Origin of the sequence: Tropicimonas sp. IMCC34043, from assembly GCF_003390845.1 — a bacterium.
GTDB lineage: Bacteria > Pseudomonadota > Alphaproteobacteria > Rhodobacterales > Rhodobacteraceae > Tropicimonas.
Genome location: NZ_QMEK01000003.1, coordinates 399352 through 454739, shown reverse-complemented (window position 1 = coordinate 454739; position 55388 = coordinate 399352). Strand labels below are relative to the sequence as shown.

General features: G+C 65.1%; 54 protein-coding genes and 1 tRNA gene (2 of these 55 only partly in view). 21 read left to right on the top strand and 34 right to left on the bottom strand.

Annotated features, from left to right (window positions below):
- The 8 genes from DQG17_RS14645 to uxaC form a co-directional block, all read right to left on the bottom strand.
- A protein-coding gene (locus DQG17_RS14645) for a mannitol dehydrogenase family protein (RefSeq protein WP_116133577.1) crosses the window boundary here: on the bottom strand, positions 1 to 1109 show its 5' portion. The gene continues 328 nt to the left of window position 1, outside the view; the window shows 1109 of its 1437 coding nt (coding positions 1-1109); it begins with the start codon at positions 1107 to 1109; the stop codon falls past the left edge of the window.
- Complete coding sequence (gene kduD / locus DQG17_RS14640) at positions 1087 to 1818, bottom strand: 2-dehydro-3-deoxy-D-gluconate 5-dehydrogenase KduD (RefSeq protein WP_116133576.1); 732 nt, start codon at positions 1816 to 1818, stop codon at positions 1087 to 1089. The genes DQG17_RS14645 and kduD overlap by 23 nt, the downstream gene beginning before the upstream one ends.
- Entirely contained in the window at positions 1815 to 2639 is an 825-nt protein-coding gene (kduI, locus tag DQG17_RS14635) for a 5-dehydro-4-deoxy-D-glucuronate isomerase (RefSeq protein ID WP_116133575.1), read from the bottom strand. The genes kduD and kduI overlap by 4 nt, the downstream gene beginning before the upstream one ends.
- A gap of 33 nt (positions 2640 to 2672) precedes the next feature.
- The gene (locus DQG17_RS14630; protein ID WP_198666136.1) at positions 2673 to 2984 is read right to left on the bottom strand and encodes a cupin domain-containing protein; all 312 of its coding nucleotides are present in this window, start codon (positions 2982 to 2984) and stop codon (positions 2673 to 2675) included.
- Positions 2985 to 2994: 10 nt separating this feature from the next.
- Positions 2995 to 4275 carry a TRAP transporter large permease gene (locus DQG17_RS14625; protein ID WP_116133574.1) on the bottom strand — a complete coding sequence of 427 codons (1281 nt, stop codon included), beginning with the start codon at positions 4273 to 4275 and terminating at the stop codon, positions 2995 to 2997.
- Positions 4275 to 4826 carry a TRAP transporter small permease gene (locus tag DQG17_RS14620; protein WP_198666135.1) on the bottom strand — a complete coding sequence of 184 codons (552 nt, stop codon included), beginning with the start codon at positions 4824 to 4826 and terminating at the stop codon, positions 4275 to 4277. Before DQG17_RS14620 ends, DQG17_RS14625 begins: the two co-directional genes overlap by 1 nt.
- A 63-nt stretch (positions 4827 to 4889) precedes the next feature.
- Positions 4890 to 5864: a TRAP transporter substrate-binding protein gene (locus DQG17_RS14615; protein WP_116133572.1), complete on the bottom strand. Its 975-nt coding sequence runs from the start codon at positions 5862 to 5864 to the stop codon at positions 4890 to 4892.
- A gap of 25 nt (positions 5865 to 5889) precedes the next feature.
- The gene (uxaC, locus tag DQG17_RS14610) at positions 5890 to 7314 is read right to left on the bottom strand and encodes a glucuronate isomerase (RefSeq protein WP_116133571.1); all 1425 of its coding nucleotides are present in this window, start codon (positions 7312 to 7314) and stop codon (positions 5890 to 5892) included.
- A 114-nt stretch (positions 7315 to 7428) separates the two neighbouring features.
- Between uxaC and DQG17_RS14605 the strand changes: the two genes are divergently transcribed.
- Together DQG17_RS14605 and DQG17_RS14600 are read left to right on the top strand one after the other, a co-directional pair.
- Positions 7429 to 8154, top strand: a complete 726-nt coding sequence (locus DQG17_RS14605) for a GntR family transcriptional regulator (RefSeq protein ID WP_116133570.1) — start codon at positions 7429 to 7431, stop codon at positions 8152 to 8154.
- A 115-nt stretch (positions 8155 to 8269) separates the two neighbouring features.
- The gene (locus DQG17_RS14600; RefSeq protein ID WP_116133569.1) at positions 8270 to 9793 is read left to right on the top strand and encodes a UxaA family hydrolase; all 1524 of its coding nucleotides are present in this window, start codon (positions 8270 to 8272) and stop codon (positions 9791 to 9793) included.
- Positions 9794 to 9838: 45 nt separating this feature from the next.
- On the opposite strand, the gene DQG17_RS14595 is transcribed toward DQG17_RS14600, so the two are convergent.
- Both DQG17_RS14595 and DQG17_RS14590 read right to left on the bottom strand, forming a co-directional pair.
- The gene (locus tag DQG17_RS14595) at positions 9839 to 10456 is read right to left on the bottom strand and encodes an enoyl-CoA hydratase/isomerase family protein (RefSeq protein WP_116133568.1); all 618 of its coding nucleotides are present in this window, start codon (positions 10454 to 10456) and stop codon (positions 9839 to 9841) included.
- Positions 10453 to 11208: an SDR family oxidoreductase gene (locus DQG17_RS14590; RefSeq protein ID WP_116133567.1), complete on the bottom strand. Its 756-nt coding sequence runs from the start codon at positions 11206 to 11208 to the stop codon at positions 10453 to 10455. Before DQG17_RS14590 ends, DQG17_RS14595 begins: the two co-directional genes overlap by 4 nt.
- A 147-nt stretch (positions 11209 to 11355) precedes the next feature.
- On the opposite strand from DQG17_RS14590, the gene DQG17_RS14585 reads away from it, so the two are divergent.
- The 6 genes from DQG17_RS14585 to lpxK all read left to right on the top strand — a co-directional run bounded on the left by DQG17_RS14585 (position 11356) and on the right by lpxK (position 17983).
- Positions 11356 to 12870, top strand: coding sequence for a DUF2125 domain-containing protein (locus tag DQG17_RS14585; RefSeq protein WP_116133566.1), 1515 nt, complete (start codon positions 11356 to 11358; stop codon positions 12868 to 12870).
- A 394-nt stretch (positions 12871 to 13264) separates the two neighbouring features.
- The gene (locus tag DQG17_RS14575; RefSeq protein WP_116133564.1) at positions 13265 to 14611 is read left to right on the top strand and encodes a TldD/PmbA family protein; all 1347 of its coding nucleotides are present in this window, start codon (positions 13265 to 13267) and stop codon (positions 14609 to 14611) included.
- Positions 14598 to 15407 carry a 3'(2'),5'-bisphosphate nucleotidase CysQ gene (locus tag DQG17_RS14570; protein WP_116133563.1) on the top strand — a complete coding sequence of 270 codons (810 nt, stop codon included), beginning with the start codon at positions 14598 to 14600 and terminating at the stop codon, positions 15405 to 15407. Before DQG17_RS14575 ends, DQG17_RS14570 begins: the two co-directional genes overlap by 14 nt.
- A 74-nt stretch (positions 15408 to 15481) precedes the next feature.
- Entirely contained in the window at positions 15482 to 15724 is a 243-nt protein-coding gene (locus DQG17_RS14565) for a DUF4170 domain-containing protein (protein WP_116133562.1), read from the top strand.
- Between the two features lie 7 nt (positions 15725 to 15731).
- On the top strand, positions 15732 to 16994 hold the full coding sequence (locus DQG17_RS14560) for a 3-deoxy-D-manno-octulosonic acid transferase (RefSeq protein ID WP_157973625.1): 1263 nt from the start codon (positions 15732 to 15734) through the stop codon (positions 16992 to 16994).
- Complete coding sequence (lpxK, locus tag DQG17_RS14555) at positions 16994 to 17983, top strand: tetraacyldisaccharide 4'-kinase (protein WP_116133560.1); 990 nt, start codon at positions 16994 to 16996, stop codon at positions 17981 to 17983. Before DQG17_RS14560 ends, lpxK begins: the two co-directional genes overlap by 1 nt.
- A gap of 4 nt (positions 17984 to 17987) precedes the next feature.
- Here lpxK and DQG17_RS14550 read toward each other — a convergent pair whose 3' ends face one another.
- Complete coding sequence (locus tag DQG17_RS14550; protein WP_116133559.1) at positions 17988 to 18644, bottom strand: DsbA family protein; 657 nt, start codon at positions 18642 to 18644, stop codon at positions 17988 to 17990.
- The gene (locus DQG17_RS14545; protein WP_116133558.1) at positions 18641 to 19189 is read right to left on the bottom strand and encodes a DUF721 domain-containing protein; all 549 of its coding nucleotides are present in this window, start codon (positions 19187 to 19189) and stop codon (positions 18641 to 18643) included. Before DQG17_RS14545 ends, DQG17_RS14550 begins: the two co-directional genes overlap by 4 nt.
- Before the next feature lie 83 nt (positions 19190 to 19272).
- Here DQG17_RS14545 and DQG17_RS14540 point away from each other — a divergent pair, with 83 nt between their 5' ends.
- The gene (locus tag DQG17_RS14540) at positions 19273 to 20358 is read left to right on the top strand and encodes an A/G-specific adenine glycosylase (protein ID WP_116133557.1); all 1086 of its coding nucleotides are present in this window, start codon (positions 19273 to 19275) and stop codon (positions 20356 to 20358) included.
- Between the two features lie 96 nt (positions 20359 to 20454).
- Positions 20455 to 20904: a GFA family protein gene (locus DQG17_RS14535; RefSeq protein ID WP_116133556.1), complete on the top strand. Its 450-nt coding sequence runs from the start codon at positions 20455 to 20457 to the stop codon at positions 20902 to 20904.
- Positions 20905 to 21073: 169 nt separating this feature from the next.
- Here the strand turns inward: DQG17_RS14535 and DQG17_RS14530 are convergent, their stop codons facing one another.
- Positions 21074 to 22186: a site-specific DNA-methyltransferase gene (locus tag DQG17_RS14530; RefSeq protein WP_116133555.1), complete on the bottom strand. Its 1113-nt coding sequence runs from the start codon at positions 22184 to 22186 to the stop codon at positions 21074 to 21076.
- 89 nt (positions 22187 to 22275) lie between these two features.
- Positions 22276 to 22887, bottom strand: a complete 612-nt coding sequence (locus tag DQG17_RS14525; protein ID WP_369908039.1) for a ribonuclease HII — start codon at positions 22885 to 22887, stop codon at positions 22276 to 22278.
- A 261-nt stretch (positions 22888 to 23148) separates the two neighbouring features.
- Here DQG17_RS14525 and DQG17_RS14520 point away from each other — a divergent pair, with 261 nt between their 5' ends.
- Complete coding sequence (locus tag DQG17_RS14520) at positions 23149 to 24510, top strand: dicarboxylate/amino acid:cation symporter (protein ID WP_116133553.1); 1362 nt, start codon at positions 23149 to 23151, stop codon at positions 24508 to 24510.
- Between the two features lie 99 nt (positions 24511 to 24609).
- On the opposite strand, the gene DQG17_RS14515 is transcribed toward DQG17_RS14520, so the two are convergent.
- The 6 genes from DQG17_RS14515 to DQG17_RS14490 form a co-directional block, all read right to left on the bottom strand.
- Positions 24610 to 25914, bottom strand: a complete 1305-nt coding sequence (locus DQG17_RS14515) for a UDP-glucose/GDP-mannose dehydrogenase family protein (protein ID WP_116133552.1) — start codon at positions 25912 to 25914, stop codon at positions 24610 to 24612.
- Between the two features lie 100 nt (positions 25915 to 26014).
- Entirely contained in the window at positions 26015 to 27052 is a 1038-nt protein-coding gene (locus DQG17_RS14510; RefSeq protein ID WP_116133551.1) for an NAD-dependent epimerase/dehydratase family protein, read from the bottom strand.
- A 98-nt stretch (positions 27053 to 27150) separates the two neighbouring features.
- A complete protein-coding gene (locus tag DQG17_RS14505) occupies positions 27151 to 28629 on the bottom strand; it encodes a glycosyltransferase family 39 protein (protein ID WP_116133550.1) in 1479 nt (492 codons plus the stop codon).
- Positions 28601 to 28912, bottom strand: coding sequence for a lipid-A-disaccharide synthase N-terminal domain-containing protein (locus DQG17_RS14500; protein ID WP_116133549.1), 312 nt, complete (start codon positions 28910 to 28912; stop codon positions 28601 to 28603). The genes DQG17_RS14505 and DQG17_RS14500 overlap by 29 nt, the downstream gene beginning before the upstream one ends.
- A complete protein-coding gene (locus DQG17_RS14495; protein WP_116133628.1) occupies positions 28909 to 29694 on the bottom strand; it encodes a glycosyltransferase family 2 protein in 786 nt (261 codons plus the stop codon). Before DQG17_RS14495 ends, DQG17_RS14500 begins: the two co-directional genes overlap by 4 nt.
- Positions 29695 to 29781: 87 nt before the next feature.
- A complete protein-coding gene (locus tag DQG17_RS14490; RefSeq protein ID WP_116133627.1) occupies positions 29782 to 30852 on the bottom strand; it encodes a LacI family DNA-binding transcriptional regulator in 1071 nt (356 codons plus the stop codon).
- 186 nt (positions 30853 to 31038) lie between these two features.
- Between DQG17_RS14490 and DQG17_RS14485 the strand changes: the two genes are divergently transcribed.
- Positions 31039 to 31115: transfer RNA gene (locus DQG17_RS14485), tRNA-Arg, on the top strand.
- A gap of 408 nt (positions 31116 to 31523) precedes the next feature.
- Here the strand turns inward: DQG17_RS14485 and DQG17_RS14480 are convergent.
- The 3 genes from DQG17_RS14480 to DQG17_RS14470 are packed head-to-tail and all read right to left on the bottom strand — an operon-like array spanning position 31524 to position 36141.
- Positions 31524 to 34625 carry an efflux RND transporter permease subunit gene (locus tag DQG17_RS14480; protein ID WP_116133548.1) on the bottom strand — a complete coding sequence of 1034 codons (3102 nt, stop codon included), beginning with the start codon at positions 34623 to 34625 and terminating at the stop codon, positions 31524 to 31526.
- Positions 34622 to 35725, bottom strand: coding sequence for an efflux RND transporter periplasmic adaptor subunit (locus DQG17_RS14475; protein ID WP_116133547.1), 1104 nt, complete (start codon positions 35723 to 35725; stop codon positions 34622 to 34624). Before DQG17_RS14475 ends, DQG17_RS14480 begins: the two co-directional genes overlap by 4 nt.
- Before the next feature lie 26 nt (positions 35726 to 35751).
- A complete protein-coding gene (locus DQG17_RS14470; RefSeq protein ID WP_116133546.1) occupies positions 35752 to 36141 on the bottom strand; it encodes a hypothetical protein in 390 nt (129 codons plus the stop codon).
- A 127-nt stretch (positions 36142 to 36268) separates the two neighbouring features.
- Between DQG17_RS14470 and DQG17_RS14465 the strand changes: the two genes are divergently transcribed.
- Positions 36269 to 37006 carry a TetR/AcrR family transcriptional regulator gene (locus DQG17_RS14465; RefSeq protein WP_116133545.1) on the top strand — a complete coding sequence of 246 codons (738 nt, stop codon included), beginning with the start codon at positions 36269 to 36271 and terminating at the stop codon, positions 37004 to 37006.
- A gap of 100 nt (positions 37007 to 37106) precedes the next feature.
- On the opposite strand, the gene DQG17_RS14460 is transcribed toward DQG17_RS14465, so the two are convergent.
- Together DQG17_RS14460 and DQG17_RS14455 are read right to left on the bottom strand one after the other, a co-directional pair.
- On the bottom strand, positions 37107 to 37502 hold the full coding sequence (locus DQG17_RS14460; RefSeq protein WP_369908037.1) for a hypothetical protein: 396 nt from the start codon (positions 37500 to 37502) through the stop codon (positions 37107 to 37109).
- A gap of 38 nt (positions 37503 to 37540) precedes the next feature.
- Entirely contained in the window at positions 37541 to 37852 is a 312-nt protein-coding gene (locus DQG17_RS14455; RefSeq protein WP_116133543.1) for a hypothetical protein, read from the bottom strand.
- A gap of 169 nt (positions 37853 to 38021) precedes the next feature.
- Between DQG17_RS14455 and DQG17_RS14450 the strand changes: the two genes are divergently transcribed.
- The 3 genes from DQG17_RS14450 to map all read left to right on the top strand — a co-directional run bounded on the left by DQG17_RS14450 (position 38022) and on the right by map (position 40569).
- A complete protein-coding gene (locus DQG17_RS14450) occupies positions 38022 to 38456 on the top strand; it encodes a MerR family transcriptional regulator (protein WP_116133542.1) in 435 nt (144 codons plus the stop codon).
- Entirely contained in the window at positions 38404 to 39546 is a 1143-nt protein-coding gene (locus tag DQG17_RS14445) for an MFS transporter (protein WP_116133541.1), read from the top strand. Before DQG17_RS14450 ends, DQG17_RS14445 begins: the two co-directional genes overlap by 53 nt.
- Positions 39547 to 39819: 273 nt before the next feature.
- Complete coding sequence (gene map / locus DQG17_RS14440) at positions 39820 to 40569, top strand: type I methionyl aminopeptidase (protein ID WP_116133540.1); 750 nt, start codon at positions 39820 to 39822, stop codon at positions 40567 to 40569.
- 277 nt (positions 40570 to 40846) lie between these two features.
- Here map and DQG17_RS21700 read toward each other — a convergent pair whose 3' ends face one another.
- The 3 genes from DQG17_RS21700 to DQG17_RS21695 all read right to left on the bottom strand — a co-directional run bounded on the left by DQG17_RS21700 (position 40847) and on the right by DQG17_RS21695 (position 43745).
- A complete protein-coding gene (locus DQG17_RS21700) occupies positions 40847 to 41572 on the bottom strand; it encodes an HNH endonuclease (protein WP_157973624.1) in 726 nt (241 codons plus the stop codon).
- A 125-nt stretch (positions 41573 to 41697) separates the two neighbouring features.
- Positions 41698 to 43233 (bottom strand): ATP-dependent endonuclease, encoded by a 1536-nt coding sequence (locus DQG17_RS14430; protein WP_198666134.1) that lies wholly within the window; start codon positions 43231 to 43233, stop codon positions 41698 to 41700.
- A gap of 353 nt (positions 43234 to 43586) precedes the next feature.
- Positions 43587 to 43745: a hypothetical protein gene (locus DQG17_RS21695; RefSeq protein WP_157973623.1), complete on the bottom strand. Its 159-nt coding sequence runs from the start codon at positions 43743 to 43745 to the stop codon at positions 43587 to 43589.
- A 404-nt stretch (positions 43746 to 44149) separates the two neighbouring features.
- Here DQG17_RS21695 and DQG17_RS14425 point away from each other — a divergent pair, with 404 nt between their 5' ends.
- The gene (locus DQG17_RS14425; protein ID WP_116133538.1) at positions 44150 to 45181 is read left to right on the top strand and encodes a YeiH family protein; all 1032 of its coding nucleotides are present in this window, start codon (positions 44150 to 44152) and stop codon (positions 45179 to 45181) included.
- Positions 45182 to 45191: 10 nt separating this feature from the next.
- Positions 45192 to 46109, top strand: a complete 918-nt coding sequence (locus DQG17_RS14420) for a LysR family transcriptional regulator (RefSeq protein WP_116133537.1) — start codon at positions 45192 to 45194, stop codon at positions 46107 to 46109.
- Here DQG17_RS14420 and DQG17_RS14415 read toward each other — a convergent pair.
- Both DQG17_RS14415 and DQG17_RS14410 read right to left on the bottom strand, forming a co-directional pair.
- Positions 46096 to 47457, bottom strand: a complete 1362-nt coding sequence (locus DQG17_RS14415) for an SLC13 family permease (protein WP_116133536.1) — start codon at positions 47455 to 47457, stop codon at positions 46096 to 46098. The two genes, DQG17_RS14420 and DQG17_RS14415, sit on opposite strands and share 14 nt — an antisense overlap.
- Positions 47458 to 47462: 5 nt before the next feature.
- Positions 47463 to 47945 carry an HPP family protein gene (locus DQG17_RS14410; protein WP_157973622.1) on the bottom strand — a complete coding sequence of 161 codons (483 nt, stop codon included), beginning with the start codon at positions 47943 to 47945 and terminating at the stop codon, positions 47463 to 47465.
- Positions 47946 to 48371: 426 nt separating this feature from the next.
- On the opposite strand from DQG17_RS14410, the gene DQG17_RS14405 reads away from it, so the two are divergent.
- Both DQG17_RS14405 and DQG17_RS14400 read left to right on the top strand, forming a co-directional pair.
- Positions 48372 to 49544, top strand: coding sequence for an amidohydrolase (locus DQG17_RS14405; RefSeq protein ID WP_116133534.1), 1173 nt, complete (start codon positions 48372 to 48374; stop codon positions 49542 to 49544).
- A gap of 112 nt (positions 49545 to 49656) precedes the next feature.
- Positions 49657 to 50910: an Hsp70 family protein gene (locus tag DQG17_RS14400; RefSeq protein WP_116133533.1), complete on the top strand. Its 1254-nt coding sequence runs from the start codon at positions 49657 to 49659 to the stop codon at positions 50908 to 50910.
- Between the two features lie 31 nt (positions 50911 to 50941).
- Here DQG17_RS14400 and DQG17_RS14395 read toward each other — a convergent pair whose 3' ends face one another.
- From DQG17_RS14395 to DQG17_RS14385, 3 genes are all read right to left on the bottom strand, one after another.
- Complete coding sequence (locus DQG17_RS14395; protein WP_116133532.1) at positions 50942 to 51760, bottom strand: VOC family protein; 819 nt, start codon at positions 51758 to 51760, stop codon at positions 50942 to 50944.
- A gap of 61 nt (positions 51761 to 51821) precedes the next feature.
- On the bottom strand, positions 51822 to 52247 hold the full coding sequence (locus DQG17_RS14390; protein WP_116133531.1) for a DoxX family protein: 426 nt from the start codon (positions 52245 to 52247) through the stop codon (positions 51822 to 51824).
- Between the two features lie 11 nt (positions 52248 to 52258).
- Complete coding sequence (locus tag DQG17_RS14385; protein ID WP_255415661.1) at positions 52259 to 52963, bottom strand: NADPH-dependent F420 reductase; 705 nt, start codon at positions 52961 to 52963, stop codon at positions 52259 to 52261.
- A 264-nt stretch (positions 52964 to 53227) separates the two neighbouring features.
- Here DQG17_RS14385 and DQG17_RS14380 point away from each other — a divergent pair, with 264 nt between their 5' ends.
- Positions 53228 to 54232, top strand: a complete 1005-nt coding sequence (locus tag DQG17_RS14380; protein WP_116133529.1) for an LLM class flavin-dependent oxidoreductase — start codon at positions 53228 to 53230, stop codon at positions 54230 to 54232.
- A gap of 87 nt (positions 54233 to 54319) precedes the next feature.
- Here the strand turns inward: DQG17_RS14380 and katG are convergent, their stop codons facing one another.
- On the bottom strand, positions 54320 to 55388 hold the 3' portion of the coding sequence (katG, locus tag DQG17_RS14375) for a catalase/peroxidase HPI (protein WP_116133625.1). The gene runs 1148 nt beyond the window's last position; only the last 1069 of its 2217 coding nucleotides appear in the window; its start codon lies beyond the right edge, outside the window — the gene reads right to left on this strand; the stop codon is at positions 54320 to 54322.

Below are 55388 nucleotides of genomic sequence, written 5' to 3'. Positions count from 1 at the left end.
TTCTGGCTGCCGTCCATGGCAATCTGCCAGGTGCGGTGCCGGATCGCCGGGTTGCAATAGCGGGTGAACAGTTCGCCGGCATAGGTCGACAGCGACACGCCCGGCGGCGCCGCGACCGCGGGGATGATCTCGTCCTGCCACAGCCGCTTGACGAAGCCTTCGAACACCGGATCGGCCGCAACCTGGGAAATGGTCTCGTAGCCTGCAAGATAGCCCAGATAGGCCAGCGACGAATGGGTGCCGTTCAGCATCCGCAGCTTCATGTGTTCGAAGGGCGTCACGTCCGCGACCATCTGCACGCCGACAGCGCCCAGGTCGGGGCGTTCGCCACCCACGAAATCGTCCTCGATCACCCATTGCCGGAAGGGTTCGTGCATCACCGGCGCGGCGTCGTGATAGCCGGTCAGTTCCTCGACCCGGGCGATATCCTCGGGCTTGGTCGCCGGCACGATGCGGTCGACCATGGTCGAGGGGAACCGGCCTTCGGCTTCGATCCAGTCGGCGAGTCCCGGGTCGACCTCGCGCGCAAGATCGAGGATCACGCCGCGGGTCAGCCGGCCGTTGTTCGGCAGGTTGTCACAGCTGAGCACCGTGAAGGGCGCTCGCCCCGCGGCCTTGCGCGCCTGCAGGGCCCGGACGATGAAGCCCGGCGCCGATTTCGGCACCTCGCCGCTCAGGTCGATCCGGATGTCGGCATGATCGAGGTCGAGCCGCCCGGTCGCCGGGTTGTGGCAGTATCCCTTCTCGGTCACGGTCAGCGAGACGATCTTGACCGCCGGATCGGCCATTGCCGCAACCAGCGCATCGGGATCTTCGGTCGCGACCAGCATCGTCTCGATAGTGTCAACGACGACCGGCGTTTCGCCATCGGGGCCAAGCTCGACCGCGGTATAGGCAAATCCCTGGGGTTGCAGCGCATTGCGCACCGTGGGCGAGCGCAACGAGACCCCGAGAACCCCCCAATCGCCGCCTGAGGCCCGCATCGCCTCGGCGATCCAGGGCACCCCGAAGGCACGGAAGAAGGCGCCAAGCCCGAGGTGGACAATGCCGACCCCGGGGCGGTTTGTTATTGCGGCAGTCAGACGCTCAGCGTGCAAGCCAGCCTCCATCAACGTTGTAGATTGCGCCATTGACATAGTCGGATGCCGGTGCGGCGAGGAAGACGGCGATGCCTGCGATGTCCTCGGGCGTGCCCCAGCGGCCGGCCGGGATGCGGCCGAGAATTTCGGCACTGCGGTCGGCGTCGGCGCGCAGCGCGGCGGTGTTGTCGGTTGCGATATAGCCCGGGGCGATGGCGTTGACGTTGATCCCCTTGGCGGCCCATTCGTTGGCCATCAGCTTGGTAATCCCCGCCACACCGCTTTTCGAGGCCGTGTACGAAGGCACCCGGATCCCGCCCTGAAAGCTGAGCATCGAGGCGATGTTGATGATCTTGCCGGGCCGGCCGGCGGTGATCGCCGCCTTGGCAAAGGCCTGGCAGTTCATGAACACGGCCTTGAGGTTGATCGTCATCACGTCGTCCCAGTCGGCTTCCGAGAAGTCGACGGTATCGGCGCGGCGGATGATCCCGGCATTGTTGACCAGGATGTCGATCTGGCGTTCGGCGAAGACCTTTACCAGCGCCTTCGGATCGGCGATCAGATCGGCGCGAAGCTCTTCGCCGTCATTGAGCTTTGCGAGCGTGTCACTGGCCGGCGAGACCCCGGCGCAGATCACATGCGCGCCGGCCTCGTTCAGGCCGACGGCAATGCCCTGACCGATCCCGGTGTTGGCGCCGGTCACCAGCGCCGTCTTGCCCTCGAGGGAAAACGAGATCATCGCAGGTCCTCCGGTTGAATGAATTCCATGTCGGTGTAGTCGACGTTGTCGCCGGCCATTGCCCAGATGAAGGTATAGTCGCCGATGCCCGCACCCGCGTGGACCGACCAGGTCGGCGAGATCGCGGCCTCTTCGTTGCCGATGAACAGATGCCGGGTTTCGGTCGGTTCGCCCATCAGGTGCATGACGCGGGATGTGGGCGCCATGCCGAAATAGAGATAGGCCTCCATCCGGCGGTCATGGACATGCGGCGGCATGGTGTTCCAGACCGAGCCGTCTTCGAGACGGGTATAGCCCAGCACCAGCTGGCAGCTTTCCATCACCAGCGGATGGACGAACTGATAGATCGTGCGCTTGTTCGAGGTTTCGACCGACCCCATCTGCACCTTCTTGGCATCGGCAAGGGTGATCAGCTTTGCCGGCAGCTCCTTGTGGGCCGGCGCCGAGACGATATAGAACCGCCCGTTTCCGGCGAAGGTCACCGCGCCTGATCCCTTGCCAAGGTACAGAACGTCGCCCTTGTCCATCGGATAGGTTTCGCCTGCCGCCGAAACGCTGCCCGTCTCGCCGATGTTGACGATTGCCATCTCGCGGCGCTCGAGGAAGGTCGCGGTCTTGGTCTCTTCGACCTTGTCGAGCGTCAGCTCGGCTCCGGCCGGGACAGCCCCGCCGAGGGTGAAGCGGTCATAGTGGGTATAGATCAGCCGGATCTCACCATCGCGGAACAGGCCCTCTCCGACGAAGTGACTGCGCAGTTCGGCAGTGTCCATGCCCTTGGCGTGATCGGGATGGATGGCGTGGCGGGTTTCAACGGTCAGCACGATAGGTATCCTTGGAATTGAAGCTACGCCGGGTCAGAGAAAGTCGTCCCGGCGCGGTGTGAAACAGTCGACCAACTGCCCGGCGTCCAGGCAGACGCAGCCGTGGGTCGCGCCCGAGGGGATGACAAAGCTGTCCCCCGGGCCGACCTCGAAGCTGTCCTCGCCAAGCGTAAACCGGAAACGGCCGGATCTGACATAGGTCGACTGCACGTGTGGATGGCTGTGCAGGCTGCCCTCGCCCCCTGCCTCGAAGGTGAACGCGACAACCATCAGCTCGGGCGCCTCTGCCAGCACCTGGCGGGTGACGCCGGCCCCTGTGGCGACGGTGGGAAAGCTCTGCAACATTGAAGTCACCTCAGCGAAGGACGGACGGCAGCCACAGCGACAGCGCCGGGATGAAGGTGACCAGCATCAGCGTGAAGAGCGCCGCCCCATAGAACGGGAAGATCGATTTCATGACTTCCCAGATCGATATCTTGCCGACCGCGCATCCGACGAACAGCACCGTCCCAACCGGTGGCGTACAAAGCCCGATGCCAAGGTTCAGGATCAGGATGATGCCGAAGTGGATCGGATCGACCCCGAAGGCCAGCGCGACGGGCAGGAAGATCGGCGTCGTGATGACGATCAGCGGCGACATGTCCATGAAGGTGCCAAGGACCAGCAGCGCGATGTTGATCAGCAGCAGGATGACGATCGGATTGTCCGAGATGCCCTGCATGAAGATCACGATTGCGGTCGGGACCCTGAGATAGGCCAGCAGCCAGCCGAAGCTTGCCGCGCAGCCGATCACCAGCAACACCATTGCGGTGGTGCGCACCGCACCCATCGTCGCTTCGGTGAAATCCTTCCAGCTCAGCGTTCGATAGGCAAACAGCGTCACCAGAAGCGCGTAGACCACCGCGATGCACGAGGATTCGGACGCGGTGAAGATGCCCGAGCGGACGCCGCCGAAGATGATGGCAATCAGGATCAGTCCCGGCACCGCCTCGATGAAGAGCCGGGCGACCATGGACCAGCCCGGAAACTGCTCGGTCGGATAGTTGCGCCGCTTGGCCATGATACGGGCGGCGACCATCAGCGACCCGGCCAGCACCAGCCCCGGAATGATCCCGGCGGTGAACAGATCGGCAATCGACAGCTTGCCGCCCGACGAGATCGAATAGATGATCAGGTTGTGCGAGGGCGGCAGCATCAGCGCGATGATCGAGGCGGTGACGGTGATCGCGACGGCATAGTCGGTGCCATAGCCGCGCGCCTCCATCTGCTTGATCATGATCCCGCCGACAGCCGAGGTATCGGCCGCCGCCGAGCCCGAGATGCCGCCGAACATGACCGAAGTCAGCACGTTGACCTGGCCGAGCCCGCCCTGGAAGTGCCCGACAAGGGACCCCGCCAGCCCCACGAGCCTTCGGGCGATGTCGCCGCGGACCATGATCTCGCCGGCATAGATGAAGAACGGGATCGCCATGAGCGCGAAGACCGAGACACCCGAGTTCAGGCGCTGGAACACCACCACCGGCGGCAGCCCCAGATAGGTGACGGTGGCAAAGCTTGCGACGCCAAGGCAGAAGGCAATCGGCGTGCCGATCAGCAGCAGGAACACGAAGGTTCCGAACAGTATCCAGTATTCCATCACGCGGCTCCTTCCGAGGCGGTGTCGCGGTCCTCGTCGGGCATAACCTCGCCGAACCGGGCAGTCGGCAGGCCGGCGGCGCGGCGGAACAGGCGTTCGAGCGAGAAGATCACCAGCAGGAAGCCGCCGGCGACCACGGGTATGAAATCGAAGGCACCCGAGATGCCGAGCGAGGGGATGACGTTTCCGGAGGTCTTGGCGACAAGCTGGCCGCCGTAGAACATCATGCCGGCGCCGAAGGCGATCACAACCACATCCGAAATCGAATAGAGGACCAGCTTGGCCTTGTTGGGAAGCACCATCAGCATGACGTCGAACGACAGGTGATAGCCTTCGCGCACCCCGACGGCAGCGCCGAGGAAGATGAACCAGCCCATCACCATGACCGAGCCCGGCTCGGTCCAGACGATGCTGCTGTTCAGGACGTAACGCCAGAATACCTGGGCCGCGATCATCGCGGTCATCGTCACAAGTGCCGCACCGGACAGATAGAGCGCGATACGCCCGATCCATCCCGTGACCCACGCCACGGACTTCATCGTTTCCTGCACTTGCGCCTCCGGAAACTGGGCCCCGTGGCGGCGCACGGCCGCCACGGGGTGTTGGGGATCAAATCATTCGGTCGCCTGGATACGTTCGACGAGGCTCTGCAGCTCGGCGTCGGTGACGTATTTCTGATAGACCGGTGCCATCGCTTCGATGAACGGGGTCTTGTCGATCTCGGTCACGATCTCGGCGCCCGAGGCGCGGATCTTTTCTTCCGAGGCCCTCTCCTGAGCCGCCCAGAGCTCGCGCTCGATCGGAACCGACTCGGCAGCCGCTTCGCGGACCGCCTGCTGGTCTTCGGGCGACAGCTTGTCGAACGAGATCTTCGACATCACCACGACTTCGGGCACCATCAGGTGCTGATCGAGCGTGTAGTACTTGGCGACCTCGTAGTGGCCCGAGGTGTCATAGGACGGCCAGTTGTTCTCGGCCCCGTCGATGACCCCGGTCTGGATCGAGGAATAGACCTCGCCATAAGGCATCGGCGTCGCGTTGGCACCGAGCGCGCCGACCATGTCGACGAACACGTCCGACTGCATGACGCGGAACTTCATGCCCTGCAGGTCCTCGACCTTCGTGATCGGATGCTGGCTGTTGTAGAAGCTGCGCGAGCCCGAGTCGTAGAAGGCAAGGCCAACCAGGTCGTGGTCAGAGAACGTGGCCAGCATTTCCTCGCCGATCGGACCGTCGAGCACGTTGTGCTCGTGGCTGACCGAACGGAAGATATAGGGCAGCGAAAACACCTGGGTTTCGGGGATGATGTTGTTGAACGGGCCGATCGAGACGCGGTTGATGTCGATCACGCCGAACTGGGTCTGTTCGATCGTGTCCTTTTCCTCGCCCAGCTGGGCCGAACTGAACATCTCGATGCAGATCCGTCCGTCGGTCTTTTCCTCGAGGATCTTGCCCATGGCGCGGACGCCTTCGACGGTCGGATAGCCGTCGGGGTGCGTATCGGACGCCTTCAGCGTGATCTCGCAAGCGGCGGCGGCGCTGGCCATGGCCACGGTGGCAAGAAGAGTTGCAGTGACAGTCTTGAGCATCGGGTTCCCTCCCTAGGATTACTCGTCAGAGTTTGTAGGCCTGCTTCACAAGCCGGTAGGCGAGGTCTTGGGCGACCTCGAAAGCCTCATCCTCGGCCAGCCGGCCAGTACCGACCAGGGTGGCGAGGAAGGCGCAGTCGACGCGGCGAGCCACGTCGTGGCGTGCCGGGATCGAACAGAAGGCGCGGGTATCGTCGTTGAAACCGACGGTGTTGTAGAATCCCGCGGTTTCGGTCGTTGCCTCGCGGAACCGGCGCATCCCCTCGGGGCTGTCGTTGAACCACCAGGCAGGCCCGAGCTTGAGGCTCGGATAGACGCCGGCAAGCGGCGCCAGTTCGCGGGCATAAACCGTCTCGTCGAGGGTGAAGAGGATGATCGACAGCCCCGGCTCCAGCCCCACGGCATCCAGCAGCGGTTTCAGCGCGGCGACGTAATCGGTGCGCCCGGGGATGTCGAAGCCCTTGTCGCGGCCGAACTCGGCCAGCATCGGGGCCGAATGGTTGCGCCGGGCACCCGGATGGATCTGCAGGACCAGACCGTCGTCCAGACTCATCCGCGCCATCTCGGTCAGCATGTGGCCGCGGAAGGCATCGGCCTCCTCGGCCGTGCAACTTCCCTTCAGCGCCTTTTCGAACAGCGCCACCGCCTCGGATCGGGGGAGATTCTCGGTCCGCGCCGAAGCGTGGCCGTGATCCGAAGAGGTGGCGCCGAACCCTTTGAAAAAGGCGCGCCGAATTCGGTGCGCCTCAAGATATCCGTCCCATGTGGTGGCGTCGGTGCCGGCAAGCTCGCCAAGCAGCGCCACATTGGCAGCAAAGCCTTCGAACTCGGGGTCGACCACCGGATCGGGGCGATAGGCGGTCACGACCTTGCCCGACCAGCCGCTTTCGCGGATCATCCGATGCCAGCGCAGATCGTCGAGCGGGCTTTCCGTGGTTGCGATCGCCTCGATCCCGAAACGTTCGAACAACGCCCGCGGGCGATACTCGGGCCGGGCCAGACAGTCGGCGATGTGGTCATAGAAGTGATCCGCCGTTTCGGCCGACAACCGCCCCTCCAGCCCGAAGACCTCCTGGAACGAATGATCCAGCCACATCCGCGACGGCGTCCCGCGCAGCAGGTGAAAATTCTCGGCAAACACGCGCCAGATCTTGCGCCCGTCGGTCTCGACCCGGGTGCCGTCGGCATGGGGAACCCCGAGCGCATCGAGCGAAACACCCTGCGAGAACAGCATCCGGAACACATAGTGATCGGGTGTCACGAAAAGCTGGGCGGGGTCGGGGAAGGCTTCGTTCTCGGCAAACCAGCGGGGATCGGTGTGGCCATGCGGGCTGACAATCGGCAGATCCCTGACCGTGCCATAAAGATCTGCCGCAAATGCCCGCGCCGCAGGCTCTAATGGGAAAAGCCGGTTCTCGTCCAGTTTCGCCCGTGTGACGTCCTTCGCCATTGCGTCAAAGTCTCCCGCTTGCTCCCGGCCGCGTCCAAGACTGATTACATCAAGGTCGTTGCCTCTTGGCAAACTAATATGCTAGATTAACAGTGCAGTCAATCACCAGAAGTCATGTCCGACAATCTCAACCTCCTCCCCCTCGATCCAATAGACCGGCCCAGCGTCGCCGATCAGGTATTCGAGAAGCTGCATTCGCAGATCGTATCCCTGGCCTTGCCGCCCGGGGCACGCATTTCGGAAGTCGAGGTCGCCAAGGCGCTTGGTACCTCGCGCCAACCCGTGCGCGACGCCTTCTTCCGCCTGTCGAAGCTCGGATTTCTCGAGATCCGGCCGCAGCGGGCGACCACAGTCAGCCTGATCTCGATCGAGAAGGTGATGGAGGCGCGGTTCATCCGCACCGCGCTCGAGGTCGAGATCGTGCGCCACGCCTGCGAGGCGATGGACGCGGCGGGGCTCGCGCGGCTGCAGTCCAATCTGGAACGGCAATCCGACGCGGTTTCCGCCGATGACGCCCGGCGATTCCACAAGCTCGACGATGCGTTCCACCGCGAGATCTGCGAGATTTCGGGGCATCCCTATGCCTGGCAACTGATCGCCGAGAACAAGTCCCACCTCGACCGTGCCCGCCTGCTGTCGCTTGCCTTCAATCAGGGCGGGACGCTGCGCGAACATCGCGGGATCTATCAGGCGCTGATGCACCGCGATTCGGACAGCGCGGTCGCATTGATGCGCAACCATCTGACCCGCCTGATCGACGAGATCGACCGCATCCGTGCCGAAAACGAATCCTATTTCGCCGATCCCGAGGATCCGGCCCCGAGTGCCGGAAGCAGCTAGGGCCAGGGACAGACTGCACTGCGGCCGGGTCCGACATCCGCAGTGTCGTTGACCCGGAATGCTCTTAAAACCGGGCGTCGTGGGCTTGAACGGCGCCGAGACCAGGGATGGCACCATGACGACCGCGACGCGCACCCTTCGCCTGAACCCCGGCGACAATATCGTCATCGCCCTGCAGGACCTCGCCGCCGGAGAGGTTGTCGACGGCATCGACGCGCCGCTGGCGCAGGACATTCCCCGCGGCCACAAGATCGCGCGTAGCCCGATTGCCGCAGGCCAGACCGTGATCCGCTATGGCCAGATCATCGGCCAGGCCACGGCCGACATCGCATCGGGCGCGCATGTGCATTCCCACAATCTCGGCATGGGCGACCACAAACAGGACCACGCCTTTGCCAGCGTGGCGGTCCCGCTGCCGCCGATCGGCGAGGAGCGGACCTTTCAGGGGTATCGCCGCGCCGACGGCAAGGTCGGCACGCGCAATTATCTCGGCATCCTGACCTCGGTGAACTGCTCGGGCTCGGTCGCGCGGTTCATCGCAGAGGCCGCCGAGAAAAGCGGGCTTCTGGACGAATTTCCCAATGTCGACGGCATCATGGCCATCGTGCACGGCAGCGGCTGCGGCATGTCGTCCAAGGGCGAAGGCTATGACACGCTGTTCCGGACGCTGGCGGGCTATGGACAGAACCCGAACTTCGGCGGCATCCTCCTGGTCGGTCTTGGCTGCGAGGTGATGCAGCTTCCCGATCTGGTCGGGCGCCGCCCGATCCGCGCCGACGGCGCCCTGCGCTACATGACGATCCAGCAGAACGGCGGGACCCGTCGCACGATAGAGCTGGCGCTCGAGGAGCTGCGCAGCCTTGCCGCCCTTGCCAACGAAGCCCGCCGCGAGCCCTGCCCGGTTTCCGAAATCATGGTCGGGATGCAATGCGGCGGCTCGGACGGCTATTCCGGCATCACCGCCAACCCCGCGCTCGGCTATGCCTCGGACCTGCTGGTGCGACACGGCGGCACCACGATCCTGTCCGAAACCTCCGAGATCTATGGCGCCGAACACCTGCTGACCCGGCGGGCCGAAACCGCCGAGGTCGGCCAGAAGCTGATCGACCGCATCGCCTGGTGGGAGGATTACACCGCCCGCAACCGCATGGAGATGGACAACAACCCCAGCCCCGGCAACAAGCGCGGCGGGCTGACCACGATCCTTGAAAAGTCGCTGGGCGCGGTCGCGAAAAGCGGCACGGCGCCGCTGCGCGAGGTCTATCTTTATGGCGAGATCATCGACAGGAAGGGCTTCGTCTTCATGGACAGCCCCGGCTATGACCCCTGCTCTGTCACCGGACAGATCGCCTCGGGCGCGAACCTGATCGTCTTCACGACCGGCCGCGGGTCGGTCTCGGGCTACAAGCCCACGCCTTGCATCAAGCTTGCCACCAACAGCGAGATGTACGCGCGCATGTCGGGCGACATGGACCTGAACTGCGGCGACATCGTCACCGAGGGGGTCAGCATCGAACAGAAGGGCACGGACCTGTTCGAGCTGATGATCCGCGTCGCCTCGGGCGAACCCACGAAAAGCGAAGAACTGGGCTATGGCGGCGTCGAATTCGTGCCGTGGCAGATCGGCGCCGTGATGTAGCGCGGGCCGCCAAAGGCACTGGCGGCCAGCCGCTTTGGGATGCCCCTACCCCGGGATCATGCGCTTGATGCCGGTCCGGACCGCGACGGGCGCCGCCCGCACCGCCTCGGTCAACTCGATGACCGTATCCGCCATGTCCTCGGGCGCGACCAGCCGGTCGACCAGCCCCCAGGACAGCGCCGTCTCGGCCTCGATCCGCTGTGCGGCCATCAGGATCATCCGGGTCCGCGCCGGACCGATCAGCGCCGCCATCCGGCCGGGATCCGAGGGCTGCGGCAAATAGCCGAGCTTCATCACCGGATAGAAGAACTTCGCCCCCGGCACGGCGACGCGCAGATCGCAGGCCAGCACCATGCCAAAGGCACCGCCCGCCAGCGTTCCGTTCAGCGCCGCCACCGTCAGGCAGGGCATCGCCGCGATCCGGCCCGACAGATCCTCCCAGATCCCGTCGGTTGCCAGCCCCGCGCGGGCCTCCTCCAGATCGGCCCCGGCGGAGAACACCTTGCCCGCGCCGGTCAGCACAAAGGCGGCCGCCCCCGCCGCCTCGGCCGCGCCGGCTGCCTCGAATATCCCGGCCAGCATGTCGCGGGTCAGAGAATTTGCCTTGTCGGGCCGGTTGATCCGCACCGTCCAGACATCGCCGTCCTGCGCGACCTCGATCATCGCATCATCTCCACGCGCGCCCGGATCTGTTCGTCGCGCAATGCGATCTCCTGGCCGAGGAATTCGTCTGCCTCGGGCCCGCACATCCACAGCAGCGCCCGCGCCGGCAGTTCGGGCGGAATATGTACCGACCAGTCAAGCTTGCTGACCGGATTGATCCCGCTGTCCTTGACGCTGCGCTGCATTTCGGTCGCCACGGTTCCGGGCGACAGCCCCATGACCCGCAGCCCGAGATGGGAATATTCCTTGTGCAGACTGGCGGTCAGCATCGCGGCCCCGGCCTTCGAGGCGCAATAAGCGCTCCATGCCTCGACCGGGCCGTGCGCCGCGCCGGAACTGAGCGACAGCACCGTGCCGCCGCCCTGATGCAGCATCACTGGCAGGGCCGCGCGCATACCGTGAAAGACGCCCTTCAGATTGACGTCGATCGTATATCCCCAGGCGTCGGGATCGGCCTCGGCCATATGGACGATCGGGTCGATCACACCGGCATTGTTGATCAGAACGTCGAGCCGGCCGAAGGTCTTCACCGTGGCCGCCACGGCGGCCTCGATCTCCCAGAACCGCGTTATCTCGCAGGGGATCGCCAGCGCCGATTCGCCGATCTCGCCAGCGACCGCGGCAACCCCATCGGGGTCGCGCGCCGCAAGTGCGACCTTGGCCCCGGCGGCGGCAAAGGCGTGGGCGGCGGCGGCACCGATGCCGCGGCTTGCCCCGGTGATCAGCGCCACCTTTCCCTTCATGTCGCTCATGGCCTTCCCCTCGCTATCGTCCAGTCGCCTCTGGAATGCCGTTTTTTGCCCGGCAACGAAAGGGCCTTTGGGCACAAGCCTTGACCCTCCCGCTGGCGTAGCGGACATTCGGGCCGAAGCAGAAAGACAGCGGAGGGATCCTGTCCTATGAAACATCGTATTCTGTGCGGGGCCTCGGCCGCCGTGCTGGCCGCAAGCGCGAGCGCGGGCTGGAGCCTGACCGCGCAGGAGGCCTGGGACACCTGGGAGACCACGGCACAGACGTTCGGGCAGACCGTAACGGTTGGCCGCGAGATCCCGGGCGACGGGACCCTGACCCTGCGCGACGTCACCGTCGCTTCGGACGAGGAAGGGCGCACGATGGTCGCCAAGGTGGCCGAGGTCGTGCTGACCGACCAAGCCGACGGGACAGTGCGCATGACGCTCTCGCCCGAGGTTCCGGTCACTGTGACCAACACCGAGACACCGGACGAGGCCGTCATGGTCTCGCTCCTGATCGGCCAGAGCGGGCTCGAGATCGTCGGCAGCGATGCCGATGGCCCGACCCGTTTTGCCATCGCGGCGCCCAGCGTCACCGCCAAGGTCGTCAAGATGACGATCAACGACCTGATCCAGCCGCTGCAGCTCGACGCCGGGCTGCAAGGGCTGCGGGGCAGTTATGTCCTGGCCCCGGGCGCGGGCGGCGAGATGAGCTCGGATATGGCAGCCGACAGCTTTGCGTTTGACCTTGGCTATGGCAAGGAAGGCAGCGGCGGGGCGCTGGCGGCGGATGTCACGGTGTCGAATCTGACCTCGGTCGCGCGCAGCGTCGGCGTCACCCGCGACGTCACCGACGATCTCGGCGCTGCGCTGCGCTCTGGCATGGCATCCGAGGGTCGGGCGGGCTATGGCCCGGCGGCGTTCGACATCGAATTCCGGGACGGCCCCCAAGTCTTTCATGCCAATGGCGGGCTTGCGAGCGGCTCGGTCGATTTTGCGCTCGACGCCCAGCGACTGTCTTATGAGGTTGGCTACCAGGGGCTCGACGTGACCGCATCGGGCAGCTCGATCCCGTTGCCCGATCTCCACCTGGCGCTTGGCAAGGCCGGCATCGGCTTTGCATTTCCCTCCCAGCCCAGCGACACCGCCGAGCCCTTCGGCGTAAATCTGGCGCTGGAGGATCTGGCGCTTGACGAGGGGCTGTGGTCGATGGTCGATCCCGCGGGCGTCCTGCCACGCGATCCGGCGACGTTGCAGCTTGACCTGTCCGGTCTTGGCCGGTGGAGCGCCGATCTGTTCGACCCGGCAGCGATGGCCGCGCTCGACGCGCAAGGGGTTGCCCCGGGCGAGGTCGAGGCGGTGACAATCGACAAGCTGAACCTTGTGGCACTCGGTGCGCAACTGACCGGAACGGGCGGATTTACCTTCGATCCCACCGACACCACCACCTTCGAGGACATACCGCGGCCCGAGGGCACGGTCGATCTTACCATGACCGGCGGCCTCGATCTGATCGAGAACCTGACCAAGACCGGGCTGATTCCGCAGGAACAGGTGATGATGGTGCGGATGATGGTCGGGATGTTCGCCAAGCCCGGCAAGGGTCCGGACGAGCTGACATCGCAGATCACCATCGCGCCCGATGGCCGAGTGCTGATCAACGGCGCGCCAATGCCGTTCTGAGCGTCGACAGCTCCCTGAGGCGTCCGGGGACATCCCCTCGGACGCCACTCTACCCGACGTCGCCTGCCCGGACGCCCTGCGCGTCGCGGATCGGCAACCGCAGGTCGCGGGCACAACGGTGCAGGTCCGGCTCCCGGCTCCGCGCGCCCTTCCCGACCAGACCGGCGATCAGGGGGCGGCTCTCGATCGGCCAGCCGTTCGGCCGCGCCGCCACATCGCCGCCGCAGATGAGAGCCTCGCAAGTTGCGCTTCGGCTGACGGATTCAGCATCGGCAGTCCGGGTTGAATATGCGCGCTGCGTCGCCGGGATCAACTGCACGGGCGAACACTTGCGCCTTGCACAAACGCGGGTTCGACCCTAGCTCCGAGACTCACGACGACGAGAGGCCAGCCGATGGAACAGCGACTGCAAACCTTGACCACGGACCTGCTCGAGGTCGCCCGCAAGGCCGGGGCCGAGGCCGCCGATGCGGTCGCGATGGAGGGTCGGTCGATCTCGATCGACGTCCGCGATGGAAGGCTGGAACAGGCGGAACGCGCCGAGGGCACGGAACTTGGCCTGCGCGTGCTGATCGGCCGCCGCCAGGCCTGCGTCTCGTCCTCCGACAGCGCGCCCGCGACGCTGGCCGAGATGGCCGCGCGCGCCGTGGCAATGGCCCGCGAGGCGCCCGAAGACCCCGGTGTCGGCCTTGCCGCCCCCGATCAACTGGCCAGCGACCGCGACGTGACCCAACTCGATCTGGCCGACCCGGCGCCCGAACCCGATCCCGCGGGGCTCGAATCCGACGCCCGCACGGCCGAGGCCGCAGCGCTTGCCCATGCGGGTATCTCGAGGGTCGACAGTGCCAGCGCGGTCTATGGCAGCCAACGGGTGCATCTGGCCACCTCGGGGGGGTTCTCGGGCGGCTATGCCCGGACAAGTTCTGCCCTGTTCGTCGTCGCGATCACCGGCGAAGGCACCGGGATGGAACGCGACTATTACGGCGAAAGCCGGATCTATCGCGCCGATCTGCCCACCCCTGAAGAGGTCGGCCGGATCGCCGCCGAACGCACGCTGGCCCGTTCGGGCGCGCGGCGCCCGCCGACCGGCGCCTTTCCGGTGCTGTTCGATGAACGCGTCGCGGCCAGCCTGGTCGGCCACCTGCTGGCCGCAATCAACGGCTCTGCCATCGTCCGCGGCGCCTCGTGGCTGCGCGATGCGATGGGCGAACAGGTCCTGCCCGCGACGCTGTCGCTGACCGAGGATCCGCTGCGCCCGCGGGTTTCCGCCTCGCGGCTGTTCGACGCCGAAGGTCTGGCGACCGCGCGCCGCGATCTGGTCCGGGACGGCGTGCTGCAGGGCTGGGTGCTTGACCTTGCGACCGGGCGCAAGCTTGGGCTCGACAGCACGGCAAATGCGGCGCGTGGCGCGTCCGCCCCCCCCTCGCCCTCGGTCTCGAACGTGGCGCTGACACAGGGCACGGCCAGCCGGGACGAGTTGATCGCGCAGATGGGCCGCGGGCTTCTGGTCACCTCGATGATCGGCTCGACGGTCAATCCCAACACCGGCGACTATTCCCGCGGCGCGTCCGGCTTCTGGGTCGAAAATGGCGAGATCGCGTTTCCGGTCAACGAATGCACCATCGCCGGCAACCTCCGCGAGATGCTGCGCTCGCTCGTCCCCGCGAACGACGCGCGCCTGCATCTGAGCCGCGTCGTCCCCTCGCTGCTGGTCGAGGGGCTGACCATTGCCGGAGAATGACCTTGCGTTGCTGATCGACGCCGCGATGGCGGCGGGCGAAATCGCGCAACGCCATTTCCGCACCGACCACATGGTCTGGCAAAAGGACGACGGTCAGGGGCCGGTCACCGAGGCCGATCTGGAAGTCGACCGGATGCTGCGCGAGACGCTCACCGCCGCCCGCCCCGGTTATGGCTGGATGTCCGAGGAAACGCCCGACGACGCCGCGCGACTGGGCAAATCCCGGCTGTTCGTGGTCGATCCGATCGACGGCACCCGCGCCTTTACCGAGGGCCAATCCGCCTGGGCGCATTCGCTTGCGGTGGTCGAGGACGGCGCGGTCACCGATGCGGTGGTGTTCCTGCCGATGCTCGAGCGGATGTTCACCGCCCGCCGCGGCGCCGGCGCCCGGCTGAACGGCGCGCCGATGGCGGCAAGCCGCCGCGAGCGGATCGCGGGTGCCACCATGCTGGCCGCGCGCGGGACGCTCGATCCGCGGCACTGGCCGGATGTCCCGCCGCCGGTCGAACGGCACTTTCGCAGCTCGCTCGCCTACCGGCTCAGCCTGGTTGGCGCGGGCCGGTTCGATTGCATGCTGACGCTGCGCCAAAGCTGGGAATGGGATATCGCCGCCGGCGCGCTGATCGCCACCGAAGCCGGCGCGACGGTCAGCGACCGCATGGGGCGGCCATTGCGGTTCAATACGCCGGGTCGTCAGACCGACGGGGTCGCCGCCGCGGCGCCCGGGATCCACAAGGAGATCCTGCCGCGCGACCGCGCCTGGGTCCCCGATGGCGTCAAACGTCCTGGCCCGTGACCTCGGGCGTCCTTGACGGGCCTTCGCCACACGCTAGGGTGCCGCGCAACTTCAGTCAGGATCCGGAGGAACCAATGGTTCAGCGTCTGCACCTCGTCTTTGGTGGCGAACTCGTCGACCCCGCGAAAAGCACGTTCAAGTCGGTCGACGACATCCACATCGTCGGCATGTTCCCCGACTATGCCACCGCCCACGACGCCTGGAAGGCCGAGGCGCAGCGCACCGTGGACAACGCCCACATGCGCTATTTCATCGCCCATATTCACCGGCTCCGCGACGAGGAAGTCGAGGCTTCGGCGACCGAAGAACTCGGCTGAGCCGGCGTTGGAGATCCCGACGCTGCCCACGCTGAAGGACCGGGTCCGCGGCCCGACGATCACTCGCAGGCTGCATCAGCAGGTCCAGCGCGGCGGCGATGAGGGGCGGCTCGCCGCCGAACGGCTGGGTCAGTCGGACGTGCCCCGTCCCGACGGCCCCGTGATCTGGCTGCATGCGCCCGACGGTCTTGCAGTCGGCGCGATCGAATCGCTGGTCAACCGGCTGGTCGAAATGGCGCCGGACGCCTCGGTGCTGGTCACCGCCCCGCCCGGGCAGCAACTGCCGACGGGCGTCGACATCGTCGGGATCGTGCACCAATCCCCGCCGCTCGATTCCGCGAAGCCGGTGGAGCAGTTTCTCGACCACTGGCGCCCCGATGTCGGGATCTGGTTCGACCGGATCGACGCGCCGCTGCTGCTCGACCGTGCCGCGTCACAGGAAATCCCGCTGTTCTTCCAGAACGCCGTTCTGCCGCGGCTGCGCGGGCCGCGCGCGCGCAACGCCCATCGCCGGCTGCTTGGCCTGTTCGAATCGGTGCTGGTTCCGGATACGACGGAATCCGAACGCATCCGGTCGCTTGGCGCACTTACGACCCGCATCGAGATCACCGGGCGGCTGAGCCATGTCGCCACCCCGCTCGACTATGTCGAATCCGAACGCAACGCGCTCGCGCGGGCGCTGCGGGCGCGTCCGATTTGGCTCGCGTCCTGCCCGACCCCTGACGAGATCGCGCCGATTCTCGCCGCCCACCGCGAAGCTCAGCGCATCATGCATCGGCTGCTGCTCATCATCGTGCCGTCCACCGATGCGCAGGCCCCGGCACTTGCCGAGGAATTCTCGGCCCAGGGCTGGCGGGTCGCCCGCCGCGACGCCAACGAGGACCCCGAGGAATCGACCGAGATATTCCTGGCCGACCTGCGCGAGGAGCTTGGCCTTTTCTATCGCCTCGCCCCGGTCAGCCTGCTTGGCGGCACCTTCAGCAAAGGCGAGGTGCCACCAGCGATGGAGCCTGCCGCGCTCGGTTCGGCGATCATCGCCGGGCCGCATTTCGGCCGCCAGGCCGAGGCGCTTGGACTGCTTCATGCCGCGGGGGCGGCGCGCATCCTGACCGGCCCGAACCGGCTTGGTGCCGCCGTCGCCGACCTGATGGCGCCGGAACGGGCCGCACAGATGGCGTTGCGGGGCTGGGATGTCGCATCGGACGGTGCGCAGGTGCTTGAACGGCTGATGGCGCTGGTGGCCCACGTGCTGCCGAAGCGGCGAACCTGATGCGCCCCCCCGGCTTCTGGGACAATCCCGCCGATGCCCCGGGCCTTGCCGCCCGCCTGCTGGCGCCGCTCGGCTGGCTTTACGGGGCCGCCACTGCCCGGCGGCTGGCCCGCGGCACGCCCTGGCATGCGCCGGTTCCGGTGATCTGCGTCGGCAACCTCAATGCCGGCGGCACCGGCAAGACCCCGACCGTGATCGCGCTGTTGCAGCGGCTGGGGGACGGCAGCCACGTGGTCAGCCGTGGCCATGGCGGCCGGCTGGAAGGCCCGGTCCGGGTCGATCCCGCGCAGCACAGCGCCGCCGACGTCGGCGACGAACCACTGTTGCTGGCAGCCTTTGCGCCGGTCTGGGTTGCCCGTGACCGCGCGGCCGGCGTGCGCGCGGCTGCGGCCGCCGGGGCCGCCCGCGTGGTGCTGGACGACGGGTTCCAGAACCCGTCGGTCGCCAGGGATCTGTCGATCGTGGTGGTCGACGCCAGACAGGGCTTCGGCAACGGCCGCTGCGTCCCCGCCGGCCCGCTGCGAGAGCCGGTCGCGGCGGGACTCGCCCGCGCCGACCTGATCCTGACGATCGGCGATGCAGTGACGCAGCAGCATTTCTCGGATCGCTGGGGGGATGCGGTTGCCGCAGCAGCGGTGCCACGGATCAGCGGCCGGCTGGCACCGCTGCAGACCGGGATGGACTGGCAGGGCCTGCCAGTGCTGGCCTTTGCCGGGATCGGCCATCCCGAGAAGTTCTTCGCCACGCTCCGCGCGCAGGGCGCCGAGTTGCGCCGCACCGAGGCGCTCAATGATCACCAGCCGCTCACCAACGCGCTGCTGACCCGGCTGATGCGCGATGCCGCCCGGCACGGCGCCCAGCTTGTCACCACGGAAAAAGACGCCGTGCGTCTGCCGGCTGCGCTGCGCGGTCAGGTTCTGACGCTGCCGGTGCGGCTGGAATTCGACGACCCGGGCGCGCTCGACGCCCGGCTCGCCGCTTTGGGCTGAGGCGTTATTTCTTCGCCAGTTCTTCGTCCAGCGTCTTGGCGAAGTCCTCATAGCTCATGTTCGAGTACTTCTTTCCGTCGATTATGAAGGTCGGCGTGGCGTCGATGCCGTCTGCCTTGCTGTTGCCCTCGTACCAGTCGACCAGCGCCTGGGCCTGGGCGGCATCCTGCAGGCAGGCATTGACCTGCTCGTCGCTCAGCCCCGCCTTGCGCCCGATCTTGCGCAGATTGTCGCCGATCTGGGCAGGCTCGCCCTCGGTCCAGTCGTTGATCTCGGCGAACAGCATGTCGGCAATGCCGTAGAACCGCATCTCGCCGCCGCACCGCGCCACCATGCTGGCCCAGAGCCCGTAGCGGTCGAAATAGACCTCGCGCTGGATGAACTTCACCTTGCCGGTGTCGATGTAATTCTTGCGGATTTGGGGAAAGACCTCTTGGTTGAACCGGGCGCAGTGGCCGCAGGTGAACGAGGCGTATTCGATCACCTCGACCGGCGCGTCGGCCTTGCCCAGAACCATGTCCTCGATCGCCACGGCGTCCTGCGCCTGCGCCGCACCGGCGCCGATCAGCGATGACAGGGCCGGCGCCGCGGGAAGGGTCCAGGGGCCAAGGCCGGCAACCGCGGCAAGAACCAGTGCGGACAGGGTCTGTGTGGTGGTCATTCCGATGTCTCCGATCGTGTCTTTTTCGATTTGTTCAATATCTGTTCGCCAAGGGCTGCCAGCGCCCGACGCAAACCCTCGTCTTCCACCTCGCCTGCCATCGCCTCGGCCTGCACGACCAGCACCGGGTCAGCGACCCGCGGCGCGGTCTTTGGCGCCGGATCAAACTGCGCCTGACCTTCGGCAAAGCCTGTCGGCGCGGTCTGGGTAAACCGGATCCGCGTGATGGCGGCATAGCCATAGACGGAATTGATCTTTTCGCGCAGCCGCGGTTCCTGCATCTGCAACAGCGGTGCCTGTGCCCCGGGGCAGAGCACCGTCAAAGTCGCCCCGAACCCCCCGCGGGCATAGCTGACCGAAAGCGGGCGCGTAACCCCGGCGATATCGGGCCCGACGATCTCGGCCCAATGGGTCAGCAGCCGCGTCTCGGCAAAGCCACGCTTCTCGGACGCCGTGCGAATCCGCTCGCCGAGAAGGCTCGAGGTTCGTTCGAACCCGCGCATCCGCCGGCGCGGGCCGGCGATGGGCTTTCGGGGTGCCGCCATGACCTGACAAATCCTGTTCCTCGGTCTATCTACACCGACGGTCGGGCCGGCGACCAGACGCTTGACCATGCGGGGAATAAAGAATGTGTGACGAAATCGAACCCGCCGCAATGGCCGCAGCCCTGCGCGCATGGTATCTGGCCCATGGCCGCGACCTGCCCTGGCGGGTCGGACCGGCGGCGCGGGCATCCGGCGAACACCCCGATCCCTATCGGGTCTGGCTGTCCGAGGTCATGTTGCAGCAGACGACCGTTGCGGCGGTGCGCGAGCGTTTCCTGCGCTTTACCGCCCGTTGGCCAAAGGTGCAGGCGCTGGCTGCCGCCGAGGACGCCGACGTGATGGCGGAATGGGCCGGGCTTGGGTATTACGCGCGGGCGCGCAACCTGCTGAAATGCGCCCGGGCCGTTGCCGGGCCTCTCGAGGGTCAGTTTCCCGCCGACCGCGCCGCCCTGCAGGCTCTGCCGGGCATCGGCCCCTATACCGCCGCCGCGATTGCCGCCATCGCCTTCGATCTGCCCGAGACGGTGGTCGACGGCAATGTCGAGCGGGTGATGGCCCGGCTTTTCGCTGTCGAGACCCCGCTGCCCACCGCCAAGCCGCAGCTTGTCGCCCTCGCCCATCGCCTGACGCCCGAAATGCATCCGGGCGATCATGCGCAGGCCGTGATGGACCTTGGCGCCACGATCTGCACGCCGACCTCGCCCGCCTGCGGGATTTGCCCTCTGACCCGGTGCTGCGCCGCGCGGGCCAGCGGCATCGCTGCCGAACTGCCGCGGCGCGCGCCAAAGACCGCCAAGCCAATCCGGCTTGGCATCGCCTATGTCGCGCGCCGCGCCGATGGTGCGCTGCTGCTGGAAACCCGGGCGCCACGCGGGTTGCTGGGCGGCATGCTGGGCTGGCCGGGCTCGGACTGGTCCGAGGCCCCCGCGCCTGCCCCGCCTGTTGCCGCCGACTGGCGTGCGCTGGAGGCCGAGGTTCGCCATACCTTCACGCATTTTCATCTGCGCCTTCAGGTGCAGATCGCCGATGTTGCCGCCGCAACCGACCCGGTGCAGGGCCACTTCGTCCCGGCGCGCGCGTTCCGTCCCGAGGATCTTCCCACGGTGATGCGCAAGGTCTGGGCGCTGGCCTCCAGCGCGTTCGACCGCGCAAACCCCGACCCCCGCTGAACCGGGGTTACGGCGCCCGCCTTGCACCCCGGCCGCGATCCGTGGTGGTCTCGGGCAGGGCCTGATCCATCGGGCCAACACAGGAGGACAAAGAGAATGACCGCCCCCCAGACCGGCACCTGCCGTTGCGGCGCCACCCGCATCGAGGTTTCCGAGCCGCCTTTCATGACCGCCGCCTGCCATTGCACCGGCTGCCAGAAGATGAGCTCGAGCGCGTTTTCGCTGACCGCGATGGTGCCGGCCCACAGCCTTCGCGTCGTTCAGGGCGACCCGGTCAAGGGCGGGCTGCGCGGCCCGCAGCTCGACCACTATTTCTGCCCGGAATGCCTGACCTGGATGTTCACCCGGATCACCGGCATGGAGGATTTCGTCAACATCCGCCCGACCATGTTCGATGTGCCGTCCTGGTGCGATCCGTTCATCGAGACGATGACCGCCGAAAAACTGCCCTGGGCCACGACCCCGGCGCGCCACAGCTTTGAACACTTCCCCGGGATGGCGGATTTTCCGGCGCTGATGGAGGCCTTCGCAGCAGAGCGGGCATAGGTCCGCCGGGCCGGGGTGCCCCCGGCACAAAAAAGCCCCGCCTCAATCGAGGCGGGGCCAGTAGGTGCGGCTGTGTCAGGTCACAGGCACCGGCGGAAACACGGTATTTTCCGGTATTCTGGATGGACGCCACGTCACGACGGGCACCCCGACGGGACGTGAGTTCGGATCAGGTCAGGCGGTCGCGCATTTCGGCGCGGATCTGCTGGCGCAGCACGTCGATCGATACCGGCTTGCCGTCGCGCCGAAAGTGCCAATAGGTCCAGCCGTTGCACGAGGGCGCGCCTTCCAGCGCCGCGCCGACCTGATGGATCGAGCCCTTGGTGTCGTTCGAGATCAGCGTTCCGTCAGCGCGGATCTTGGCCGCCTTGCCGGTCGGCGACACCAGCATTTCGCCCGGCCGCAGCATCCCGCGCTCGACCAGCTGGCCGAAGGCCACCCGCGGTTCCGCCCGCTTCGAGGTCGTGACCTCGAGCGCATCGCGCTCCAGCGGCCGCACCCGGTCGATTCGCGCCTCGGCGATTCGGCGGTACTCTTCCTCGCGTTCGATCCCGATAAAGTTGCGCCCCAGCATCTTTGCAACCGCCCCGGTTGTTCCAGTGCCAAAAAATGGGTCAAGCACCACGTCGCCGGGATTGGTCGTGCCGACGATCACCCGGTGCAGCAGGCTTTCAGGTTTCTGTGTCGGATGCGCTTTGTCGCCCTTGGCATCCTTCAGCCGCTCGGACCCGGTGCAGATCGGCAGCACCCAGTCAGACCGCATCTGCACGCCTTCGTTCAGCGACTTCAGCGCCTCGTAGTTGAACGTGTACTTGCCACCCTCGGAGCGGCTGGCCCAGATCATCGTCTCATGCGCATTGGTCAGCCGCTTGCCGCGGAAGTTCGGCATCGGGTTGGCCTTGCGCCAGACGACGTCGTTGAGGATCCAGAACCCCGCATCCTGCAGCTTGGCGCCGACGCGGAAGATGTTGTGATAGGACCCGATGACCCAGATCGCGCCGTTGGGCTTCAGCACCCGGCGCGCCTCGGCCAGCCAGGCCTCGGTAAAGGCGTCATAGGTCGCGAAGGATGCGAAGCTGTCCCAATGGTCGTCCACCGCATCGACAAGGCTGTTGTCGGGGCGGTGAAGGTTGCCCTTGAGTTGCAGGTTATAGGGCGGATCGGCAAAGATCAGATCCACGCTGGCCTCCGGCAGGCCGCGCATCGCCTCGATGCAGTCGCCGGACAGGATCCGGTTCACGGGCAGCACGTCTGCCCCCGTTTTGGTCGTCGTCTTTGTCATCGCTGCCTCTGTCCCGCGCCCGTTCACCTGGCGTCTAAACTGTGGACAGAATGAGTCACCGGCGAATCGCCGTCAATTTCTTTTTTGAATCAATCACTTGGCGATTTGCCTTGATACAAGATGTTGCGCACCGGTGCGAACAAACGCCTATGATGTGGGGTTACCCCCAGATCTCGAAGCGCCGCCTTGTGTTCGGGCGTCGGGTAGCCCGCGTTGTGATCCCAGCCATAGCCGGGGTGCTGTTGCGCCAAATCCACCATTAGCTCGTCCCGTGCCACCTTGGCCACGATCGAGGCAGCCGCGATTGACAGGCAACGCGCATCGCCGCGGATCAGCATCCGCGCCCGGCAGGGCAGATCCCGCGGCACGAATTTGCCGTCGATCAGCGCGTAGTCCGGCGCCGGATCGAGCATGCGGAGCGCGCGCACCATCGCCAGATGTGCCGCGCGCAGGATATTCAGCCGCTCGATCTCCTCGACGCTGACATGCACGACCGCCACCCAGGCGCTCTGGCGGATCAGCCCGGCCAGCACCTCGCGCCGTTTCGGCGACAGCTTCTTGCTGTCGTCCAGGCCCTCGGGGATGTTGCCGGGGTCAAGCACGACCGCCGCCGCGGTCACAGGCCCCGCAAGCGGCCCGCGCCCCACTTCGTCGACGCCTGCGATCACGCGCGCGCCTTCGGCCCAGCCGGCCAGTTCCATTTCCAGATCCGGTTTCATGGCGCCAACCGAGCGCGCCTTTCCGTCTTGCGCAAGCCCAAATTCCGCCCACCGCCAGACTCCGTGTCCTGAATCAAACGCCGCGCGACCTGCCAGAAAACAGGCAACGGTGCTGCACACGAGGTCAGGATACGGGCAAAAGGCCCGGCTACGAGCGTCAGTGGCGTTCACAAGGCGGTTTCTGTGTTAGGTTAATACAATCAAGCTCGACATACTCAACAGCAACAATGGCGAGGTGCGACAATGACAAGCGAAGCTATTCCTGGCGGAGGCCCGAAACTTTCGCTGACGGCAAGGATCATGATCGGCATGGTGGCCGGTGTGATCATCGGCGTCATCTTCAACCTGATCGACGCGCCCTTCATCAACCAACACATCGTCGGCGGCCTGTTCGCCATGATCGGCAAGGCCTTTGTCAATGCGTTGAAGATGCTTGTGGTGCCGCTGGTCGTGTTTTCGCTGATCTGCGGCGTGCTCGGGATCGGCGACATCCGCATTCTCGGCCGGGTCGGCGGCAAGGCCTTTGTGCTCTACATGCTGACCACGGCCATCGCGATTGCGGTGGCGCTGATCATCGCGACAATCGTCGGCCCCGGCGCCGGATTCAGCATGGAGGGGATCGAAGCCGGATCGATCACGGCGGCGACCGCTCCCACCGTCTGGGACGTCTTCGCCAATATCGTGCCTTCGAACCCGGTCTCGGCGATGGCCAACGGCGACATGCTGCAGGTCATCTTCTATGTCATCGTGGTGGGCGTCGCCGCGCTGATGCTGGGCGAGATATCGAAGCCTTTCGCGCTGGCGGCCGAATACATGAACGAGCTGATGATGAAGGTCGTCGAGATCGTCATGGCCTTTGCCCCCATCGGCGTGTTCTGCCTGATCGCCAAGGTCTTTGCCGAACAGGGGGTCGGGCTGTTCGTGCCGGTTCTGGCCTATGTCGCAACGCTGACCGGTGTGCTGTTGCTGCACCTCTTCGTCACGCTGATGGTGCTGCTGAAGGTGCTGTCGGGGCTCAACCCGATGACCTTCATGGCCAAGATCCGGCCCGCGCAGCTGTTCGCCTTCTCGACGGCCAGTTCCAACGCCACGATCCCGGTCACCTATCGCTGCGTGACCGAACGGATGGGGGTCGACAACTCGGTCGCCTCCTTCACCGTTCCGCTGGGCGCGACCGTCAACATGGATGGCACCGCGATCATGCAGGGCGTCGCGACCGTGTTCCTGGCCAATGTCTATGGCGTCGATCTGGGGATCGGCGGCTATCTGACCGTGATCGCCATGGCCGTTCTGGCCTCGATCGGCACCGCCGGCGTGCCGGGCGTGGGCCTTGTCATGCTGACCATGGTGCTGACCCAGGTCGGGTTGCCGATCGAGGGGATTGCACTGATCCTCGGGGTCGACCGGCTGATGGACATGATCCGCACCGCGGTGAACATCACCGGCGATGCGGTGGTCTCGACCATCGTCGCCAAGTCCGAGGGCAAGGTGGATGTCGGGATCTACAACGACCCGAACGCGGGGCTGCTGGAGGAACATCTCGGCATCGACCCCCATGCAGAAGAGGTCCTGGCCGACGCTGCCCGGCCGCATCCGGCGGAATAGACAGCCCTCGCCACGGCACGGACTTGTGCCCGGCAAACAGGAAAGGGCGGCGCGGTCACGAGATGTGCCGCGCCGCCCGTTTGTTACGAACCGGCTTCGTTACCGGCCGACGGCGACGTAGTCGGTGAAGCCCGCCTCGATCACGTCGTGCCGGGAATAGATGTTGCGCAGATCGGCCATCTTCGGCGCGGCCATCCCCGAGGCGATGCGGGACAGATCGAGCGCGCGGAACTCGTTCCACTCGGTCAGCAGCACCAGCAGGTCGGCGTCCTCGGCAGCGGTATAGGGATCCTCGACCCAGGTCACCCCGGGCAACAGCCCCTCGCCCTCGCGCCTGCCCTGCGGGTCGACGACCCGCACCTTGGCCCCGCCGCCGATCAGCGCCGGCACGATGGTCAGCGCGGGCGCATCGCGCATGTCGTCGGTGTTGGGCTTGAAGGTCACGCCGAGGACCGCGATGGTGCGGCCGTTGAAGGTGCCACCGCAAAGGTCCTGCAGCTTTGCCACCATGCGGCGCTTGACCTCGTCATTGACCTTTATGACGGCCTCGACGATCTGCTGCGGCACGGCGTGATCCTGGCCGATCCGCGCCAGCGCGCTGGTGTCCTTGGGAAAACACGATCCGCCATAGCCGGGGCCGGCATGCAGGAACTTGTTGCCGATGCGACCGTCAAGACCCATGCCCTTCGACACCGACTTGATGTCGGCACCGACCCTTTCGCACAGCGCCGCGATCTCGTTGATGAAGGTGATCTTGGTCGCAAGAAAGGCGTTTGCGGCGTATTTGATCATCTCGGCCGATTCAAGATCGGTATAGACGATGGGAAAATCGCGCAGGAACAGCGGGCGATAGACCTCGCCCATCACCTCTTTCGCGCGTTCGGAGGAGACACCGACAACCACCCGGTCGGGGCGCATGAAATCGTCGATCGCCGCCCCTTCGCGCAGGAATTCGGGGTTCGAGGCGACATCGAACACCAGATCGGGGTTCGCACCGCGCACGATCTCCTCGACCTTGCGGTTGGTGCCGACGGGCACCGTCGATTTGGTGACGATGACCGCATAATCTGTCATGCAGCTGGCGATTTCCTCGGCCGCGGCAAAGACATAGGACAGATCGGCATGGCCGTCGCCACGCCGCGTCGGCGTGCCAACCGCGATGAAGATCGCGTCCGCGCCTTCGACCGCCTGCGAAAGATCGCCGGTGAACGACAGCCGCCCGGCCGCCACGTTGCGTTCCATCAGCGCGTCGAGCCCGGGTTCGTAAATCGGGACCTCGCCACGTTCCAGCATCTCGATCTTCGCGGGATTCTTGTCGACGCAGACGACCTCATGCCCGAAATCGGAAAAACAAACGCCGGATACGAGGCCAACGTATCCCGTTCCGATCATGGCGATTTTCATGCTGTGCCCCTGTCCTGAAAAATGTTCCGAGAGATGCCGCACTGCAGCACATGGATCGAATGTGGCACGCCTGTCAACGCATTGGCGCGCCTGCGGCCACCTATGTCGCGGCCTGTGCTGCGCCCGCCTCGTACTGTGCGAGATACCATTTCACGAAATGCTCCATGCCGCGCGACAGCGGCGTGGTCTGCATCTCGCCCACCAGTGCCGTCAGAAGCCGCGTGTCGGCCCAGGTCGCGACCACGTCGCCGGGCTGCATCTCCATGTAGTTCCGCCGGGCCTTCTGGCCGAGCGCATCCTCGAGCGCTGCGATGAAATCCTCGAGCGTGGTCGGCTTCGACATGCCAAGGTTCACCACCCGCCAGGCCGCGACCGGCGAGAGACTGTCGTGCGGGACCGGCGCACCGCGGCCCTCGGGGGCGGGCGGGACCACCTCGATCAGCCGGACGATCCCTTCGATCAGGTCGTCGGCATAGGTGAAATCGCGCTGCATCTTGCCGTGGTTGTAGACATCGATCGCCCGGCCCTCGCGGATCGCCCTGGCGAACTTGAAATAGGCCATGTCGGGACGGCCCCAGGTTCCGTAGACGGTGAAGAACCGGAACATGGTGATCGGCAGGTCGAACAGGTGCGAATAGCTGTGCGCCATCGCCTCGTTCGCCTTCTTGGTCGCGGCATAGAACGACTTCTGGGTGTCGGTCTTGTCGGTCTCGGCATAGGGCATGTCGGTGTTGGCGCCATAGACCGACGAGGTCGAGGCCATCAGCATGTGCCGGGGCGGCGTGGCGCGGGCGGCCTCCAGCAGCTCGAACGTACCGACGAGGTTCGACTGGACATAGGACGCCGGCGCGTCGATCGAATAGCGCACCCCGGCCTGCGCGGCGAGGTGCACCACGATCTCGGGGCGCAGATCGGCCATCAGCGCCTTGAGACGGCCCGGCTCTTCGAGCCGCGCCTCGATCAGCTCAAAGCCCGGACTTTCCGCCAGCAGCGCCAGACGGCGATGTTTCAGCGAGACGTCGTAATATTCGGTCAGCGCATCAAAGCCCACCACCCGCCAGCCGTCATTCAGCAGACGACGGCAGAGATGGAACCCGATGAAACCGGCGGCGCCGGTGACGAGTGCCGTGCGTGTCATCCTCAACTCCTGCGGCAGGTGCATTTCGCCCTCCGCCTATCAGAACGGTGCGGCGACTGGAACTGCCCGGATACAGCCCGGGCCAGTGGTCGCAGGGTTCATCCGCCAAGGGCAAGGCAGGGCGCGGGCAGCAGGAACATGTTGCGCACCTTGTCCGAATAGGCGCCGTCGGCCCATTGAAGCGTGCCGACGAGCGGCCCCTGGCACTCCCCGGGCCGGTGATCGCGGTTGGTAACCAGAAGTACGTCGCCGGTGGAATCGGACGGAAGCGTGTATTTCAAAGCATAATGGTTCCGCGGACGCCCTTCCTGCGGCAGCGCATTGATCGGGATGCCGCCGTCGCGGGTCTGGTACATGAGGTCGGCAAGGATGTCGCGGTCGTCCGAGACGATAGCTTTGGCGCCCGACTCGCGGGCAGCGGCAAGGATCGCGGCGCTCATCTCGGTCCGGCCGACATAGCGTTCGAGCAGCAGCGGCCCGCCCGGCCCCGCCCGCCATCCGGTGCCGATAACCGTCGCGACCGGCAGCAGAATGGCAATGACCAGATTGACCGCAAGGCTCGCACGCAGCCAGCCGCGGGCCTCGCCGTGCAGCCAGGCGACGATGGCAATCGTTCCGGTCAGATAGGCCGCCGCCGCCCAGTTGGGATAGGCGCGGTCGATCAGCGCCTGCAGGCTGACGATGGCAAGGACCGGCAGGCAGAACAGCAGCAGGAACCGCGCCCGGTCGTCGCGCCGCCGCCAGGTCGCACCGAACCAGACAAGTGCCGGGAACAGCACCGGACCAAAGACGAAAAGCTGGGCTCCGAGGAATTCGGCCAGACCGCCAAGGTTCAGGCCTACGCGGCTGCCCGGATCGCGCACCCAGTCGGCATTGTCGAGCGTGTGTTCGACGGTGCTGAACCCGTTCTGCAGGTTCCACCAGATATTGGGCGAGATCGCGACCAGAAAGGCCAGCAGCCCGGCCAGCGCCGACCGCCAGCCCGGCCGCGCCTGCGGCAGAATCAGCGCCGAAAGGGCAGCGCAGAGAACGAAATACACGGCGGCATATTTCGCCAGAAAGCCGATACCGACGCAGAACCCCGCCAGGGCGGCCCAGGGCACCGATCCGCCCTGCCCGAGCGCGCGCAGCCAGGCGATCAGCCCCAGCACCAGAAACGGCACCATGATCGTGTCGGTCGAGATCAGCAGGCTGCCCGCCGCCACCATCGGCAGGCTCAGATAGCTTGCCACCACCCAGATCGCGACCGCCCGCCCGTATCGCGGCGCCGTCAGCGCCCCCAGAAGCAGCCCGCCGGCCAGATGAAACAAGGGCGCCGGCAGCCTGACCCAGAACGGCGCGTCCGAACCGCCAAGTTCGGTCGCGGCGCGGATCACCCAGGCGATCAGCGGCGGCTTCGAATAATACCCCAGCGCCAGTTCCTGCCCCCAGAGCCAGTATTGCGCCTCGTCCACGAACAGATCGGTGCGGTTGAACGACAGCAGCACCACCCTGAAGGCGGTGACGGCAAGGCCGATCAGCAGCGCCGGCGCAAGCCAGCCGGATCGGTTACTGAAGGTTGGTTCGGCGCTCGGCACGGATCAGCCAGAGGTTTCTGAGATAGATGAACAGCCCGGTCGCCTGGCCGAGGACGAAGACCGGATCCTTGCGATAAAGCGCATAGAGCAGAAGCACGAGCCCGCCGCCGAGGGACAGATACCAGAACGCAAGCGGCACCACCGACCTGCGGGCGCGTTCCGAGGCGATCCACTGCACGAGGAAGCGCGCCGTGAACAGAAGCTGTCCGCCAAGGCCGATCACCACCCACCAGAACTCGGTCCAGGAATGGACGTGCAGAATGGCCCAGGTCTGTTCGATCATGACGGGGTTCCTTGCGCAGCCGGGTCCGCCACGCCCTGATCGGCCGCGACCGCCGCGGCGCGGGGTTCGATTTCGACCGGTTGCGCCTTCTTGCGACGCCGGATCAACCAGGCCACCGCCAGCAGATCGGGGATGCCGACGAGCGCCCGCTTGAAATTGGTGTAGTTCGACTTGCCGGCCTGGCGCTCGCGGTGGCTGACATCGACCAGCAGAACCTCCCAGCCGTCGCGTTTGAACAATGCCGGCAGATAGCGGTGCATGTGGTCGAAATAGGGCAGCTCCAGAAAAGCGTCGCGGCGAAAGCCCTTGAGGCCACAGCCCGTGTCGCGGGTGCCGTCGTTGAGCACGCGGGCACGCAGCCCGTTGGCGAATTTCGACCCCCAGCGTTTGGAAAACGTGTCCTGCCGCGCGACGCGCTGGCCCGCGACAAGGCCGAGCCTTCCGGTCTGGTCAGCGAGCAGCGGCCTGTACAGTTTGGGAAGTTCGCCGGGCGGGTTCTGGCCGTCGCCATCGAGCGTGCAGATGACCCGGCCGCGCGCCGCCTTGACGCCGCTGTGGACCGCCGCGCTCTGCCCGGCAGACCGGGGATGGCTCAAAACCCGCACCCGCGGATCGCGTTCCGCCAGCCCGCGGGCAACCGCCTCGGTGGTGTCGGTCGAGCCGTCGTTGACCACGATGACTTCGAAATCCTGCCCGTCGCAGGCGGCGAGGATGTCGGAGACCAGTGGCGCGACATTCTCTTCCTCGTTTTTCATCGGTACGATGATCGAGACTTCGGTCATGCCGAAAAGCTCCTTGCGCGCGCCCCGCGCGGTCGGGGACTTGAGCGCCTTAAACCGCATCGCTCGGCCGCTGTCCATGCAAAGGCTTCAGCTGCGTTGCAGCGTGTCCCCCAACGTCAGGGTCGGGATCAGCACCACCTGCTCGCCCCGGTTGCGGGCACCGCCCGCGACCCGGTCGGCGATGATGCGTGCCGCCGCCTCGCCAACCTCGCGCCGGCAGGAATCCATGGTGGCAAGTTTGCGCGGCAGACCGTCGAGCAGTTCGATCTTGTTGAAGCCCGCCATGCCCAGCTTGCCCGGCACGTCGATTCCCTTCTCAAGGCAGTAAAGCAACCCGCCTGCGCCGATCAGATCGTTGGAGTAATACAGGAAATCCAGATCCGGCGTGCGTTCGAGGATGGCCTGGGTCATCTCGCGGCCCTTGGCAAAGCCTGACCCGCCCTCGTAGAATTCCTGATCGGCGATCTGAACCCCGGCCTTCTCAAGCGTCTCGGTGAAGCCTTCAAGCCGTTTGCGCGCCCGGTGGTCCAGCGGCATCTTGGTGCCGAGAAAGCCGATCCGGCGATAACCGGCGTCAAGAATCGCCTGGGCCATCATGCGACCGGCGCGGCGGTGCGATATTCCGACCACGGCGTCGATCGGATCGCCATCCACGTCCATGATCTCGACCACGGGAATGCCGGAATTCTGCAGCATCGCCCGCGCCGCATCGCTGCGTTCGAGCCCGGCAATGATCACCCCCGAGGGCCGCCAGCTGAGCATCTCGTAGAGGACCTTCTCCTCCTGCTCGGGCTGGTAATGGGTGACGCCCAGCACCGGCTGGAGTTCGGTATCCTCCAGCACATGCGAGATGCCGTTGATGACATCGGGGAAGACCATGTTCGACAGCGACGGCACGATCACGGCAACCAGATTCACCCGGCTGGAGGCAAGGGCGCCCGCAATCTTGTTGGGAACATATCCCAAGCGCTTCGCCGCGGCCAGAACGCGCGCGCGCGTTGCGTCGCTGACATCGCCGCGGTTTCGCAACACGCGACTGACGGTCATTTCGCTTACCCCCGACGCCTCGGAGACATCGCGAAGCGTCAGGGGACGTCGCTGGTCGGGGCTGTGAAAAGCGCCGCCTGCGGCAGGAATCCGGGGATCATCCTTGTTCATGCGCATGTGTTAGCGCCTTATCGTGCCTTGGGAAAGCGTCGACACCACGCCTGCGGCGCGGAGTGCCGAAATTGCCCGCCGGTTGACCGACGAACCGGCGCGAGCCGTCAAATCGAGCGGGCAAATTGGGCTGGCGCGACACATTCGGGTTGTGTTTTCGCGCCTGTTCCGGCAGCAATCCGCCAGGGCCCCGTAGCTCAACTGGATAGAGCAATCCCCTCCTAAGGGATAGGTTACAGGTTCAAGTCCTGTCGGGGTCACCAATAAAATCAATGTGTTATGAAATTTTTCGGGAGAGATCTTTGGTTCATCGAACCTGGCGCCCTAGTCAAGCGGTGTTCCATGCGGTGTTGGCCGAAAAACAACCACGATTGGCCAGAATGCAGAAACCATAACCCTAGCCCGCGCACCGGCGGTGTCTGTAGTTAGGGGGGCATGGGCGAGCGCGGTAACGATCATCATCACCAAGTAGACGACGCCGAGCGGTTTTAGGATGCCCGCAAAGGATCTTCGATGCCGGGGCGCTCCAAGCAGGCATAGAGAGAACGGCGGGACTGTCCTGCGATAGCGCAGAAAGACAGGAAATGGCGTGATTGCGCCCGTTGTTGCCGTTCGGCTGGCTGCGAGCGCGCCTTCGGAGCGGCCAATGCTCGCGCTCTTGATACGGCGGTTCATCGACTCGCGGCGGCTATCTCGATTTCATGAGACACAGGGGCGGCGTTCAGGAAGCGCCGGCGCAGCCACGAGGAGAGATCGTCAACGAAGGAATAGACCACCGGGATGACGATGAGGCTGAGGGTGGTGGAGACGAGAAGCCCGCCGATGACGACGAGCCCCATCGGCCGCCGGAAGCTCGGATCGCCGCCCGACAGGCCCAGGACGACGGGGCACATGCCGCCGACCATCGCGATCGTCGTCATCACCACGGGACGGGCTCTCTTGTGACAGGCGTCGAGCAGGGCTTCGCGCCTCTGCCAGCCTTTTTGCTGTGCGGCAGCCGCGTATTCGACGATGAGGATCGAATTCTTGGTGACGATCCCGATCAGCATCAGAAGGCCGATGGCCGTCGCCATTGAAAAGCTGGAGCGGGTCAGAACCAGCGGCAGGAGCGCGCCACCGAGCGACAGCGGAATGGCCATCAGGATCGTGAACGGCTGCAGAAAATCGCGGAAGAGCAGCGCCAGCACGCCATAGATGCAGACTAGGCCGATCACCATCGCGACGAGGAAGCCGGCGAACATGGAGTCCATTTGCTCGACCTCGCCCTGGTCGACCATCTTGACACTCGCCGGCAGGGTCTCGATGGCAGGAAGCGTCTGGACCTCGTCCATGACGGCGCCGATGCTCTTGCCGTTCAACTCGACGCTGACCGTCACGTTCCGCTCCCGGTCGATGCGCGAGATGCTCGTCGGTCCCGTGCCCAGCCTGACGTCGGCGACGGATCCGAGCGTCACGCTTGCGCCGTTGCCGTCGACGCGCAACTGGCGAATGTCCTCGAGGTTGTTCTCCGGATCGGCGTCGAGTTTCAGCCGGATTGGAAGCTGCCGCTCCGGCAGGTTGAGCTTGGGCTGGGAGGAGGCGTAGTCGCCATAGGTGGCGATGCGCACGACGTCGGCAATGGCCTCGGGCGTCACGCCGACGGCGCTGGCATGGGCGCCGTCGGGGACGATCTGCACTTCTGGCGCCTCCAGCGCCGCGGTCGATGTCACCGCCCCGAGGCCGGGCAGACCGCGCATCTGGCCCTCCAGTTCCTTCGCCGACTTGAGGAGCGCCGCGTCGTCGTTGCTGGCGAGCACGATGCCGAGGGTGCTGCCGTCGCCGCCGGCCCCCACCTGAACCCGGGCGCCCGGCAAACGCTCCAGCGCGGCGCGGATGTCGTCCTCGATCTGCGTCTGGGGCCGATCGCGATCGTCGAGCGGTGCCAGATCGACCGTGACAACGGCCCCCGTCACGTCCGCGGTGATGGCGAGATCGGGGCCCGCGCCGCTGCCGCCGGAGGCACCCACCACGGCAAAGACCGACCGGACTTGCCCGACCGCGGCGATGGCGGTGGCCGCCTCGCGCACGACCGCGTCCGTCTCCTCCAGGCTGCTGCCCGGCTGGACGTTGAGGGTGACGGTCGTCTGGGCGATGTCGGCGGGCGGAACGAAGGCGGTCTCGAGCAGCGGAACCAGCGACAGGGAGGCGGCGATGAAGAGGATAGTCGCGAGGACAGTCAGCTTGCGCCGGGCCAGGCAGCCGCGGGCGAGGCCCATATAGGCCCGCATCAGCCAGCCGTCCGCACGCGCCTGCGTCGTGCCGTGGGCCTTCAGAATCGACGCCGCCATCATCGGCGTGAGCAGCCGCGCCACCAAAAGCGAGGCGAGCACCGCCGCCGCCGCGGTGATGCCGAACTGCCGGAAGACGAGGCCGGGAATGTCGCCCATGAACGCCGTCGGCAGGAACACGGCGACGAGGGTCAGGGTCGTAGCGATGACGGCAATGCCGATCTCCTGCGTCGCCTCGATGGTCGCCGCGCGCGGCGTGCCGCCATAGGACATGTGGCGTTCGATGTTCTCGACCTCGACGATGGCGTCGTCGACCAGGATGCCCACCACCAGCGACAGCGAGAGCAGCGAAATCACGTTCAGCGTGAAGCCGAACCAGTCCATGACCATGAAGGTCGGGATCATGGCCAGCGGCAGCGCGGCGGCCGAGACCACGGTGGCGCGCCAGCTCCGCAGGAACAGCCACACGATCACGACGGCGATCACGATGCCCTCGGCGAGCATGTGCATCGAGGCCTCGTAGTCGTCGGCGGTCGCCTTGACGGTGTTGGACGCCTCGACGATCGAGACCTGCGGATGGACGGCCGCGAAGTCGGCGATCGCGGTACGGATGCCATCGGCGACGGCGACATCCGAATAGCCGTTGGAGCGCTTGATCTGGACGCCGATGACGCGCTCGCCGTTGAGATAGGCGAGCGAGGTTCGGTCGGCGTGCGCGTCCGAGATCGTCGCGATCTGGTCGAGCGGGATCGAGGTTCCGTTGGCGACGGGCACCGAGACCGAGGACAGACGGTCGACCGTATCGGCGGCACCGAGAACCCGGATCGACTGGCGCGACGAGGTGGTCTGGACGCGACCGCCGGACTGATCGAGCTGGACCGAGCGCAGGCGGCCGGCGACCTCCGTCACCGAAAGTCCGAGGGCGGCGAGCTTGCCGGGATCGACCTCGACGACGATCTCGCGGTCGATGCCGCCGACGCGCGCGACGTCGCCGACCCCTTCGACCGAGCGCAGGGCCTTCGTCATGTCGTTGTCGACGAACCAGGAAAGTTCCGCCTCGTCGAGGCTTGCCGAGGTCACGGCATAGGCGATCAGCACCGAATCCTGGACCGAGAGTTTGGTGACGCTCGGCGCCCCCATTTCGGACGGCAGATCCGCGCGCACGCTGTCGACGGCGTTGCGGACCTCGTTGAGGGCTTCCTCCGGATCCTTGGCGATCTCAAACTCGGCCATCACCGAGACGGAGCCGTCGTTCACCGTCGTCGTGATGTGATTGAGCCGGCTCAGGGAGGCGACGCTGTCCTCGATCTTGCGCGCCACCTCCGTTTCAAGCTGCGCGGGCGCGGCCCCTTCGAGATTGGCGGAGATCTGGATGAGCGGAAGGTCGAGATCGGGAAACGACTGCACGCCCAGCTTCGAGAACGAGAACAATCCGCCGATCAGGAGCAGGACGAAGAGAAGGACGACGGGCACGGGGTTGCGGACGGCCCAGGCGGAGACGTTCATTTCTGCTCCTCCGCCACGGCGACGACGCGGACGGGGGCGCCATCGAACAGGAAGACGCCGCCGTTCCCGACCAGTCGCGCGTGCTCATCGAGCCCCGAGACCACCTCGACGCGGCCATCGCGGCGGCGGCCGATTGTCACCTGGCGTCGTTCGACGGTGTTCCCGGCAGTGAGGCGGTAGACATAGCTGGCCCCGCCCTCCATCGTCACGGCCGTCGATGGGACGGTGGTGACCGCCTGTCCATCGATTTCGATCGACCCGCTGGCAAACGAGCCCGGCGTGAGATCGCAGTTCGTCGGCAGATCGACGTAGATCGTCGCGCGTCCCGTGGTGCGATCCGCCGTCGGTGCCGCGGTTCTCACGGACCCCGAACACAGCGCCTGTCCCTGGTCGAAGATCCGCACCTGCTGGCCCGCCACGACTTGCGGAAGATCCTTCGCGGCGATCTCGGCGTGCCATTCGATCCGGTTCTGGCGAATGAGACGGAAGAGCTCGGTGCCGACCGCCGGCACGGCGCCGAGCGTCACGGACTTTTGCGAAACGACGCCATCGTCGATCGCGCGAATGGTGGTCTGCTCGAGCTTCAGCCGGATGCTGTCGAGGTTCGCCTGCTCGGCTCCCAGATTGGCCTTGGCCACCTTTTCGCCGCTCAGCGCACCCTCAATGTCCTTCTGCGACATCGCTCCCTTGGCATTCTCCAAAAGCCGCCGCGCGCGGTCGGCGTCGGTCATCGCCTTTTCAAGACTTGCCTCGGCGCTGGCGACGAGCGCTTCCTGACGGCGCAAGTCGGCTTCGACCGCGTCGTGCGACAGGCGCGCCAGGACCTGCCCCTTCTTCACCGCATCGCCAACGTCGACGAGGGTCTCCTCGATCCGGAGTTCGCCGATTTCGGTGGAGATCGACGCCTCGTCCCAGGCGGCGATCCAGCCGCTGGCGGCAACGGCGGAGGTCCATTGCTCCTGCCGCGGCTCGACCGCCCGGACGGCGAGGACCGGCCTCACGGGGCCGGCGGGTGCGTCCTCGGCTGCGACATTGGCGGGCGCGAACGACAGGCCCGCCAGACAGAGGGCCGCGACGATCAGAATTTTGTCTTGGCTCATTGGAGCCTCCTTCCTCGGATTGCCCGTCAATGCTGCTCGGCCGGGGCCGCGGCCGGCACGAGCCTGACCAGGCCGAGGCAGACGAGGACGACAGTGGCGACGACGGCGATCTCCGGGAGGATCCTGAGGGCGGCGACGAAGCCGGCGGAGCCGATGAAGATTTTGATCAGGAACATCGCGCGCCAGCCCAGGCCGAGAATGTCGGCATCGATCAGGAAGCCGCCGAGGACGGGCCCCAGGACCGCGGCGATGCCGAGGACCGGGCCGAGGAGAACCCCGAGCGCCAGCGCGTAGCCGGCACCGAGCAAGGTCACGAGGCTCGCTCCGCCCCCGAGATCGTCCGCAATCGAGGGCGCGGCGAGGATGGGCCAGAGCCGGCCTTGGGCCGGCGTGAAATTTGAAGCGGTGTGGGACATGGGCAGAGACCTCCGAGGGCCTTTCGGATCGATATTTCGGATATCGATATGATGTATTATACAGATACGCTGTATTTTCAAGATCCAGTGTTGTCAATGCCGTTGCGATACGCGACAAAGGAATCCCATGAGTGACCGCGAAGAATCAGACCTCCCGAATCCGGTTCTGGTGTGGGAGAGGCCGGAACCCGAGCGGCGGCCGGCGCCCGTGCCGCTCAGCAGGGACCGTATCGTCAATGCGGCGATCGAACTGGCGGATGCGGAGGGCCTTTCCGCCGTCTCATTGCGCAAGGTTGCGGGCCTGCTCGGCTCCGGCCCGATGCGGCTCTACGGCTATATCGACACCAAGGAGGAACTGCTCGACCTGATGGTCGACGCCGTCTATGCCGAGATGATCGCGGAAGGTCCGCTCGATGGGGGCTGGCAAGACGCCCTGCGGACGATGGCGCATCGCACGCGCGGGGTTGTCCACCGACACGCATGGCTTACCGTGCTTCTGAGCGGGCGCCCGCACCAGGGCCCGAACGCCATGATCCACCGCGAGGCGTCGCTGGCCGCGCTGAGCGGCCAACCCGGTTTCGCGGACATCGCCGTCGCGCTGCAGGCGCTGAAGACCGTCAATGCCTATGTCGTGGGCGCCCTCCAGGACGAGGCCAGCGAACGCCATGCCATCCAGGCGAGCGGCATGACCGATGAAGAATGGCAGCTCGCCACCTACCCCTATCTCCAGCGCATGCTCGCCACCGGACGGTTTCCGAACATCGCCCGGATCGTGGAGGAGGTCGATCATCCCTCCCACGCGGAGGAGTTCGAGCGCGGGCTCCAGATCATTCTCGACGGCATCGCGGCGCGCATGAACCGCTGAGCCGGCAAGGAGTGTTTTGGCTCAGCGTGACCGGTCTCCTGAATTTTGTGCTTCGTTGTGGATGGTCGCGAATGACCGAAACTCCACTTTGATCAGCGCTTCAGGGCCGCCAGTCTGCTTTCGGCCCGTCCTTGCCGAAAGCAGCCTGCGTGAACCGCTGACGAAATCCCCAGCTCTCGCTTGCGCCCAAAGCTCCGGTTGACACCGCCAGCGCTGCCGCCTCTGCCTCGGCCTCCGAGGCAAAGGGATCGCGCAGCACATAGGTCGCCCTCGACGTGCCCCTGCCCGCGACCCGGACCTCGCGCAGCTCGGCCCCCGCGGTATCCTGCCAGGTCGCCTTGACCGTGCCATAGCGGCCGACGTCCGACTCGGTGTAGCGGAACGTCTCCTTCACGATCTGCTCGGGCCGGATCACCAGCCCCGCCAGCGCCTGTTCGGAGGCCGATTTCCCGGCCCCGCGCGGCAGCCAGACCAGCCGCCCCGACTTGATCGACATCAGCGCCCCGTGGCGCCGCGCCAGACGGTCGAGAAAGCTCAGGTCCGATTCATCGAGCTGGGCGATCCAGTCATAGACATGCGATCCGACAGAGATCGCTTCAGATCATTCAGCGCCATCATGTTGGCGCGGTGCTTTTTCTCCATCTGCCCGGCCGCGCGGCGGGCGCCATCGAACTCGCGGCGCATCGCAGCCGTCGGTCTGGCCGCCGAGGTCAGCTGCGTCTTCGGCTGCCGGACCCGCTCGCGTGCCTTGTCGAGGTATTTGGCGCTGGCGGCGACAGTCGTGCGCATCTTGTTGAAGTCGCCGACCAGCTTGATCGGGCCGCGCAGCTTCTGGATCTTCGCCACAACGATCCTTCGCTGGCATGCGGCTGCAGAGCGGACTAATCCGATTTTCTTTTTGAGCAGGACGATATGGCAGATCTTCCGGCCAATCTTCCAGAATTGGACCGCAGAAGACCCTTGACATTGACATTAGTGTCAATGCGCTAGCGACGTCCGGGAAAGGGAGCTGACGATGCAAATTAAGGAAGCGGCGACGCATCTAAAGCTGAGCGCGCGCATCTTGCGACACTACGAACAGGCGGGCCTGCTCACACCGTCGCGGGATGCCAACGGCTATCGCAGCTATAGCCCTGCTGATCTGAGAAAAGCGAGCCGTATCCGCGACATGATCGCGACCGGTTTTTCGACGCGGGAGGTGCTGACCATGGCACCGTGCCTGACCGATGAAGGCGCTGGCGCCTGTGACGCTGGCCTTGCCGATCTGAAGCATAAACTTGCTCAGATTGACCGCCTGATCTTTGACCTGCAGACCCGGCGCCGTGCCACGCTCGACCGGATCGAGAGCTTTGAAAGCACCCTTTCGTACCGTAGCAACGAAAGGGAAGACCCCGGATATGACACTCCAGACCATCCTGCTGTTTCTGATCGCCTTTCTGGTCGGAAGTGACGAATTTCTACTTGGCCCGATTCTGACACCGATCGGACATGACCTGAGCGTTACGCCCGAGCGCGTGACACTATTTATCGGCGCATATGCGCTTCCGCTTGCCCTGCTTTCGCCACTGCTGGGCGGCTTGTCGGACAGGTTCGGACGGCGGCGCGTCCTGCTGCCTTCTGTCGTCATGTTTTGCCTCGGCTCGCTTGGCACAGCCATCGCACCCGACTACGGGCTGGCTCTTGCTACGCGAGTGCTGACCGGTTTCGGCGCTGCAGGAATGCTGCCCATCGCTTTTGCGACCGCCGCGGACAGCGGACCCGTACGCGCACCCGCCAATATTGCGGCGGTTCAAGCCGGTCTGACCATGGGGATCATCCTGGCTCCGCTCTATGGGTCTGCTGTGACCAGCCTCTTCGGGTGGCACTGGGCTTTCGCAGGTCTGGGCTTGGTCGGTGGCCTCTCTGTTTTGGGGCTTGGTCAGCTTTCGGATGCCCGCCCCAAGGACGAGCCATCCCCGGCCGCGGGCCCTGTGCTGGTGCCCGGTGCCCTTGGCGCTATCGTCGCCATGGGCTTCGGTCTTGGCGGGGCCATCGGCATTTACGCCTTGGCAGGCGAGCGGCTACGCGAGATCACGAACCTTGGCACCGGTGGCGTCGGTGCGATCTATGCGGGGTTCGGCATCCTGACGCTGGCCGGAAACCTGCTGATGCCAAAGGCTATCGTCTGCGCAAGGGGTGGTCGGCAGTTGATGCAGATCTGCCTGGTCGGCGTTCTTGCGGCCATTGTGCTGCTGTTCAGCTTCCCGCTCGGCACTATGGGCGCATGTCTGACGATGGCGTTGTGGGCGTTCCTGGGCGGGTTGGGTGCGCCCGGCCTGCAGACCTATCTGGCCGATCTTTCGGCAAGCCGCAGGGGGGTGCTGATGGCATTGGCTGCGAGTGCGATGAATCTCGGCGTTGCGCTTTGGTCTGCAGTTGCTGCGTCACTGTTCGTCGCTGGATCGCACTTCGTAGGGTTATTGGCCCTAGTAATCATAGGGATCGCGTGCGTCTCCTTGATCATGCGAAGAACGCTGGAAGAAGAGGAGCGGAGTAGTTAGAGCAAACAGAAGCGAGCCCAACTTATTGCTTCGTTGGGCTCGAAGCGGTCATACGGCGGCGCGGCGAGCCTTTGTTGAGGCCAGCGCAGCCGTATCGACCCGATCGGCCCCGAGCCGCGGGTTGGCGTCCTTGCCGACCGTGCGGCCGCCGTGGCAAAGCTGCCGCTCAACCGGTGCTGCAGCGAAATCCCCGTGCTCGTTCTGGCAATGCAAACCTTGCCGGAATTCGTTATCGTGGTTCTGCCCTGTCTCCCCAGTGAAAGAGCGTTTGTCATGACGATCACCAACGAAGATGAACTCGATGGCATGAAGGCCATCGGCCGGATCGTCGCGAACACTCTGAAGATCATGTCGACGGCGCTCGAACCCGGCATGACGACGCGCGAACTCGATGAGATCGGGCGCGAGGTTCTGGAACGCGAAGGCGCCCAGTCGGCTCCAAAGCTCACCTATGACTTCCCCGGAACCACGTGCATCAGCGTGGACGAGGAGATTGCACATGGGATCCCCGGCGGCAGGGTCATCGCCCGGGGCGAACTGGTGAACATCGATGTTTCGGCTTCGAAGAATGGGTTCTTTGCCGATACGGGGGCGAGCTTTCGGGTGCCGCCGGTGCGCGCCTCTCTCGACCGCCTGTGCAAGGACGGCAAGCGGGCGATGCAGATCGGCATTGCACAGGTCGGCCATGACAAGCCGGTGGCAGGGATCGGTCAGGCGATCGGGCGTTTCGCTTCCGCGCGCGGCTATACCCTGATCCGAAATCTGGCCAGCCATGGCGTCGGTCGTTCGCTGCATGAGTATCCGGAAGAGATAGCAACCTGGCCCACGCGGCGTGACAAGCGCCGCATGCACAACGGAATGGTGCTGACGATCGAGCCCTTCCTGTCGCGGGGCGGCCTGATGGCAACGGAGGGCGATGACGGCTGGACCCTCTATAGCCATCCGCGTGCGTTGGCAGTCCAATACGAACACACCGTCATCGCGACGCATGGTGCGCCCGTCATCGTGACTCTGCCAGAGTAGCTGACTGGCATGGGCTCGCCGTGGTCATTCAGGCGCTGCGGTGGCGATCCACAAGAGATCTGACAAAAGGCGAACGGCCCCATTGCGGACATTCAGTGAAATGTGTCGAATGTCGGATTTCCCGCATCATTTAGCCCAGATGAGCCTGACTAAACCTGCGTCGACCAAATAGCCGGTGCCGATGGGTGCCGGCGTATAGTGGGGAGGGGCATAGAGCATTTGCAATCAGAACGATTGTAAGTTGTCAGATGCAAAACACCCATATCAAGTGCCTCAGTTAGATGAGCTCTGCATCGTCAAACCCACCTTCGCAGAACCAGTCGCTCTGTGATGCTGCCCGATACATGGCAGTCTTCCAAGAATTCCGCTGATGATGTTCAGATGATAGAGCGGCGTCCTCAAGAAGCTCCTGAACCCCTTCTTCGCCGACATCCTCAAGGACACGCCGCAGGTTAAGTCTAATCGATGCCAATTCTTCATTGGCCTCAGTGGTAAAGAGTTCGCCTAGATTGAGGATATCAAACTGTGATTGAAGCCGCAAAAGGTCCATATTCGGAAGTCCACATTCATGGTCGACATTGAACATAAACACAGCAATTGGGCCTTCGAGCAATTCTGCTGTCAGCCAGGTCTGATGATCAACGTTGTCAAAGTAGGGGTGTAGGGGAAGGTCCTCCAATCGCGCCGCATCCCCCGCCAATTTATCCTTGTTACAATCAGAGCAAGATGGAACTAAGTTCAATGGAGTTACGCTGAAGGCGGGATACTTGCTCTTGGGCAGGAAATGGTCGAGTTGCCTGACTCTTCGATGGCCGCAATAAGGGCACCGGCTGTTGGGGGCCAGGCCCATGATCGCATCATAGATATGTCGTCCACCACGTCCTGCCAGACCACCCGAGTACAGGTATTCCATGTCTGACTTCAGCACGGTTCCAGCTACCACCTCGTGAGGAGCGAGTGTGTGCAACGTAGAAGTTTCACCGTGCCCCTCATAGGTCTCCATGATAGCTAGTATGCCCTCTCTGGCCGCATTAATGCGTAACGTTCTCTCATGAATAGGGCTGAGGCGTGATCGCGATGCATCCAAAGTTTCCACCCCGTCAGAGCCCGGTACTTGCAGCGACCACATTAGCCCTTGGACTTCCTGTTTTGCAGAGCGATCAAGCTGCGAATGAGGCCACGGCCTTCAGAGCCAATCTGGCCACCGTATTTTTCCATTACCTCGTCATAGTCGCCTTCCTCAATCACTGTATCACGAATAAGATTATAGAAACCGGCTTCCTCAACTTCCAAACCGAAGACTCTGTGTGTCAGTATGCCCACGTTCTCCGCAAATGTTTCGGCTTCAGGACGATGAGCGACCATGAGCGTATTGTGGCGTTCAAGCTGCCAAGTGCAGTTGGCTGGGACTTCCTGTAGAACCACGGGGGAATGCGTGGCTACAATTGCTACCCCATTTCTATTATTTAGAAGATCAGATAGCGCCCTCACAAATGCTGAAAGGAGCGGCGGATGAAGGTGAGCTTCTGGCTCATCGAGTAGCACAAGGCTGCGTTCGCGAACAAGTTCCACAAGTTTTGTGATAGTCAGAAGTACAATCTTGTGGCCCGAACTGAGATTCCTGAACCTCGATGAAGCGATTTTTTTAAACTCTTCTATTTCTTCAATATCGGCGAGTTCAGATATTCGAGTAATTCGAAATATTGGGTCAGACTCAAGCATGTCCAGAGCCCGTTGCCAACGCTTCAATCGACCATCACTCACGCACTGTTGGGCACTCAGGCTGAATTCTCTAGCTAAAGCGCTCAAGTCCTTAATTCCTGGGTCATCTTTAGAATTCCGTCTCTTATTTTTTAGTCCAACGTAAGCATAGATGATGCCTTCGCGTGTGACCTGGCGATCTGTGAGGGGCTCAAATTTGTCAAAGGCGCTAAAGGTTACCGATATTACAGCGGAGAACAGATTATCTTCCGCCGCCAAAAGGTTTTCATCGACAAATTTTCCATCTTCATTTTCATCATCTGCGTTGGTCACAAGAGCGCGGATCATTGCGTTCAAAATGAATGACTTACCAATGCCATTTCGACCGATTAACACGTGAATATTTGATGGCGGATTGCTCCCTGGCTCGACTTTGAAATCGAGCTGTATCGGTTCATGCTCGGATGACAACTGTTGTGGTCCGGTATAGGAAAAGTCATATGCGGTTAGTGGAACAGAGCCACTGATGATCCTTGTGAAATCGCCGAGCACAGTCGCTTCTTTGACGCTCCTTAGCAACGATACTCGCGTTACGTCTTCGCGACGAACTTTTCGGAATATTTGGTTGTCAAACGCGATGTCGTTGAGATCCCTGAGAAGTTGGTCAGCCAAACCTAAACCTACCGCCGTCTCATAGTAGCTTTCCACTTGCCCAAGCGAGAAAAACTCTCCATCTAGATTTTCAAATTGCTCTGGAATTGCGGCACGTCTTTGGCCCCTAGACATATCAACTTGGCCGATTTTCACCGGGCCAATTGCTTTCCAACCGCTCTCGCCATCTAATGGGCGTACGTAGAGGTGATACTTCGTCTCGTATGTGAACCAGTCGTCCCAATTGTCTTCGATTAGCACATAGTCGCCTGGCTCAGCGTCGATCGGAAGACTGTTTAATACGTAGAACAACTTCGCCCTCCTGAAGGCTGATGTACCAGCATTGTGCCGGGCAACGTAGGTTGAACCTTCCTGACTATCGGTGGCTCAACAGGCGTACAGTCGCACGCCAAGCGTCTCTTCCTCGAAAACTGTCGATGATGTTAGGTGCATCGTCAATGTCTCGGATTGCAAGCCTGAGCTTCTCCATTATGCCTCTGTTCTAGCTGCAGAGAATGACTGCTTCCCGCCCTTCGTGCACCATGTGAGCAGTGCAGCATAGGGCAAATTGGGACTCCAGCCTTCATCTGGAAACCATGCCTGGGGAGGCTGGATCCGTGGCCGATATCCTGCTCCCATCGGGGCTCCTGTGTCATGTGCGAACCCTAGGCCATCAGGCCGGCACGGTTCATGGCCAGGATCTCTTGCGAGACCTTCAGCCAGTCCCGGAACTCCGGCATCGGCAGATCGAGAACCTCATTCAGCGGGATGCTGAGGGCATGCGCGACCAGACCGCATGCCCTGCGCAGATCTTGAGGCGTCACGCCGCCGCGGGATCCTCCGGGCCAGTCTGCTTCGGACGGGTCGCGGCATACGGCCCCGCCCCCGTCCGCCACCGGTCAGCCGCACTGGAGCGGCGGCAAGCGCCTCGCTCACTTCGCGCAATTCGAGGATGGTCACCGCGCCTTTGGGCGTCTTGCAGACCCCGGCCATGTCGATGTCGCGCTCGATCCCGCCCACGCGCCCGGCAAGGCCCCTTGGCAATGACCCGGGGCCAGATGACTTTCCCCGAGGCCGCGCCCCAGACTGCCGGCATTCCGGCGGAGTCGCTGGCAACTTATCATCGATAGAAGCGAACGAAACGTAAGATATAATAAGTTGGATTGATTGATTGGCATCGCCTAGCGTCGCACCGACGTGACACCCCCCGGAAACTGGAGGTCAAGGAATGACCGATGCCGCCCTGTCCGAAACCGATCTGCGGGTCGAGCCGCAGCAACGCGCACTCTGGCCCGGCCTGCTGCTGGCCGCCGCGATTGCCGCGGCCGCCTTTGCCTTGCGGCACCTGCCCTTTTTCGGCCTTCTGTCACCGCTGATCCTGGCCATCCTGATCGGCATGGCGATCCGAAACCTGGCGGGCACCCCGGCGGCGGCCGGACCCGGCATCGCGTTCAGCCTGAAACGCATCCTGCGCGCCGGTATCGTCCTTCTTGGTCTGCAGTTGACGCTGTTTCAAGTCGTGGCGGTGGGATGGACCGGGGTCGGCATCATCGTGGCGACGGTGGCCGCCACCTTCGTCTTCACCAAATGGCTCGGTGCGCGGCTTGGTGTCGATGCGCGTCTGACCGAGCTGATTGCGGCCGGCACCTCGATCTGCGGGGCCTCGGCAGTCATCGCGACCAATACCGTGACCCGCGGCAGCGACGAGGATGTGGCCTATGCGGTGGCCTGCGTGACGGTCTTCGGCTCGCTTTCCATGCTGCTGATCCCGCTGGCGGGCTCCGCCCTGCACCTTGCGCCGCATGCCTATGGGCTTTGGACCGGTGCCTCGATCCACGAGGTGGCGCAAGTGGTGGCCGCCGCCTTCCAGCATGGCGACGAGGCCGGACAGTTCGGCACCATCGCCAAGCTGACGCGGGTGATGCTGCTGGCCCCGATGGTGCTGAGCCTCGGCTTCATCGCCAGCCGCCGCAAGGGCGATGCCGGCTCCGGGGCGGCACCGGTGCCGTGGTTCGTGCTGGGATTTGTTGCCATGGTCGGGGTGGCCTCGACCGGCTGGCTGCCGACGACGTTGATGCCCTGGACGAACGGGTTTACATCCTTCCTTCTGGCGATGGCGCTCGCGGCCATGGGACTCGAGACCGACATTCGCAAGCTTGCCGCCGAAGGCATCCGGCCGGCGCTGCTTGGCGCCACGGCCTGGTTGTTCATCGTCGGGCTGAGTCTGACGCTGATCCTGGCGACCGGCGCCGGGGCATGAAAGGACCGCGATGACGCTGGAACAGCTTCGCATCTTCCTGGCCGTTGCCGACCGCGAGCATGTCACCCGCGCCGCCGAAGCCCTTAACCTGACCCAAAGCGCCACCAGCGCGGCCATCGCCGCGCTGGAGTCACGTCACGCGGTCAAGCTGTTCGACCGGGTCGGACGCCGGATCGTGCTGACCGACGCCGGCCGATCCTTTGTGCCCGAAGCCCGCGATGTTCTGGCCCGCGCAGCCATCGCCGAGCGCATGCTGGAGGATCTGGCCGGGTTTGTCCGGGGAACCTTGCGGATCGCGGCCAGCCAGACCGTCGGAAACTACTGGCTGCCGCCGATCCTGAGCCGGTTTCACGCCGCCCATCCCGGCCTCGCGCTGGTCACCCGGATCGGCAACAGCGAGGAGGCGACCCGCGCGGTTCGCAACCTCGACGCGGATCTTGCGCTGATCGAGGGGTCCTGCACGGACGATGCGATTGCCGCGACCGAGCTGCCGGGCGACCGTATGGTTCTGGTAACGGCGCCGGGGGCAGAGCCCGCCTTGCGATCCGCGTCGCCCGAGGCGGTGGCGGCTGCGCTTTGGGTGCTGCGCGAGCCGGGGTCGGGCACCCGCGCGGCCTTTGACGACTGGGTCGCCTCGCTTGGCCTTGGTCCGGCCGACATAAGGATCGCATTCGAGCTGTCCTCGAACGAGGCGGTCCGCACCGCCGTCGAGGCCGGCACCGGTGCCACGGTCCTGTCCGAACTGGTGGTCGATTCCTCGCTGGACTCGGGCAGGCTTTGCGCGGTTCCCGCGGATCTTCTGGTCCGGAAATTCAGCCTGCTGCGGCACCGCGAACGCCGCCTGACCAGCGCCGAACGGGCCTTTGCCGACATGCTGTCGGCGATGGCCGCGGATGGACCCGGCCCCGCCGGCGTCAGAAATACCTGAGCCAGAGATAGACGTTCGAGATCGCCAGCATCAGGATCGTGACCGGAAACCCGATCTTGAGAAAGCTGATGAACCGGATCGGCTGCTTTGCCTTTTCGGCAAAGGCCGCGACCGTCAGGTTTGCGCTTGCCCCCAGCAGCGTGCCGTTGCCGCCAAGACAGGCACCCAGCGCCAGCGACCACCACAGAGGCTCGATTGCGGCCGGGCCGCCGAACGTGTCGGCCGTCGAATGGATCATCGGGATCATCGTCGCAACGAACGGGATATTGTCCAGGATGGCCGAAAGGATGCCCGAGCCCCAGAAGATCAGGAACGAGGTCCACATCAGGTCGCCCTGGGTCAGGTCGAGGATCTTCTTCGCGAAAAGTTCGAGCAACCCGACATGTTCGACGCCCGCCACGATCACGAACAGCCCGCCGAAGAAGAAGATCGTGATCCACTCGACCTCGCCGAAGATGTGATGCACGGACTCGCTCTGCTTCTCGCTGCGTTGGTGGCCGAATGCCAGCAGCATCAGCAGCGCCGCCCCGGCCAGCGCCGAGGTGCCCGGCTGAATGCCATAGCCGTGGCCGACCGTGAACCCGAGCAGCACCAGTGCCAGCGACAAAAGTGCCTTGATCATCAGGCGCCTGTCGGTGATCGCCTCGGCTTCGTTGAAGCTCATGATCCGTTCGCTGGCCGATTTCGGGATCCGCGCCAGTTCCTTGCGGTTCATCAGATAGATGATGACCACCACGACAACGAGGCAGATCATGGCAATCGGCGCCAGATTGACGATGAATTCGTTGAAACTGAGACCCGCCGCCGAGCCGATGAGGATATTGGGCGGATCGCCGATCAGCGTCGCCGTGCCGCCGATGTTCGACGCCAGGATCTCGGCGATGAAGAACGGGAAAACCCGGGTTTCCAGCGCCTCGGTGATCAGCAGCGTAATCGGCGCGATCAGCAGCACTGTCGTCACGTTGTCGAGAAAGGCCGAGAACACCGCCGTGATCAGCGTCAGCATGATGAGGATGCCGGTCGGATTGGCCTTGACGCTCTTTGCGGCCTTGATGGCGACATACTGGAACAATCCGCATTTGCTGGTGATGCCGACGATCACCATCATCCCGATCAGCAGCGCCAGGGTGTTGGCATCGACCCCGCGCACGGCCTGTTCCTGATTGATGATCCCGAAGAGGACCATCAGCGCGGCGCCAAGCATGGCAAGGATTGCGCGGTTCAGTTTCTCGGTCATCAGCAGCGCGTAGACGATGACGAGAATGCCGCTGGCGACCCATATCGGGGCGACGCCAAGCAGATCGGGAACGGAGAGGGTGGCACCTCCGTGTGGTATGGCTTGTTCCATCGGATTTATCGTTCGGTCTCTGTGGGGTCGCTGAACACCTGGTCCAGCAGGGAGTTGGGGCTGACGGTGCCGACAAAGTGGCCGGTCTTGGGATCGACCAGGATCACATGTCGCTTGAACTTGTAGATGAGGAAGATGCCCTCCATCACCGGGGTATCCGGCGCCGCCACCGGGATGTTGTCGGGGTTGGACAGATTGTCCGACACCTTCTCGCGCTTGAGCTGTTCAAGCCGGGCGTCGAAGTCTGCCTTTGACAGGCTCATGAAGCTGAGGTTGCCAAGCTGCCCGCGCGTCGCTGCGCGCCCCAGCCCGATCGAGGCGGCCTTCGGCATGATCAGCTTCATCAGCGTCGGCGCGGTGAAAACCCCGATATACTTGCCGGTCTCGTCCACCACCGGCAGGAACCGGGCCTTGCTGCGCTTGATGACGTTGAACGCGGTCGCGACGCTTTCATCGGGGTGAATGGTGTGCTGAAGCGCTGGCGGCACCATCACATCCTGACATGTCAAACCCATAGCTGACCTCAAACGTTCTGCGGCAGGGGGCCCTGCCGATCCGATTGTTACGATTGCCCTTGAACGCACCATCGGGCCTGAGGAAGTTTGAGCCACTTCCAGACTGCCGTCGGTACCTGCTTCAATCCACTCTCCCGGCCATTCGGCCAGCCTTGGTGTCGCGCGCGCTGCATGGTCCCGCGCCCGCTGTCGCATCTGCGCTTAGACCCGCCCGCCCCGGACAGCAAGTGAACCAGATGCCGCGTCTCGGGCCGGGGGGGCCGGGGACCCGGGGGCAACGACAGGGGGCACCGGCGGCGGCACCGGACGGGGCACTTTCCCTTGCCGCGGCGCGATCCGGCACGACAACCGGTCGCAGGTTTCATAAGGTGGCGTCACTGCAAAACGGGAACGAACCTCATGCCGAACCACGCCTTTGCCCCGACCCCCGAGGACCTTGCCGCCGGGATCCGGCTGCGCCATGCGCTGCACCGGGCGCCCGAGTTGTCGGGCGCCGAACAGGCGACGGCCGCCACAATTGCGGACGCGATGCGCGCGGCCGGGGCCGACACGGTGCTGACCGGCCTCGGCGGCCACGGTGTCGCGGCGATCTTCGAGGGCGGCGCGCCGGGGCCTGCGGTCATGCTGCGCGCCGAACTCGACGCGCTGCCGATCCGCGAGGAAACCGGCGTGGACCATCGCTCGCAGGTCGCGGGCCGGGGTCATCTCTGCGGTCACGACGGGCATATGGCGATCCTGTGCACCGTGGCGCGGGTGCTTGGCCGCGCCCGCCCGCCGCGCGGCCGCACCATCCTGCTGTTCCAGCCGGCCGAAGAGGATGGCACCGGCGCGCAGGCGGTTCTGGCGGACCCGCGCACCGGGACGCTGGCGCCCGATCTGATCCTTGCCCTGCACAACCTGCCCGGGCTCGACCTCGGCCATGTCGCACTGGCCGAGGGACGGGTCGCCTGCGCCTCGCGCGGGATGCGGATCGCCCTTGCCGGCCGGGCCGCCCATGCCTCGCAGCCCGAGACCGGGGTCTCGCCGCGCCACGCGCTGGCGCGCCTGATGGAGGCGTTGCCACAACTCAGCTCGAAACGGCCGTTTCCGCACAAGGACTTCAAGCTGGTGACGATTGCCCATGTCAGCATGGGCGCCCGCGCCTTCGGGATCTCGCCCGGCGAGGGCGAGATCTGGGCCACGCTGCGCAGTCTGGAGGACCAGGCCATGGACGAGCTTGTGGCCGAGGCCGAGGCGCTGGCGCGGACCGAAGCCGCAGAGAACGGGCTCGACGTCCGGATCGACTATCACGAGGTCTTCGCGGCCAGCCACAACGACCCCGCCGCCGTTGCGGTTCTGCGCCATGCGCTCGATGCGGGCGGCATTCCGCACAGCCCCGAGGGTCAGCCCTGGCGGCCCTCCGAGGATTTCGGGCTGCTTGGCCGGCTCGCCCCCTCGGCGATGCTGTTTCTGGGATCGGGTGTGCAACAGCCGCCGTTGCACGACCCGCAATTCGACTTTCCCGATGCGCTTGTCGACATCGGCGCGCGGATATTCCTCGGCACCCTCGTGCAGGAACTCCGGGAGGCGTGAGGCGGCCACAAGCCATGCCCGCTGCGAACAGGATCGGCAGGCGCGTTCCGGATCTTGCAGTCGCCCGCCGGTTCCGTTAGCAGCGCGGCTTTCGCCGCAAAGGACCGCCGCCATGACTGCCAGGATGCTTGCCATCGATTTTGGCACCTCGAACTCGGCCGCGGCGATCCTTGCGGATGGCGCCGTGCAGCGACTTGCGATCGAGCCGGGTGCCGCAACCTTGCCGACGGCGGTGTTCTTCCCCGAAGGCGGCGGCCCGATGCAGATCGGATCGGCCGCGGCCGAGGCGCTGATCGCCGGGGACGAGGGCCGATACATGCGGGCGCTGAAATCCGTGCTCGGCACCTCGCTGTTTCACGAATCCCGCCTGATCGGCGAACGGCGACGCACCCTGGCCGAGATCGTGACGGCCTTTCTGGCCGAGGTGAAGGCCCGCGCCGAAGCCTCGGCGGGCATGCGGTTCGACCGCGCGCTTTCCGGCCGCCCGGTGCATTTCCATACCGCCGATCTCGAACGCGATGCCCGCGCCGAGGCCGATCTGCGCGGCTGCTATCTGGCGGCCGGGTTCGAGGATGTGACCTTCCTGTTCGAACCCGAGGCCGCGGCGCTGAAGAGCTTCGATGCCGGGCTCGCGGGCGAGACCGGGCTGATCGTCGACATCGGCGGCGGCACGTCGGACTTTTCGGTGTTCCGGACCACGGCTGCGGGCATTGAGGTGGTTGCTAGCCACGGCATCCGGCTGGGCGGCACCGATTTCGACCATTCGGTGTCGATGACCCATGCGATGCCGCATCTCGGACTTGGCGGAACGCTGCGGCGCACCTTCGGGGAGGGGCTGCTGCCGGTGCCGAAGTCGATCTATGTCGATCTCTCGACCTGGGCCATGATCCCGTTCCTGTATAACCGCGATACAGGGCGGATGGTCGAGGATCTGCTCCGCCATGCGGTCGAACCCGACAAGATGCGCCGTCTCGCGACCGTGATCGAACATCGGCTGGGCCACGAGCTGGCCTTTGCCGTCGAACGCGGCAAGATCGCCGCCAATGCGGGCACGCGGGATGCGGTCATCGACATGACGCGCATCGAGTCCGGCCTTGGCGCCCCGATCCGCCGCGGGTCGATGAACGCCGCGCTCGACAGCTATCGCGACGGGCTGCGGGGCGCGATCTACGAGACGCTCATGCTCGCGCAGGTCGCGCCGGGCCAGATCGCCTCGGTGGTGCTGGTCGGCGGCTCGAGCCTGATGAAGCTGGTCGAGGACGAGGCCATCGCCGTCTGCCCGGCCGCGCGGCTGCACCGCTCGGACGCCTTCACCGCCGTGATCGACGGTCTGGCCCTGGCGACGGCAGCACCCCCCCGGAACTGAACGCCCGGGGGGGACGGGTCGCCCGCGGCCCTCAGGCCTCGGCCAGCGCCTTTTGGGTCAGGGCAAAGCGCGTGCCCCACGGGTCCGTCAGGGCGTCGCCATCCCCGCGGCCGAGCGCGGCCAGGGCATCGGGCGTGCCAAGGATCTCGACCGCGTCAAGCCCGGTCGACGGGCGCGGCCGCGCATCGGCGCCACGGCTGTTCCAGACATTGCCGGCCAGATGGTGGTGATAGCCGCCCGAACCGAAAAAGGTCGCGCCCGGATAGTGGCAGGTGACCGGAAACCCGAGCGTGCCGGTATAGAACGCCTCGGCCGCGGCAAGATCGCCGACCTGCAGGTGGACATGGCCGACAACCGTGCCCTCGGGCGCCCCGCGCCAGGGGGCGGTCGCGGTATCGGCCACCGCCTGCAGGTCGATGGGATCGGTCGCCATGAGGACGGTGCCGTCCTTCCAGTTCCAGACATCGCGCGGCCGGTCGATATAGATCTCGATGCCGTTGCCCTCGGGATCGGCGAGGTAGAGCGCCTCGCTCACCAGATGGTCCGAGGCGCCCTGCAACTGGATCCCCTCCGCCGCCGCATGGTGCAGCCAGGCGCCCAGATCGGCGCGGGAGGGCAGCAGGAACGCGGTGTGAAACAGCCCGGCCTCGCGACGCGAGGGACGGCGCGCGCCCTTGTCGGCCCGCAGTTCCAGCAACGGACGCCCGCCCGCGCCGTAAACCGCCTGTTCGCCATCGGCCTGCAGCCGGGCAAGGCCAAGCGCGCGTTCGTAAAATCCCCCGACCTTGTCGAGGTCATTGACCGTCAGGGTAACCCGCCCGATCTCGAGCGGGGCAGTATTGGTCGCCATGGTGCTGTTCCTTTCGGTGTCGGGGCACCCTGCCATCAGGCCGACAGCAGAATGCGCGCGTTCAGGCAAGTTGCGGCTCACCCCGGCGCAGGCGGAACGGCAGCAGCGCGAAGGCACCGTCGCCCAGCAGCGCAAGGCCCGCCTGTACCGCGGCCCACATCACAGGGTATTCCCAGCCGCCGCCGGCGTTGGACCAGCCAAAGCCGTTCGGCAGGTGGGCGGTGAGTGCCGCACCGAGCAGCACCGGCACGGCCACGACCGAAACCAGCCGGCTCCAGATGCCAAAGATCAGCGCCAGGCCGCCGACGATCTCGAACGTCATGGTCGCGATCCCAAGCCAGCCGGGCAGGCCGAGCGACTGGAAATAGCCCGCGGTGCCCGCCGGCGTGAAGACAAACATCTTGGTCATGCCGTGGCTGACAAACAGCGCACCGGTGGTCAGCCGCAGCAGGAAGATGCCGTAGGGGGCAGTTCTAAGGTCAATCATCGTTCCGTTCCTTATTTCGAAAGCCAGGCCGGGGCGATGTCGGTGCCGCGACCAAGGATATAGCCAAAAGTGATGTTCAGGAAGCCGAGCGGTTCCAGATAGCGCGCGTTCTTGAGCGGGCCGGCGTCGATGGCCTCGATCCCGATCTCGCCTGCCAGCGCGATCACGGTTGCCCGCGCTGCCGCGTCATCGGCGGCAACGAAGGTCTGCACGGGCCTGCCGCCGACGCTCAGCCCGGTGGCGTAGTGCTGGGCGAAGACGGTGTTGAACGCCTTGACCACGGTTGCGCCGGGCAAGCCCCTGGCGATGTCTTCGGCGGCCGAGGTCGAGTGACCGATCGAGAGGCCCGAGAAATCCTCGGTGATCGGGTTCGATACGTCGATCACCGTCTTGCCCGCGAAATCGGCCACGGCAGCGATGCTGTCGAAGGCGCCGAAGGGCGTGGCAAGGATCACCAGATCCGCGCCCGAAACCGCCGTGGCAATGTCGGCCGCGGTAACCGTCGCGCCGGCCTCGGCAAGCTTCGCCGCCGCCGCGGTGCCGCCCGCGCGGTCGCTGACGACGACCGGATGGCCGGTTCCGGCCAGAACCGAGGCAAGGCCATGGCCAATGTTGCCGGTCCCGATAATTGCGATCTTCATTTTCGTCATCTCCTGTCGGGCGTTCGATTGCGCCCTGGGTGAAGAGCCGCGCCCTCCGTCATTCGATGACCACAATATCGTCTTGATCGTTTGACAATGAAATGGCGACTATATTGAATGACTATCCATGAAACGTTCCTTATCACGGGAACCTGATCGACCGGGGTCGAGCGCCGTCTGGGCGCCCAAGGGCGCTGCAAAAAGCCCGGAACCGTGCAGAACAACAGGCATCTTCCGCTGTTGACCAGTATCGCGGGGTCACACGGCGCCTCGCCGCCCCCTTGACATTCCCCGCCTGCGGCCTGCCGCATGGTCCCTTGCCGGCAACCGGAGACCACGATGCACCATTACTCGCTCCTCGATCTTTCGCCCGTCCCCGAGGGCCATACCGTCGCCGAGGCACTGGCCAATACCGTCGATCTGGCCCGCGCGGCGGAACGTCTGGGCTATCACCGCTATTGGCTGGCCGAACACCACAATATGCCGGGCATTGCGAGTGCTGCGACCTCGGTCGTGATCGGCCATGTCGCGGCGGCGACCCGTACGATGCGGGTCGGCGCGGGCGGCATCATGCTGCCGAACCACGCCCCGCTGATCGTGGCCGAACAATTCGGCACGCTGGCGACGCTCTATCCCGGCCGGATCGACCTTGGCCTTGGCCGGGCGCCCGGCACCGACATGACGACGACCCGCGCGCTGCGGCGCAACATGACCCGCGACGACAGCTTCCCCGAGGACGTGATCGAGCTGATGGGCTATTTCAAGGAGGCCCCGGCCGGGGCGAAGGTCCGCGCGATTCCGGGCGACGGCACCCATGTGCCGGTCTGGATCCTCGGGTCGAGCCTCTATGGCGCGCAGCTTGCCGCCCATCTGGGGCTGCCCTACGCCTTTGCCTCGCACTTCGCGCCCGCCATGCTTGCCGATGCGCTGGCAACCTATCGTCAGACCTTCCGCCCGTCCGAACACCTCGCCCGCCCCTATTTCATGATGGCGGCCGGTGTCTGCGCGGCCGAGACGGATGACGAGGCGGCCTATCTGCGGTCCTCGCAGGTGTTGTCCTTTGCCCGGCTGCGGACCGGCAGGCCCGGAAAGCTGCCGCTTCCAACCCGGGACCTTTCGGAGGTGCCGGCGCAGGTCATGGCACAGGTCGGCCAGGCGCTGTCCTGTTCGGCCACCGGATCGCCCGACACGGTGCGACGCGAACTGAACAGTCTGGTCGAGACGTTCCAGCCGGACGAGCTGATCGTGACCGGGATGATCCACGACCCGGTGGCACGCATAAGGTCCTTCGAGATCGTGGCCGAGATCCTCGGGTCGATGACCGAACACACCTCGGAGCTGTAACAGAGCGCCAAACGGCCCGAAAATGCTGCGGGGAGGGAGCGTTGTCGCCCCCTCCCCGCCTCGTTTCGTAGTCAAAGCGCGCCGCGATCAGGCCAGATCGTAGCGATCGAGGTCCATCACCTTGCTCCAGGCCGCCACGAAATCGTGCACGAACTTTTCGTGGGCATCGTCGCTGGCATAGACCTCGGCGACGGCGCGAAGCTGCGAGTTCGAACCGAACAGCAGATCGACGCGGGTTGCGGTCCACTTGAGCTCGCCGGACGCCCGGTCGCGGCCCTCGAACAGGTCATCGGCCTCGGACATCGGTTTCCAGACCGTGCTCATGTCGAGCAGGTTCACGAAGAAGTCGGTGCTGAGCGCTCCGGGCCGCGTCGTGAAGACGCCATGCGCGAAATGCCCTGCATTGGCGTCAAGCGCGCGCAGCCCGCCGACCAGCACCGTCATCTCGGGCGCCGACAGCGTCAGCTGCTGCGCCTTGTCGACCAGCAGTTCCTCGGCCGAGACCGTGAACGCGGTCTTCTGATAGTTGCGGAACCCGTCGGCAACGGGTTCGAGCACATCGAACGCCTCGACATCGGTCTGCTCGGCCGAGGCATCCATACGACCGGGCGCGAAGGGAACCGTCACCTCGAAGCCGCCGTCCTTCGCCGCCTTTTCGACCGCCGCAGACCCGCCCAGCACGATCAGATCGGCCAGCGAGACCTTCTTGCCGCCCGTGGCCGCGCCGTTGAAACCGGCCTGAATGCCTTCGAGCGTCGAAAGCACGCGGGCAAGCTGTTCGGGCTGGTTCGCCGGCCAGTCCTTTTGCGGCGCCAGACGGATACGCGCGCCGTTTGCCCCGCCGCGCTTGTCCGATCCGCGAAAGGTCGAGGCCGAGGCCCAGGCGGTCGCAACCAGTTCCTGCACGCTCAGCCCCGAGCCAAGGATATGCGCCTTCAGCGCCGCGATGTCGGCGTCCTCAATCAGCGGGTGATCGACCGCCGGGATCGGATCTTGCCAGATCAGGTCCTCGGCCGGCACCTCGGCGCCCAGATAGCGCGGCTTCGGCCCCATGTCGCGGTGGGTCAGCTTGAACCACGCCCGCGCGAACGCCTCGGCGAACTCGTCGGGGTTGGCGTGGAAATGCCGCGCGATCGGCTCATAGATCGGGTCCATG

What these genes read in the sequence shown, in the direction of transcription:
- DQG17_RS14595 (WP_116133568.1), bottom strand. Translation starts at nt 10,456, where the DNA reads ATGATCGAGGTCGCGCAGGACGGCGATGTCTGGACGGTGCGGATCAAC.
- DQG17_RS14550 (WP_116133559.1), bottom strand. Translation starts at nt 18,644, where the DNA reads ATGACCACCACACAGACCCTGTCCGCACTGGTTCTTGCCGCGGTTGCC.
- DQG17_RS14420 (WP_116133537.1), top strand. Translation starts at nt 45,192, where the DNA reads ATGACGCTGGAACAGCTTCGCATCTTCCTGGCCGTTGCCGACCGCGAG.
- DQG17_RS14390 (WP_116133531.1), bottom strand. Translation starts at nt 52,247, where the DNA reads ATGATTGACCTTAGAACTGCCCCCTACGGCATCTTCCTGCTGCGGCTG.
- DQG17_RS14590 (WP_116133567.1), bottom strand. Translation starts at nt 11,208, where the DNA reads ATGAGCGACATGAAGGGAAAGGTGGCGCTGATCACCGGGGCAAGCCGC.
- DQG17_RS14525 (WP_369908039.1), bottom strand. Translation starts at nt 22,887, where the DNA reads ATGGAACTGGCCGGCTGGGCCGAAGGCGCGCGCGTGATCGCAGGCGTC.
- DQG17_RS14510 (WP_116133551.1), bottom strand. Translation starts at nt 27,052, where the DNA reads ATGACACGCACGGCACTCGTCACCGGCGCCGCCGGTTTCATCGGGTTC.
- DQG17_RS14530 (WP_116133555.1), bottom strand. Translation starts at nt 22,186, where the DNA reads ATGACAAAGACGACGACCAAAACGGGGGCAGACGTGCTGCCCGTGAAC.
- DQG17_RS14545 (WP_116133558.1), bottom strand. Translation starts at nt 19,189, where the DNA reads ATGGCGGCACCCCGAAAGCCCATCGCCGGCCCGCGCCGGCGGATGCGC.
- DQG17_RS21700 (WP_157973624.1), bottom strand. Translation starts at nt 41,572, where the DNA reads ATGGAGACCTATGAGGGGCACGGTGAAACTTCTACGTTGCACACACTC.
- lpxK (WP_116133560.1), top strand. Translation starts at nt 16,994, where the DNA reads ATGCGCCCCCCCGGCTTCTGGGACAATCCCGCCGATGCCCCGGGCCTT.
- map (WP_116133540.1), top strand. Translation starts at nt 39,820, where the DNA reads ATGACGATCACCAACGAAGATGAACTCGATGGCATGAAGGCCATCGGC.
- DQG17_RS14630 (WP_198666136.1), bottom strand. Translation starts at nt 2,984, where the DNA reads ATGTTGCAGAGCTTTCCCACCGTCGCCACAGGGGCCGGCGTCACCCGC.
- DQG17_RS14575 (WP_116133564.1), top strand. Translation starts at nt 13,265, where the DNA reads ATGGAACAGCGACTGCAAACCTTGACCACGGACCTGCTCGAGGTCGCC.
- DQG17_RS14400 (WP_116133533.1), top strand. Translation starts at nt 49,657, where the DNA reads ATGACTGCCAGGATGCTTGCCATCGATTTTGGCACCTCGAACTCGGCC.
- DQG17_RS14535 (WP_116133556.1), top strand. Translation starts at nt 20,455, where the DNA reads ATGACCGCCCCCCAGACCGGCACCTGCCGTTGCGGCGCCACCCGCATC.
- DQG17_RS14615 (WP_116133572.1), bottom strand. Translation starts at nt 5,864, where the DNA reads ATGCTCAAGACTGTCACTGCAACTCTTCTTGCCACCGTGGCCATGGCC.
- DQG17_RS14395 (WP_116133532.1), bottom strand. Translation starts at nt 51,760, where the DNA reads ATGGCGACCAATACTGCCCCGCTCGAGATCGGGCGGGTTACCCTGACG.
- DQG17_RS14495 (WP_116133628.1), bottom strand. Translation starts at nt 29,694, where the DNA reads ATGACCGAAGTCTCGATCATCGTACCGATGAAAAACGAGGAAGAGAAT.
- DQG17_RS14450 (WP_116133542.1), top strand. Translation starts at nt 38,022, where the DNA reads ATGCAAATTAAGGAAGCGGCGACGCATCTAAAGCTGAGCGCGCGCATC.
- DQG17_RS14465 (WP_116133545.1), top strand. Translation starts at nt 36,269, where the DNA reads ATGAGTGACCGCGAAGAATCAGACCTCCCGAATCCGGTTCTGGTGTGG.
- DQG17_RS14470 (WP_116133546.1), bottom strand. Translation starts at nt 36,141, where the DNA reads ATGTCCCACACCGCTTCAAATTTCACGCCGGCCCAAGGCCGGCTCTGG.
- uxaC (WP_116133571.1), bottom strand. Translation starts at nt 7,314, where the DNA reads ATGGCGAAGGACGTCACACGGGCGAAACTGGACGAGAACCGGCTTTTC.
- DQG17_RS14565 (WP_116133562.1), top strand. Translation starts at nt 15,482, where the DNA reads ATGGTTCAGCGTCTGCACCTCGTCTTTGGTGGCGAACTCGTCGACCCC.
- DQG17_RS14585 (WP_116133566.1), top strand. Translation starts at nt 11,356, where the DNA reads ATGAAACATCGTATTCTGTGCGGGGCCTCGGCCGCCGTGCTGGCCGCA.
- DQG17_RS14445 (WP_116133541.1), top strand. Translation starts at nt 38,404, where the DNA reads ATGACACTCCAGACCATCCTGCTGTTTCTGATCGCCTTTCTGGTCGGA.
- DQG17_RS14380 (WP_116133529.1), top strand. Translation starts at nt 53,228, where the DNA reads ATGCACCATTACTCGCTCCTCGATCTTTCGCCCGTCCCCGAGGGCCAT.
- DQG17_RS14605 (WP_116133570.1), top strand. Translation starts at nt 7,429, where the DNA reads ATGTCCGACAATCTCAACCTCCTCCCCCTCGATCCAATAGACCGGCCC.
- DQG17_RS14540 (WP_116133557.1), top strand. Translation starts at nt 19,273, where the DNA reads ATGTGTGACGAAATCGAACCCGCCGCAATGGCCGCAGCCCTGCGCGCA.
- DQG17_RS14480 (WP_116133548.1), bottom strand. Translation starts at nt 34,625, where the DNA reads ATGAACGTCTCCGCCTGGGCCGTCCGCAACCCCGTGCCCGTCGTCCTT.
- DQG17_RS14425 (WP_116133538.1), top strand. Translation starts at nt 44,150, where the DNA reads ATGACCGATGCCGCCCTGTCCGAAACCGATCTGCGGGTCGAGCCGCAG.
- DQG17_RS14415 (WP_116133536.1), bottom strand. Translation starts at nt 47,457, where the DNA reads ATGGAACAAGCCATACCACACGGAGGTGCCACCCTCTCCGTTCCCGAT.
- DQG17_RS14490 (WP_116133627.1), bottom strand. Translation starts at nt 30,852, where the DNA reads ATGAACAAGGATGATCCCCGGATTCCTGCCGCAGGCGGCGCTTTTCAC.
- DQG17_RS14460 (WP_369908037.1), bottom strand. Translation starts at nt 37,502, where the DNA reads ATGTCGATCAAGTCGGGGCGGCTGGTCTGGCTGCCGCGCGGGGCCGGG.
- DQG17_RS14600 (WP_116133569.1), top strand. Translation starts at nt 8,270, where the DNA reads ATGACGACCGCGACGCGCACCCTTCGCCTGAACCCCGGCGACAATATC.
- DQG17_RS14625 (WP_116133574.1), bottom strand. Translation starts at nt 4,275, where the DNA reads ATGGAATACTGGATACTGTTCGGAACCTTCGTGTTCCTGCTGCTGATC.
- DQG17_RS14405 (WP_116133534.1), top strand. Translation starts at nt 48,372, where the DNA reads ATGCCGAACCACGCCTTTGCCCCGACCCCCGAGGACCTTGCCGCCGGG.
- DQG17_RS14515 (WP_116133552.1), bottom strand. Translation starts at nt 25,914, where the DNA reads ATGAAAATCGCCATGATCGGAACGGGATACGTTGGCCTCGTATCCGGC.
- DQG17_RS14520 (WP_116133553.1), top strand. Translation starts at nt 23,149, where the DNA reads ATGACAAGCGAAGCTATTCCTGGCGGAGGCCCGAAACTTTCGCTGACG.
- DQG17_RS14500 (WP_116133549.1), bottom strand. Translation starts at nt 28,912, where the DNA reads ATGATCGAACAGACCTGGGCCATTCTGCACGTCCATTCCTGGACCGAG.
- DQG17_RS14475 (WP_116133547.1), bottom strand. Translation starts at nt 35,725, where the DNA reads ATGAGCCAAGACAAAATTCTGATCGTCGCGGCCCTCTGTCTGGCGGGC.
- kduD (WP_116133576.1), bottom strand. Translation starts at nt 1,818, where the DNA reads ATGATCTCGTTTTCCCTCGAGGGCAAGACGGCGCTGGTGACCGGCGCC.